The organism is Synechococcus sp. CBW1006, assembly GCF_015840525.1.
GTDB lineage: Bacteria > Cyanobacteriota > Cyanobacteriia > PCC-6307 > Cyanobiaceae > CBW1002.
Genome location: NZ_CP060396.1, coordinates 731880 through 789550, shown reverse-complemented (window position 1 = coordinate 789550; position 57671 = coordinate 731880). Strand labels below are relative to the sequence as shown.

Below are 57671 nucleotides of genomic sequence, written 5' to 3'. Positions count from 1 at the left end.
GATCCGCCCGAACTCAGGCTGTCACCGAAGCTGCTGTCGCCTCCATACGAGGCTGGAACATGAACATGGAGTAGATGACGTTCCGCCGCATCTGGGTCATCATCTCCAGGAACATGTCATAGCCCTCATTCTTGTATTCAATCAGGGGATCTTTTTGTCCGTAGCCGCGCAGACCCACGGATTCCCTCAGGGCATCCATGGCCTGCAGATGCTCCCGCCAAAGCGTGTCGATCTGCTGAAGGATGAAGAACCGCTCGGCTTCGCGCATCAGGCCGGGACGTTGTTGCTCAATCTGGCCTTCTTTCAGGTCATAGGCGTTGCGCATCTGTTCCTGCAGGAAAGACTTCAACTCCTCCATTGAAAGGCCCTGCACATCCGTGGGCTGCAGATCTTCGAGCAGGTAGATGAATTCCTTCACCTTGTCCACCAGGCGACCCAAATCCCATTCCTCCGGTGGAAGATCGGGATTCACATAGGCTTCCACGATGTCATCGATCGTACGCTCGCCGTAGCCGATCACCTGGCGCTTCAGTTCACGCCCCTCAAGAACGCGGTAGCGCTCGGTATAAACAGCTTTCCTCTGATTGTTCATCACCTCGTCGTATTCGAAGACCTGCTTGCGGATGTCGTAGTAGTAGGTTTCGACCTTTTTCTGAGCCCCTTCCAGGGAGCGGGTCAGCATGCCCGATTCGATCGGCATGTCCTCCTCCACCCGGAAGGCATTCATCAGGCCGGCCACACGATCGCCCCCGAAGATGCGCAGGAGATTGTCTTCCAGCGAGAGGAAGAAGCGCGTGCTGCCGGGGTCGCCCTGGCGGCCGGCCCGGCCGCGCAGTTGATTATCGACCCGCCTGGATTCATGGCGCTCCGTGCCGATCACATGCAGGCCACCGGCTTCCCGAACCTGCTGTTCTTCCAGCTTGGTCACCTGCTCGTATTCGTCCTTGACCTGGGCGATGCGCTCACGCAGCAACTGGATCTGAGGATCGTCTGTCGGGGCTTTTTCGGCCGCCTGGGCAATGCGGTCTTCCAGCTCCAGCACGGAGAGAGCGCGGTCGCCCCAGGCGGACACCAGCTCCTTCACCAGGCTGGAGAGGGCAAGCTCGGTTTCGGGGCTGAGTTCGCAGGGGTAGAGGCTGCCCATGGCGCGGGCCTCGGTGGGCGCCTGGAACGGATCCGCCGGGGTGCCGCCGGCCTTGCCCGAGCCGGCGAAGCCACCACCGCCTTCGGCGGAGCGTTGCAGTGGAATCGGCGGCCGGTGCCCGTCCTCGGGACGAACCAGTCGAGGGAGCAGCACCTCGCGTAATTTGAGGCGTGCCATGTAGTCGCTGTTGCCGCCGAGGATGATGTCCGTGCCCCGGCCGGCCATGTTGGTGGCGATGGTCACGGCGCCGGCCCGACCGGCCTGGGCCACGATTTCGGCCTCCCGCTCCACGTTCTCCGGCTTGGCGTTGAGCAGGTTGTGGGGGATGCGCTGCTCGGCCAGCAGGGCACTGAGCAGCTCGGATTTCTCCACGCTGGTGGTGCCCACCAGCACGGGGCGGCCGGCTTTGTGGATCTCAGCTGTTTCCAGGGCCACGGCCCGCCACTTGGCCGCTTCGTTCTTGTACACCTGATCGGTCCAGTCGGCCCGCGATCGCGGCCGGTTGGTCGGCACGATCGCCACTTCCAGCTTGTAGGTTTTCTCGAATTCCACCTCCTCGGTCTTGGCGGTACCGGTCATGCCGGCCAGGCGCGGATAGAGAAGGAAGAAGTTCTGGTAGGTGATCGAGGCGAGGGTCTGGGTTTCCGGCTGAATCGGCAGGCCTTCCTTGGCTTCGATCGCCTGGTGCTGGCCGTCACTCCAGCGGCGCCCGGGCATCACCCGACCGGTGAACTCATCGACGATCACGGCATCCTCGCCGCGCACGATGTAGTTCACATCCTTGATGAACAGCTCTTTGGCCTTGATGGCGTTGTTGATGTAGTGCGCCCAGGGGTCGGCCGGGTCAAACAGGTCGCTCACCCCGAGCATCTCCTCGGCCTTGGCGAATCCCTCATCGGTGAGGGTGCAGCTGCGTTGTTTTTCGTCGACTTCGTAATCCCCCTCTGGATCGATGCCGTCTTTGCCGAGTTCGGCGGCCCGCACCAGCCGTGCCGCCACCTCGGCCGCCTTCTGGTACTTCTCCTGGGGCCGTTCCACCTGGCCGGAGATGATCAGCGGTGTGCGGGCTTCGTCGATCAGGATCGAGTCGACCTCGTCGATCACGCAGTAGTGGAACTCGCGCTGCACGACCTCGGCGATGTCGCTGGCCATGTTGTCGCGCAGGTAGTCGAAGCCCAGCTCGCTGTTGGTGGCGTAGGTGATGTCGCAGCCGTAGTTGCGGCGGCGCTCGGTGGGCACCATCTCCTGCTGGATCAGCCCCACCGAAAGCCCGAGGAAGCGGTGGATCTGCCCCATCCACTCGGCATCGCGGCGGGCGAGGTAGTCGTTCACCGTCACCACGTGCACGCCACGGCCGGTGAGGGCATTGAGGTAGGCGGGCAGTGTGGCCACCAGGGTCTTGCCTTCGCCGGTCTTCATCTCGGCGATCTGGCCGTCGTGCAGCACCATGCCGCCGATCAGCTGCACATCGAAGTGGCGCATGCCGAGCACCCGCTTGCCCGCCTCGCGTACCACCGCGAAGGCCTGGGGCAGAAGCTCGTCGAGGAGTTTGCGCTCCCGGCTCTGAACCGCCTCGAGGTTGCCGCCGCCGCTGCGGGCGTTCTCCAGCTTCTGGCGGAACTCGGCCGTGAGGCCCCGCAGCTCATCGTCGCTGAGGGGAGCGACCTCCTCCTCGAGCAGGTTGATATCGGAAACGATCGGCTGGTAGCGCTTCAGCTTGCGGGCATTGGGATCACCCAGCAGCAGCTTGAGCATGGACCGGAACCTACCGAGCTTTTGGCACCCTACCTGGGTGCTCCGGGGCTGGAGAGCCCGCCTCTGCGTCCGCCTGCACCGGCAACCAGTCGAGGATGCCGAGCTTGGCGAGCCACACCAGGGAGGCGCGCACGAACGGCCGGCGGTTGGGGGCGAAGGCCGCCTCGAGCGTTGCGGCGTCCAGACCGATGGTCGGTTCGGCCCGGGCCAGCAGCTCCAGCATCTGCTGGGTCTCCCGGGGGGAGGCTCGCAGGCCGGGAAAAAACCGATCCAGCTCGACGCCTCTGATCCTGTTCAGGGAATGGGCACCCATCCCCTGCCGGAAGCGAAGCCGCCGGGTCGGCTCGAGCACCTGGCTGGCGAAGCCGGCGAAGTCGGCGAAGGGATCACCCCGCAGCGGATGCAGCCGATGGGGATGGGGCAGGGGCAGCGGCGGGGCCTGGTGGCGCCGTTCGGCCAGGTCAGCGAAGAGATCGTTGTACTGGCTCACCACCACGGGCCAGGAGAACATCTCCCTGGCACGCTTCTGCCCGGCGGCGCCCATGCTGCGCCGCAGCTCGGGCGAGTCGATCAGACGGGTCAGCGCGGCGGCGGCCTCTCCCACGTGGACGGCGGTGTGCTGAGCCACAGCCCCCACGTAGGTCTGATAGGTCTCCTGCGAAAAGCTGTGGAGATGGGCGAGCAGTTCACCCGGCCCGGAGCCGGTCATGCCCAGGGTGGGGATCAGGAATCCCTCCGATTCATGGCGCACGGTGTAGCGGTAGCCGTCCCAGTCGCTCACCACCACGGGCAGGCCGGCGGCCATGGCCTCCACAGGGGCCAGCCCGAAGGTCTCCTGAACGTTGTCCACCAAGGAGAGGAAGATGTCTGCGGCAGCCCAGGCCTGGGCCACGACGGCTGGATCGTTGCCGTCCAGGTCGTGGATCTGCACATCAGGCGCCAGGGCGGCAGCCGCCTCGTGGTAGCGCCGCCGGTCGTCGTCACCGTTGGGATACCAGCCCACCAGGGCGAAATCAAGGCGCCGGCCGGTCTTGACGGCCGCCTCCTGCACCGCCTGGAACATCGCCTGGGGGAAGGCCTTCTCGAAGAACGACAGACGCCCCACCCACAGCACCAGCACCGCGTCATCGTCGAGGCCGCAGCGGCTGCGCAGCTCCGAGCGGGCCGCCGGGGCTGACGCCTGATCGGCGATGGTCTCCACGTCCACCCCGAGTGGAATCAGCGGGAGACGGGGCCGAGGTGATCGGAGGCCGCCAAAGCGATCGTGCAGATGGCCGGTCCAGGCCTCGAACATGGCGGTGATGGCCTCCTGCACCGCCGGCGAGGTGCAGACCAGCGCATCCCAGTCGTGCACGGGAGCCAGAGCGGCCGCCCCGATCATTTCCCGGATTGCGGGCGGGGCAATGGTATGGATCAGGCCCACCAGGCTGTAGTCCCCATCCAGCCCGTGGGCGCGGCGCAGCCAGGCCAGCTCGGACAGGTAGGGCTGGCCGCGCAGCACCACGCCGCTGCGAGCCGGCAATGTGGTGGAGAGGAGGCTTCCGCTCTCCAGCGTCAGCGGAACCTCCTGATCAGGGAAGAGATCGGCGGCGATCTGGTCTGCGGGGATGCCGGGCTGGTTGAGCACGTTGACCCGGCGGTAGGCACCATGCCGCACCAGCGCACCGAAGAGGCCTGCATTGGCGATGTCCTTGCCGAAGGGGTTCTTGCGGCGTGGAAAGCGGCCAGGAGGATGAAACAGCGTGATCTCGTCGATGCGTGGCAAATTGATGGGTGGCCAAGCGGGTCGTCGGAAAGTCTGCAGCAGAAGCGTGGGGCGAAGATCGGACGGCTCGCTTCCCGATCGGTCCAAGGACCCGATCGCTCCAACGAACCGGTGAACCCTTGATTCGTCTGATCCGCCATCGTCCGGGCGCGCCGGGACTGCGCTGGGGACTGGGTCCCAACCTGCAACCCCGCGATGCGATTGGCCAGCTCCAGCGGCTGTTCGATACCCACAGTTTCTGGGCCTGCGGCCGCGATCGCCAGAGGCTGCGCCGCATGCTCCAGGGCAGCCAGGCCGTGGTCAGTGCCTGGTCAGGCAGCCGTCTGGTGGGATTCGGACGGGCCACCAGCGATGGGGCCTACAGGGCCGTGCTCTGGGATGTGATGGTGGCGGAGGAGCAACAGGGCCTGGGGCTGGGGCGCCGCATCGTGGAGGAACTGATCCAGGCCCCCGGCTTGGCGGGCATCGAACGCACGTATCTGATGACCACCAACAGCCAGGGTTTCTATGAAAAGCTGGGTTTCGAGGCCAATGAACAACAAAAACTGATGATCAAGCAGATCAACAGGTAAACGGAATGACCAGTAAGCGGATGAAGAGATTCGAACTCTCGACCCTCTCCTTGGCAAGGAGATGCTCTACCACTGAGCTACATCCGCAGGTTGGCTGTGGCTTGAGCCACACACCAACATGATCGGCGCGTTCCCGATGGGCCAATCATGCACTACCGGGGGGCGCGCGGTCAAACGCCCGACCGCACCCCGTAGGCGGTGCCACGAGTGGTCGGGGGGGGGAGGCCGCCTGGTGGGAGTCGCCCCTTAAGATCTGAGGAATGAGTGATAGGATCCTGACCCTTCCGCCGGATACGTTGGCTTTTCTGCAGCGGCACAATCTGCTGCGGAAATTGGTGCGTTGCGAAGTGGTTGAGGAGACCATTGGCACTGTCCAGCTCGAAGATGGGGAGCTGGAGCAATCCCGCCAGCGTTTCAAGCAGCGCCACGGAATCGGCAACCCTGACCTGGAGCAGGCATTCCAGAGGCAGAACGGACTCTCGGATGAGGCCCTTGCCTGGCAGATGACCCTGCCACCGAGGATCTCTCACTACGTCCGAGAGCATTTTCTTCCCAAGGCCGAGTCCCACTTCCTTGAGCGCAAGAACCAGCTCGATCAGGTGGTGTACAGCCTCATCCGGGTCGGAGATCCCTATCTGGCCCGTGAGCTCTACCTCAGGATCGCCGACGAAGAAGCCAGCTTCGCCGACCTTGCCGCGAGCCACTCCGAGGGTCCCGAAAAGGCAGCCAGAGGCTTGGTCGGCCCTGTCCCTCTCACCCAGGCGCATCCGGCTCTGGCCGAGCGCCTGCGCACCACCTCGAAGGGGATCCTGCACGAGCCCTTTCGTCTCGAGAAGTGGTGGCTGATCCTCCGCCTGGAGAGCTACCGGCCGGCCAGGTTCGACGATGCCATGGCGGATCGCATGGCGCGGGAGCTGTTCGAACAATGGGTCGACTCTGAGACCAACCTTAGACTCACCAACCTCACGGCGGCCTATCCGTTCCCCACCGTATGACCCTCACCCCAGCCTCAAGTCTGCAGCGTCATGCGGCCTTCCAGAATCTGAGCTCCTCGGGCCAGCGTCTGCTTGCTGAGCACGCCAAGCTGGTGCGTTTCCGCGTTGGGCAGGGCCTCACCGATGGCGGGATTCTTCCCGCCAAGGTGATGGTGATTCTCCAGGGTCAGGCCCGCCTGCTGGGCCGTGAGCAGGGAAGGATGACCACCCTCTCACGCCTGGGCCCCGGAGACCTGGTTGGTGTGGTGTCGCTGCTGCGGGGTGAGCCCTGTGAATCGGTGAGTGCCGCCACGGAGCTGCTGGCCGCCTGTCTGGACGATCAGCACATCCTGGAACTGCACCGCACCGAACCCAGCTTTCGCCAATGGTGCCTCGAAACGGTCTGGCGGGCGGAGGTGGCGGCGCTGCTCGACAGTCACAGCCATCGTCAGGCTCTGAACGGCAGCTCGGTGCGCGATGTTCTGGCCCAGGCCATCGCCGAGGCCCGGAGTGTTCCTCTCACGATCCCGGCCATTCAGGCTCTGCGGGCCGAAGGCCGCGAGATTTTTCTGGCCAGCCTCTGTGCTGATGGCGGCCCCCCCCTCTCCAGCCGTCTCGAAGAGGGTGCCGCCCTTCCCAACGCCGCCGGACCCTTCGGTCTGCGCCTGCTCAGCCTGCCGCAGGGATTGCTGGACACCCTGCTGCGGCAGCCCGATCAGCCCCCCTTGGCGGAACCCGAGCCAACCCCTGGCCAGGCCGTTCCGATCGCGGCGGAGGTGGCACCGGAATCCCCCCAGGTCAGCGAGCTCAGCTTCGCAGGCAAACCCCGGGGCAAGCTGATCCGGGCCAACGGGGCAGCCCAGGAGGCGGTGGCCTGCCTGCAGATGCTGGCCTTCGACATGAAGCTGGCCTTCCGGCGCGATGCCATCGACAAGGTGATGCAGGATGCCCTGCGGCGGGGGCAACAGCCGAATCTGCAGCTCTGCGGCCAGCTGGCCTCCAACCTGGGCCTTCATGTGATGGGTACGAGGGTGCCAGCCAGCCAGGGCACCCGCCTGCAGACCCCCGCTCTGGTCAGCTGGAAAGAAGGCTTTGCCCTGGTCCGCCGCAGCCATGCGCGGGGCATGACCCTGGCATCCCCCAGCAGAGGGCTGGTGGAGTTGCGACCCGAGCAGCTGGAGCAGGAGTTTCCCGACGGTATCGCTCTGCTGGTGGTGGATCGAACCAACGCCACCCCGGAGCAGAAGTTCGGCCCATCCTGGTTCTGGCCGGCACTGAAGCGCTACCGGGGTGTGCTGTTGCAGGTTCTGGCGGCCAGCTTTGTGGTGCAGCTGTTCACCCTGGCCAACCCGCTGTTGATTCAGGTGATCATCGACAAGGTGATCCGGCAACGCAGTCTTGACACCCTGCAGGTCCTTGGCATTGCCCTTTTGGTGGTGTCGTTGCTCGAGGGGGTCCTGACCAGCCTGCGCACCTTCCTCTTCACCGAGACGACCAATCGCATCGACCAGCGCCTGGGTGCTGAGATCATCGACCATCTCCTGCGTCTGCCGCTGAACTACTTCGATCGCAGGCCCGTGGGTGAACTGAGCTCGCGTGTTGCAGAGCTTGAGAAAATTCGCAATTTTCTGACGGGACAGGCCCTCACCACCGTGCTGGATGCGGCGTTTTCGGTGATCTACATCGCTGTGATGGTGCTCTACAGCTGGGTTCTTACATTGGTGGCCTTGTCGGTGCTGCCGATCCAGATTGGCCTGACTGTCCTGGGAGCACCACTGTTTCGCAGGCAATATCGCAAGTCTGCAGAGTCCAACGCCAAAACCCAGAGCCATCTTGTGGAAGTGCTGACCGGCGTTCAGACGGTGAAAGCCCAGAATGTCGAGATGGTGAGCCGCTGGAAGTGGCAAGAATTTTATGATCAGTACATTGCCCACAGTTTTGAAAAAACCATTACGGGCACGGCCCTCAGCCAGACGAGCCAGGTCCTGCAGAAGATTTCACAGCTTCTGGTGCTTTGGATGGGAGCCACCCTGGTTCTGAGTGGAGATCTCACCCTGGGCCAGCTGATCGCTTTCCGAATTCTGAGCAGCTATGTGACGCAGCCGATTCTGCGGCTTTCCAGTATCTGGCAGACCGTTCAGGAACTTCGAGTCTCATTCGAGCGATTGGCTGATGTGATTGACACGCCCCAGGAATCGGATGAAGCCGATCAGGCCAAGATCCCGCTGCCTCCGATCTGCGGCAATGTGGTCTTTGAGAACGTGAGCTTCCGCTTTCGCGCCGATCAGCCTCCGGTCCTGAAGAATATTGATCTGACAATCCCAAGCGGAACCTTTGTGGGCATTGTGGGTCAGAGCGGCAGCGGCAAGAGTACGTTGATGAAGTTGTTGCCTCGTCTTTATAACGCAGATGAAGGCCGTATTCTGATCGACAATTACGACATCGACAAGGTAGAACTCTATTCGCTTCGCCGTCAGATTGGCATTGTGCCGCAGGATCCCCTCTTGTTCTCTGGAACGGTCGCTGAAAATATCGCTTTGACGCAGCCCGATGCCGAGAGCGATGCCCTGGTTCAAGCCGCCCAGCTGGCCTGCGCCCACGAGTTCATCATGGACCTCCCCAGTGGTTACAGCTCTCCGGTCGGAGAGCGGGGCGCTGGTCTGAGCGGAGGCCAACGCCAGCGCATCGCCATCGCACGCACCCTGCTCAGCCGCCCGAAATTGCTGGTGATGGATGAAGCCACCAGTGCCCTGGATTACGACACCGAGCGCAGGGTGTGCGACAACCTGGTCGAAGCCCTGCACGATTGCACGGTGTTCTTCATCACGCACCGTCTCTCAACGATCCGTCGTGCCGATCTGATTGTGATGATGCATCAGGGCGCGATCGTGGAGACGGGCACCCACGATGAGTTGATGGCATTGCGGGGCCGCTACTACGCGCTTTATCGTCAGCAGGAGGCAGGTTGATGATCCATCTCGATCAACGCAAAGGCAACACCAACTCTGGGCACCTGTCGGCACCTGAGCAACCCGCCAACGCTGCAGCCCTGCGTCAATCACGACGCTGGATGCACGCCGTCAGCCTGAGTCTGGTGAGCACAACCGTGTTTGCTGTGGGATGGCTGGCCCTGGCCCGCACCGATGAAGTGGTGATCGCACCGGGCAGTCTTGAGCCGATCGGTGCCGTGCGGGAGATCCAGATGCCTCTGGGCGGAGTCGCCGCCGATATTCTGGTGAAAGAGGGCCAAGCGGTGAAAGCGGGCCAGGTTTTGATTCAACTCGACCAGAAAGCCAGCCGCCAGCAGGTGAATTCCTTGCAGGAGGCTATCAACCTCAAGCAGAGAGAATTAAATCTGAAGCAGAAGGAGCTGCAGCGCTACCTCGAGCTCAATGCAGCCGAAGCCGACATGCTCAGCAATAATCTGAGGCTCGATACGGAAATCATGAATCGCTTTGAGCAGCTGGCTCGTGAGGGTGCCTCTGCCGAGCTCCAGTTTTTACAGCAGCAGAACAAGGTCAAGGAGACCCACGGCCGGCTGATGCAGAATCGCATCGAACGTCTGCGGCAGCAGGCGGTGCTCGATCAGCAAACGCAGCAGTTGCGTGCCGCCCTTGAACAACTCCGCAGCGATCTGGTCGAGGCCAGCACCACGCTCCGCTACCAGGAGATTCGTTCCCCTGTCGATGGGGTGGTGTTCAACCTCAAGCCTAAATCGATTGGCTTTGCCGCCCAGGGCACAGAGCCGATCCTCACGGTGGTGCCGCAGAAAGATCTGGAGGTTCGTGCTGAGATCAGCAGCCGCGACATTGGCTTTGTGAAAGTGGGAATGCCCGTGGAGATCAGCGTCGACTCCTACCCAGCCTCTGATTTCGGCTCTCTCAAGGGCGAGGTGCGCCAGATCGGTTCCGATGCCCTGCCCCCGGATCCGAACAAATCCGGTGAAGCGGCGTCCAGCTATCGCTATCCAGCCAAAATCAGCCTCGCCAGTCAGGGGCTGAAGGCGCGCGATGGCAAAGATCTGCCCCTGCAGGTGGGGATGTCGGTGGAAGCGAACATCAAACTCCGTAAGGTTTCCTACCTGGAGCTTCTGCTCGGCACCTTCCGCGACAAGGCCAACAGCATCCGGCGCATCTGACAGGGCGCAGTCCTGATCAATTGCGCCAGGTGAGACTCCGTTGTAATGTGTGAATCCACGAACAGTGGACTCAATCACCCGTGGCTCCGCCGGTCGAGGCCCGTCAGTCAAAACCCTTGCGACGACAGCGATCTCTCTGGCCCCTCGTGACTGTGCCAGCCTGCTTGCCGGCCGATCAAGGCACTGATAAACTGGCATGGATGCGCTTTTAAGCGTACAGTTCATCAGCGTTCCTGCAACCCAGAAAACCACTGTGGCTTTTACCACCCTTCCCGGATCCGCTTCAGCGGCAACCACCTTCCAGGGTACTGAAGGTGCTGATTCAGTCGTCATCATTGATCTGCCCAACGACTCCACCAACTTCGAGGCCAATGGTGAGGGAGGCGATGATTTCATTGCCTTCGAGGGCTCTCAGAATCTTTCCACCATCCGCGGTGGCCAGGGCAATGATCTGATCACTCAGAACATCATCACCGATTACTTCGGAAATATCTGGTCCGCTGGTCTGATCAGCGGCAACATGGGTGATGATGTGATCGGCAATAACCAGCTCGGTATTGCCGCCATTGCTTCCACCATCAATGGTGGTCAAGGCGATGACCAAATGTATGTCGGCCCCATCCAGAGCACCCTGCTCAATGGCAACCGCGGTGCTGACTGGGTGATCGTCGATAGCGACTATGGCTCGGTCAACATCAACGGATCGTCCATCTATGGTGGTCAGGGTGATGACTACCTCTCGGTTGATTCCGATCGCAACGACAACATCAACAACACCGTCATCGGCGGCAACCTGGGTAATGATACCATTATCCTTGATATCGATGCCTCCTTCGCGGGCTCTGTAGTTGAAGGTGGCGATGGCGATGATGGCATCTTCGCTGGTCGTTCGAGCACCGGCCTGCTGATCTTCGGTGGCGACGGCAACGATTACATCGTCGGTGCCGGTGGAGATTATTACGGCGACTACGGCGCTGGTGACGACATCTTCGGCGAAGCCGGCAATGATTACATCAAGGGCCTCGGTGGCAACGACTACCTCGTTGGTGGCGATGGCGCTGACAGCCTCTTCGGTGGCTATGGTCGCGACACGCTCCTCGGCGGTGACCTGAACGACATCCTCGTGGGTGGCGAAGATGCTGACATCCTCTCCGGCGGTACCGGCAGCAACCAGTTCCGCTACAACTCCAGCGACACTGCCGATGGTAGTTTCGTCAATGTCTCGGTTGGCGGCAACATCTATACCATTGGAGTTGAGCTCTCTGACACGAGGGTTGACATCATCACCGATTGGGATGCTTCGGCTGGAACCAACGTGATTGCCAACAACTTCAACGTCTTTGATGCTGGCGTTGTGCTCACCAACTTCGCCGGTGGACAGGGTGTCTTCGCTAACAACTTTACTGATGAACAAAACTACGCCGTTCGCGGCTCCTACAACGCCGATCTGGATAACTTCACCTTCAATCAGTTTGGCAGCGATGTTCTGATTGGTACGGCCCAACAAGACGGTCCGTTCCTTGATGGCCCTGACGGATACACCAATAATCTGGTGGTCCTCACCAATGTAGCGTTCACAACTACCTTCTCCCAGGCGAACTTCGTCTGATTCCAACCCCTCTGCGGGTTGCAAAGCCTCTGGAACGTTTTTGGGCCCCTCTTCGGAGGGGCTTTTTTCTTGTGCTAGGTGCTGGGTCGCCATGGCCATGCGTGCTCTCTCTGAGTTACGGGCAGCAGCAGCACCCTTGAGGTGGACAAGACTGTCGCAAAAGTGTAGAATAACCAACATATTCAGCGCCAATGCACTGCGATGGCTTTTCGACTCTTCCTGGCTCAGACTCGGCCGCAACAACCTTCCAAGGTACGGAAGGGGCTGATTCGATCGTCATCTTTGATCTTCCCAACGGCTCGACCAACTTTGAGGCTAATGGCGAGGCTGGTAATGACTTCATCGCCTTCGAGGGTAGTCAGAATCTCTCCACCATTCGCGGTGGTCAAGGCAATGATCTGATCACGCAAAATATTGTTGCCGGTGACTCCAGCACCTTCATCGCCTTCAACAGAAAAGTCTCGATCTTCTCTGGGAATGTCTGGTCTGCTGGCCTGATCAGCGGCAATATTGGCGATGATGTGATCGGCAACAATCAGCTCGGGATTGCTGCCATCGCCTCCACGATCAATGGTGGTCAAGGCGACGACCAACTCTATGTTGGCCCCATCCAGAGCACCCTTCTGAATGGCAACATGGGTGGAGACTTTGTCTATGTTGATAGCGACTATGGTTCAGTCAACATTAACGGATCGTCTATCTTTGATGGCCAAGGCGATGACGTTGTCACGGTCGATTCCGGCTTTAACGACAATGTCAATAACACCGTGATCGGTGGCAACCTGGGCAACGACACCATCGAGCTGGATATCGACGGCTCCTTCGCTGGATCTGTTGTGGAAGGTGGCGATGGTGATGACAGCATCTTTGCCGAAGATTCCGAATCGGGCCTTCTGATCTTCGGTGGTAATGGCAATGATGTTATCTATGGCGGCATCGGTAGTGATCGGCTTTTCGGTGATGCGGGCAACGATTACATCGTTGGAGATCGGCAAATCTTCCCTGTTATGAAGATTGCCATGGAGCTGCAGGATATTCATGTACTGGATTATATTCATGGTGGCGAGGATGGCGATTATCGCGACTCTTTTGACTATGGCGACTATATCGTCGGTGGTGATGGTGCCGACAGCTTGTTTGGTGGCCTTGGAGTCGACACCATCTTCGGTGGTGACTTGAACGACATCCTCGTGGGTGGTGAAGATGGTGACATCCTCTCCGGTGGCACCGGCAGCAACCAGTTCCGTTACAACGAGTTCGAGACTGACGACGGTAGTTTTGTCAGTGTGTTAGTTGGCGGCAATGTCTATACCGTTGGCGTTGAATTCAGCGGCAACGATGCGGTTGACATCATCACCGATTGGGATGCAGGGGCCGGTACAAATGTGATTGCCAATAATTTTAACATCTTCAATCCTGACGCAGTGCTTACCAGTTTCGATGGTGGAACGGGCGTCTTGTCAAGCAACTTTGCTGTTGGTGAGAACTACGCTATTCGGGGTTCTTATAATGCCGATCTGGATGACTTCACGTTCAGCTTTGGTGGCAGCGATGTTCTGATTGGCGTTGCCCAGGACGAAGATTTCAATCCTCTTGATGGGTTTACTAATAACCTGGTTGTGCTTAAAAATGGTAAGCATTCAGGGGTCGGGACAGCACGCGGCGAACATCGTCTCTGCTGAACCCTTGACGGCGTCCTGATTCCCGTTTGCATCTCAGGCAGAGACTGCTTGAGATGGGCGCCCCTCCTGCTGGCATTTCCGAGGTGGACTGGTTGTCGTGGCCAGCTGGTGCCAGGGAGTTCATCCTGGCTCAACAGGAGGAGATGGTGCAGCTCCGCGTCCAGCTCACCGCCCTGGCGACCGAACTGGCCCATCTGCGCGAGCGGATCGGCCGCAGCTCCCGCAATTCTTCCAAGCCTCCCTCCAGTGATGGCCAGGGGTTTAGGCCGCCCGAACGACGCAAGGGCAGTGGCCGCAAGCGCGGCGGCCAGCCGGGCCATCCCGGATCTGGGCCGGAGCTGCTGCCGATCGAGCGGGTGGATGAGGTGGTCGAGCACCACCCCCAGGCCTGCCGCCGCTGCGGCACGTTGCTACAGGGTCAGGATCCCGAGCCCTTGAGGCACCAGGTGATCGAGATTCCACCGATCACGCCTCTGGTGATCGAGCACCGGCTGCACCGCCTGGTCTGCCCCTGCTGTTCCACCAGCACCTGTGCCTCGTTACCGGCGGAGGTGGAAGTAAGCCATTACGGTCCCCGGCTCAGTGCTCTGGTGGGTCTGCTGGGTAGTGCCTTCCCGTTGAGTTTCAGCAAGACCCAGGCGCTGCTGGATCAGCTGCTGGGGGTACAGATCAGCCGGGGAGCGATGGCCACTATCCGCCAGCGCTTGAGTGCAGCACTGGAGCAGCCCATGCAGGAGGCCCTTGCGTTTGCCCGTCAGCAGTCGGTGGTCTACGTCGATGAAACCGGTGCCCCCACCGGTAATGCCGATGGGGGCAACCCCGATGGCCGGCGCGGCTGGGAGTGGGTCATGGTGACCGCCATGGGGGTGACAGTGTTCTTGCAGAGCCTGAGCCGCTCGGCTGCCGCCGCGATCGACCTGCTCGGGAATGCCTTTGGCGGAATTGTGGTGAGCGATCGCTTCTCCGCCTACAACCATCTCCCGCTGGAGCAGCGCCAGCTGTGCTGGGCGCACGTGATCCGCGATCTCACTGCCATCGCTGACCGTCAGGGCGCCAGCGGTGAGATTGGAGCGGAGCTGCTGGGCCTGCAGCAGCAGCTGTTTGCCCAGTGGCACCGCTACAAAGACGGAACGATCGACTGGTCCACGTTGCAGCAGGGCTGTCGGCCGATCCGCCAGGCGTTTGTGGGCACGCTGCAGCGGGTTGTGGAGCTGGGCTGCCAGCGCGGCGAGCGAACGCCGTGGGCCAAGACGGTGCGTACCTGCCATCAGTTGCTGCAAGTGAGCGATGGCCTCTGGACCTTCCTGGAGATTGAAGGGATCGAGCCCACCAACAACGCAGCCGAGCGTGCCCTGCGCCATTCGGTGATTCAGCGCAAGATCAGCCATGGCGTCCAATCCCGCCAGGGTGCAATCTGCCGCAGCAGGTTGCTCACGGTCACCACCAGCCTGCGGCAACAGGGCCGTGATATCTGGCAGTTCCTGGAGCAGGCCTTGATCGCCCATCATCGCGGCGGTGAGATGCCATCGCTGTTGCCGAATCCCTGAGCCGGCCGTCATCGATCGTGGTGTCTGTGGTCGCTTGGTGATCAGCGATCAAGGGCGGTGAATGCTGCGCGGCTGCGTCACGGCCCCTGAACGGATACTAAAAATGTGGCATTCACCACCACCTTCTCCCAGGCAAACTTCATCTAATTTCTATTCACTCTGCGGGTTGCAGAGTTTTTGGAATGTTCTCTCGCCCCTCCTTTGGAGGGGCTTTGTCGTGATTGGCTTGCTCTTCGTTTCGTGTCAAGGCTTGGTGGTCGATTCAGCCGATTGTGCCCAGGTTGGGCAGATGGTTCGTATAGCCCAGAAAGCTGGGATAGCCGTGTTCGATCGTCAGGAACTGCCGGCAGTTCCAGGCTGGTTTCCAGACCTCGAAATGTTGCAGCACCGTATAGGTGGCCACGGTTTCCAGGGGGCCCACAAAGCCGTCCCGGGGCAGGTCTGCTTGCTGGCGCAGCTGCTGCAGCTGCGGCCGGCTCAGGGCAAAACTGCCGGCATGGGGATTGCTGGCGCGATCGAAGTGCAGCATCTCACCGTTTCTCCAGCAGGCTTCGGCCACATTCGCCTGCGGACGGTGCCGGGCCAGCGTCGGATTCGCCGCCACCAGGGTCGACCAATCGAGAGGACCATCGACGAACAGGCGGCCCAGGCCCAGCCTGGACCGCAGCTCGTAGCGGTGCGGCATCAGCACCACCCGCTGCTCCGTGAGCTGGGCGCACCAGAGCAGCTTGTCGAGGTAGTCCGGATCCTGGATCACCAGGTCATCCTCCAGGTACAGGCTCAGATCAGCCACTGGATCCCGCTCCAGCAGGTGCTGTCGCGCCGCCGCCGGCAGGTCGCGTGGATCCTCCAGGTCGAGGCGATGAACATGCAGACGGTCGCTGAAGCAGGTCAGCACCTCCTCAAGCCAGGCGTCGCCGGTCACGAACACATGGCATTCGATTGCAATCCCAGCCAGGCGCTGGGTTGGATACACCGGCTCCGCTGTGGTGCGCAGGCCCCGCCCGGCGATGTCGAGCACGCTTTCCCGTTCAGACCGTGCCAGCCCCAGCACCGATCCCAGACAGCGAGCCAGGGCCAGAGAACGGCTCAGCCGTTTCCCGTTCCGCGATCCATAGCCTTGCTCGCTGCCACGATCATCGAAATAGTGGGGGATGGCAACACGCACGCCACAAGGCCTGGCCATCCTGTTCATGCGGCACACTGAGCACCACGATTTTAGGTTCCGCCACCTCCAGCCCCTTGAACATCCTCTTCGTTCATCAGAACTTCCCCGGCCAGTACCGCCACATCGTGCGCGCACTGGCCAAGGCGGGGGGGAACCGCTTGGTGGCCCTGGCGATCGAGGAGCCCAGCGAACCGATCCCCGCCGGTGTCACCCATGTGCGCTATGGCATTCGGCGCGCCAGCGCTACAGATCTGCAGCCCTGGGTGCAGGATGTGGAGACCAAGACCATCCGTGGTGAGGCCTGCGCCACCGCAGCCCATCGTTTACGCGAACAGGGCTTCAGCCCGGATCTGATCTGCGGTCACCCCGGCTGGGGCGAAATGCTCTTTCTGCGGGATCTCTGGCCGGAAGCGCCGATCCTCACCTATCAGGAATTCTTCTACCAGGCCCATGGTTTCGACTATGACTTTGATCCCGAACTTCAGGGCATCCCCAGCTGGCAGGATTGCGCCCGCATCCGCATGAAAACGGCCAACCTGTTGCTCAATCTCGAGATCAGCAACTGGAGCGTCACACCCACCGCCTTCCAGCGCAGCAGCTTCCCACCCGCCTGGCGCTCAAGGTTGAGCGTGATCCACGACGGCATCGACACCCACCATGCGAGACCCCGCGCCGATGCTCCGCCCCTGACCCTTCCCGACGGCACCACCCTGCGTCAGGGCGAGCCGATCGTGACCTTTGTGAACCGGTGTCTTGAGCCCTATCGCGGCTGCCACACCATGATCCGGGCCATCCCGGAGCTGCAGCGGCTGGCGCCTGAGGCCCGGCTGGTGATCGTGGGCCGTACCGAGGGGGTGAGCTATGGCGCCGTCTGCCAGGAAGGGGAATGGAAAGATCGCTTTCTCGCCGAGATCGAGGGCCAGTTCGATCCGAGCCGGGTGCATTTCAGCGGCCATCTGCCGTACAAGCAGTTCATTCCACTGCTGCAGCTGAGTGCCGCCCATGTCTATCTCACCTATCCCTTCGTTCTGAGCTGGAGCCTGCTCGAGGCGATGTCCTGCGCTGCCGCCGTGGTGGGGTCGGCGACCGCACCGGTGCAGGAGGTGATCCGCCACGGTCACAACGGCCTGCTGGTGGATTTCTTCTCTCCCGCCGAGCTCGCCGCCAGCGTGGCCGAGCTACTGGCCAATCGTCCCCTGGCCGAGCGCCTCGGCGCCGCCGCCCGTGCCACCGTTCTGGCCGACTACAGCCTCAAGCCGTGCCTGTCTCGCCAGCTGGCGCTCATGTCGCTGGTGGCCAGCCGCGCGGTGGGCTGAATCGGGCTTGGCCCCGCCCTGTCTTTCCTCGCTACCCAGGAGTTCCTGCCATGGCCAAAGCCGGTGGATTCGGAGGCCGCCCCACCCCCGGGGCCACCGGCCGGCAGCGACCCATGCGCTCGGTCGATGCGTTGGTGCATGCGGCGATCGCCGCCCACCGCCGTGGGGATACCGCCGCCGCAGAAGCGGGCTACAGGGCAGCCCTGCAGGCCACGAACCGCCACCCCACCCTGCTCTCCAACCTGGGTGCCCTGCTCAAGGCCGATGGACGCAGCGAGGAGGCCATGGCGCTTTACGGCGAAGCGATCCGCAAACAGCCTGGTTTCAGCAATGTCCGCGTCAATCTGGCCAATCTGCTGCGTGATCGCGGTGCCCTGGACCAGGCCCGGGAGGTGTTGGAGCAGGGGCTGGAGCACGATCCAGCCCACCTGGAAAGCCTCCATCTCCTGGCCCTGTTGCTGTTGGAGCTCAAGAACAGGACCACAGCCCTGGCCATGGTGGAACGGGCCCTGACGGTCGATCCCAGCCACATCCCCTCCCTGCTGGTGCTCACCAGCGTGCGCCTCGCCGAAGACGATCTTGACGCCGCCCAGGGTCTGCTGGACACGGTGCTGCAGCGTGATCCCGGTCAGGCCAAGGCGCACCTGCTGCGCAGCGAGCTGCAGCGTTCGCGTGGCGATCTGGTGGCCGCGAAGGAGAGCGTGGAGCGGGGCCGGAACCTGATGCCGGAGGACGACCCCGAGCGTGAGATCTGGCGCTTCAACCGGGCCGTTCTCGACCTGTTCGCCGGCGACTGGACGCCATCGACCTGGCGCGACTACGAGACCCGCTGGCTGGCTCCCCAGATGATCTCCCACCAGCGGCATCAGCACCTGCCCCGCTGGCAGGGGCAGGTGGACCAGCACCCCCTTGCAGGCTCCCTGCTGATCTGGCGGGAGCAGGGGATCGGCGAGGAAATCCTCTTCCTCAGCCTGGTGCGCGATTTGATCGCCCAGGGGCAGCCTCTGGTGCTGGAGGTCTCAGCCCGCCTCCAACGGCTGGTTCAACGGAGCTTCCCCGGTGTGCCTGTGATCAGCCAGGGGGACTCCCTGGCGGGCCTCGACATCACCGCCGCCCTGCCGCTTGGCAGCCTCGGTCTGCACAGCGGCTTCGACCAGGCTTCCTGGCTGCGCCGCCGCAGTCCATTCCTGCGGCCAGGGGCGGAGAGCGACCTGGCCCGGGTGCGCGCCTGCCTGCCCCACCCCACCCACAGGAGCCGGGTGGGGCTCTGCTGGCGCAGCGTGGGATCGATCTATGCCGGACCGAAGTCCATCCCCCTGGCCAGTTTTGAACCACTGACCGGCCAGGCCGACACCCAGTGGATCAGCCTCCAGCATGGGGCCCTGGAGCCAGGGGAGGCTGAGGGGCTTGAACGTCTGGGGATTCACCGTCCGGACGCCGATTTCTTCCACGATCTGGAAGCCCTGGCCGCCTGGATTGCCAGCTGCGATCTTGTGATCACGATCAGCACCGCCACGGCCCATCTGGCCTGCGCCCTCGGCAAGCCCACCTGGATGCTGTTGCCCGCTCCGCAATCGTTCTTCTGGTGGTGGGGCAATGAGGGAACACATACGCCCTGGTACCCCAGCGCCCGGCTGTTCCGTCAGCCCAGCCCCGGCGACTGGGACGGTGTGATCACGCAGGTCCACCAGGCACTCGGGAGCTCCATACCATCGGCAGACTCCTGAGCAGGCCGGTCTGGTGATTCCCCGAATCCTTCATTACCTCTGGCTCAGTGATGAGCCCAGGCCAGAGCTCATGCGCCGCTGTATCGCGTCGTGGCAGCAGGTGATGCCTGACTTCCAGATCCGGCACTGGTCGTTGGCCGATTTTGATCAGAGCGCCCTGCCCCTCTTCGCCCAGCAGGCGATCGCGCTGAGGCAGTGGGCCTTTGCCTCCGATGTGCTGCGGCTCTGGCTTCTTGTTCAGCATGGGGGGGTGTATTTCGATGCGGATGTGCTGGCCGTGCGTTCCCTGGAGCCCCTGCTGGGCTACGAGGCGTTCACGGCGGTGGAGTTCAATCCCATGGCTTTTGCCGCCGGGAACGGCGCCGCCTGGCTGGATGCTGATGGCAACCGGCGGGCAGGCGTTCGCCACCAGGGACCGCCACCCGGCATCGGCCTGCAGGCGGCGGTGCTGGGCGCGGTTGCCGGGCACCCCTTCCTGCGCTCCTGCCTGGCCTACTACGAGTGCCGCCCTTTCCTGGAGCCCGATGGCAGCTGGCACCGCGATCCGATCGCCCCCGGGATCTATGGCCTGGCAGCGGAGCAGCATGGCTTCCGCTGGATCAACCACATGCAGAAACTCAGCCATGGCGTTGTTGTCCTGCCGGCGGAGATCATCGCCAGCACCAAGGCCCAATATGGGCGCAATACCCTGGCTTTCCACTGCTGCGCCGGATCGTGGCGCCAATCAATGCCACAGGTATTCCCTTCAGGTCCGTCGTGAAGAATGGAACGCTTCATGGGGTTGGCTCTTCCATGACTTCGGTGTCTTTCACGGCTGGAGTCAGCCTCGCCCGCGTTTGCCGAAACTATCAATAGAGAGTGCAACTAAGGCCTGGTTTTCAATATGTTCTTCGGCCAGATCAGGATATCGGCGCGCAGGTGAGTGCCAGCACCTGTTTGAGGTGGCGCTCATACATCTCCGCCACCTCCGCAGCTGTCAGGTAGCGCCAGGCGGCATGGGCGCCGGCACTGGCGTGATAGGCCGTCTCACAGCTGAAACGCTCCACCACCGTTGGTGGTGGTGGAGTGGGGTCATGGCGTGCCAGGTGCCGTGCGAAGAAGATGTCCTCCGGTTCCTCCGGCGGCGATGCCGCTGCTTCGGCCTGGCAGATGCGCACCATCAGCTGGCGATCCCGCACCGAGAGGCCACCGTTGCCATTGCTCATCCCCTCAGGCACCGTCTTGCAGAAGCGGCGGGTCAGCCAGACGGGCGGCAGAGGCTCCAGATCGGCGCCGTAGCGGGGGAAAGCCTGGCTCACATGGCGGCCCTTGGCCCAGGGGGATCCCACATAGCCATAGGCAAAGACGGCAGGATCAGGTGGCTCGATCAGCAACGTGTCGGTCTGAAACAGGAGCAGCTTCGGGGCGGGGAGCTGGGCCCAGAACGCGGCCGTCTTCAGCAGCCGGTTGTAGGCCAGCCAGTCGAAGTGGTCGGCCTCTCCCGCCCGCAGCCCGACCACCGACACCCACGCTGCCAGGTCGGCGAACAGCGCACGACTGCGCTCCAGAGACGCGGGCGCCGTGTAGAGCGTCACTCCCCAGCGTTGGCGCCCCATCAACAAGGTGTTGAGCACCGTCATCCGCAACAGCGGCGTGGGGCGATCGTCCACGATCACAGCCCGCAGGTGTGGATCCTGGGGACCGCTCGGCTGCCGCTGGCTGGCCAGGGCGCGAGCCCAGGGCTCGAGGTGGGTGCCCAGCACCACGCTGCAGTGGGCCTTGAAGATGGCGATGCGATAGGCCTCCAGCTGGTGCGTGGGGCTCTGGGGCAGGGGCGACGGCCCCGTCGTTGTCATGGCGCCGGGCGGTAGGCCACCATCACCTGATCACGGGGATGGTTCCAGGCGCCGATGTATTCGGCCCGGTAGCCATGGGCCTCACCAAAGCCCTCCATCTGCTGCTTCGTGTAAGCGAAGAAGCCGTGGTCGTGGGCTTCGGTGGGGTTGCGCTGCTCCTGCAGCACCTCGAAGTAGGTGGCGTAGAAGACCCCATCCGGCTGCAGGCAGGGCCGCAGGCGTTGCAGACACTGCTCGATCGCGGCCGGCGGCAGATGGGTGAACAGCGACTGGGCCATCGCCCGATCCACCCGTCGCCCGAAGCGTTCAAAGCTGAAATCGGCACCCCGCAGCAGCTGGGGCCGCTTCTGGTGGCGCACCGCCGCTGTCAGTTCCTGCTCCAGTCCGGCCTGAAGCAGGGCAGCCTCCTTCTCCATGCCCAGGTAGTGCTCCGGCTCCAGGTAGGGGATCACCTTCACGCCCAGCCGCAACGCCCCACAGGCGATATCGAGCAGCACATGCGACGGCTGCAGCCCCTGAGCCAGCAGGAAATCGAACTGCAGCTGGCCGATCTCCTCCCACAGCCCGCCGACATACCGGCGATGACCCAGCTCGGCCACCCCTTCAGCCCCGCTGGGCGGCAGGCTGGATGTCATCGGTGGAACTGCATCAAGGTGCTGCACCATGGCGCCGGTCATGGCCAGGTTATGCCGTAGCGCCGGGCCATCTGGTCGTAGGTCGGCTCCAGCTGACGCCGCAACTGGCGTCGCAGCTCCTGCGGCACCTGTCCGGCCTCGCCGCCGCCCGCATTGTGCCGAGGCAGCCGCTCCGGCAAGGGGGATGGGTCGAGGCCCAGGAAACCCAGCAGCCGTGGCCACACCAGCTCCGGCCGGTCGAAGAGATCCTCCGCCTTGATCAGCAGGAGCTGCTCGGGAGCGAACAAGGCCTCGTAGCGTTCCAACTGGGGGCCGTAGCAGCTGCGGCTCAGGTAGCTGTGCACCTGGTGTGAATGGTGCTGCGACAGGCCCGCCCGCAATTGCTCATCCGCTCCGGCCAGGCGACCAGACTCAGCGGCCAGGGCCTGCTCGGGCGGCAGCGACTCCAACCCCAGGCGGATCGAATGGAACAACCCGGAAAGAGCCCTCTCCACCGGGTCCCGCAACAGCACCACCAGTCGGGCGCCGGGGATCAGGTCATGCAACCGCTGCGGTGCAGCCGGATGGAACAGGTAATACGGCGTGATGTCGCCGCAGCGCTGATCGTTCCGAGCCGCCGCATAGTGCTGCCCGTACCAAATCGGGCCCCGCCCGTGGTTCAGGGTGAAGTAGTGCAGCTCTTTGCTGGCGGGCAACCACACCTGTGGATGATCGGCCAGCAGGCGGTGCAGGCTGGTGGTGCCCCCCTTCTGCGCCCCGAGGCCAACGAAATCGGGCAGTCGCAACCGGCTCGTTTCCCCCACGTTGCCGGGATCCTATGGGGGGCCGTGCCGGCGGCAGCCAGGATGTCGCTGCTGATCCACCACCGAGAGGCGGGTATCGATGATCGTGGCCGACACGTTCCTGTGGCTTCATCTGCCCAAGACCGGCGGCACCACCATGACGCGTCTGTTCCGCGAGCTCAATCTCCCCGGGATCGCCGTCGATGCCGACGACACCCCCGCCAAGCACGATTCCATTGCCCTCAGGGAAAGCCTTGGCCGCTGGAAGGCCGGGCAGCGGCGCCGCTTCATCACGGCGCGGCGGTTGGACGCCTGGCTGATCAGCGACTGGCACCACAAGCGGCGGCACATGAACCTGCCGGATCTCCCGTTTGAGCCGGTTCGCAGCGGGCTCTCCTATTCACTCCGCCTTGGCGGCACCTGGGTGGCTGCAGACTGGTGGCTCCAGTACTTCGGCCTGACGTCCGAGATGTGCGCCCTGCGGCTCGAGCACTTCACGGCCGACTTCAATCAGCATCTGCTGCCCCTGCTGCCGCCGGGCACGCCGGCGCTGCACTCACCACCGCGGGAAAATGCCAAGCCTGTGGTGGACCCAGCCTTTGAGCCCTGGTTCAGCGCGGCAGACCGTGCCCGCATCCATGCGGTGAACCCCCGCTGGAGCGCCTGGGAACGCTCCCTTTACGGTGAGCCCCCTGTCCAACCGTCCCCGGATTGAGCCCGCCGGAGTCCCCGTCCCTGATCCTGCTGGTGGGAATGCATCGCAGCGGCACCTCGCTGCTGGGCTCGCTGCTGCCGGCACTGGGGGTGCCGCTGCCGGGTGATCTGATCGCCGGCGATGCCCATAACCCCGAGGGCTACTACGAACGTTCCGACATCACGGCTCTGCAGGAGCAGCTGCTGATCGCAATGGGCCAGTGGTGGCCGTCGGAAGCGGGGGTGCTGCATCGGCCCGAGGGCTGGCTCGACTTTCCCGCAGTACGCAGCGCTGCCGAGAGCCTCGACCGGCTTCTGGCGCAGGAGCAGCGGCGCCAGCTTGGGCCCTGGGCCATCAAGGATCCGCGCACGTGCCTGCTGCTGCCGCTCTGGCGCCAGGTCGCCGCGCAGCGCGGGGTGCCCCTGAAGCTGGTGCTGAGCGTGCGGGATCCCGCCGAGGTGATGGTGTCGCTGCTCCAGCGCGATCGCCGGGCCGCCGGCATGACCGCCTGGCGGGCCCAGCGCCTCTGGTGGCGCCACAACCGTGCGCTTCTGCTGGATGCCGCTGATCTTCCCCTGCTGGTGGTCGACTATGGCGCCTGGTTCGATCCTTCGACCTGCCGCCGCCAGCTGCAGGCCTTGGGACGCTTCTGCCTGGAAGCCGACCCCATGTCAGCGGCCCTCGAGGCTGCCGCGGCCTGCATCCGCCCAGGTCATCGGCGCAGCCGCCGTTCCCGCGCCGAGCTCCCCCAGGCCCTGCACCCGCGCCTTCGTCGGCTGCACCGTGCGCTGCAGGAGCTGGCTGCGGGGCCGCCCGATCGGGAACGCCGGCAGAGGCGGCTGGTTCGCTGGCTGGCGGCGCCGGGGCGCCAGCAGATACCGCCGATCGCACCGGCCGGCCGCTCCCTGCGCTCCCAGCTGATCCATCGGCGCGCTTCCCTGGCGCCCCAGGCGGAGGTGGGCCCCTGGTTCGATCCGGCCCACTATCGCCGCCAGGCGCCGGGTCTGGGCCTGGACCACGACCCCCTCTGCCACTACTGGTGGCGGGGATGGCGGGAGCAGCGCTCCCCCCATCCCGCCTTCGAGGGGGACGCCTACCGGCTGGCCTGTCGTAACCGAGGCCTCACCGTTCGGGGAGCACCGCTGCGCCATTTCCTCACCGTGGGTCTGGCGGCCGGCATCCCGCCCTCCCCGGTGGCCGAACCGCGCTGGCTGGCCGGCACACTGCAGCGGCAGGCGCTCTGGCGCGCCGCCCGACTGGAGGGGCTCCATCCGTGGGGGGCAGCAGCTCTGGCCCTGGAGGGTGACGATCTCCAGCAGACGGTGGAGCGGCTCCGTCACTGGCAACGGCAGGGCTTCAGCGCCGACGATCTGGCCGCGATCGCCGCTGCCCCCCCCGGAAGCTTCACCCTGCCCGCTGCCCTGCTTCCGGATCCACCGCCGCTTCCACAGCGCTGCCGCCTGCAGGTACTGGGCACCCACCTGCACGATTGGCAGGTCCATGCCTGGTTGCAGCATGCACCCCTGCCGCCGGGGTTCTCGTTGATCGAGGGGCAGGCGCCGCCCGAAGCGGCTGAGTCGGTCATCGCCCTGGTGCTGAGCCCCCTGCCGCCGGGCCCCGCCAGCCTGCAGCTGCTCGGTCTGGCGCTGCTGCCCTGGGTGTTCGCCAGGGCCGAGCAGGTGCCGCTGCTGCGTCGCCTGGGGATCAATGCCCAACCCCTCGAGCCCGGCGTCGCCCCCAACGGCTGGCTGGCGGTGGAGGAGGCGGAGGCCGAAGCCGCGCGGCAGCTCGGAGTACCACCCGCGGCGGCCCTGGCCGGGCTGGCGCCCATCCTCGCCTTCGGCAGTCTGGGAGCAGAGTGGGAACGAAGCCTGGCGCCACCGATCTGGGGCTGGCCGGAGTTCGACGACCTGGCGATCGAGACCCCGCAGCAGGCCAGGCTGCTGGCCGCCTGGCTGGATGCCTGCAACCGTGCCGGCATCCAGCTGGTGCGGCTCGAGCCCCCAGGCAGTGAACGGCTGCTGCGGGGGTGGCAGGCCCTGATGCCCCCCTCTGACCCGGCACCGGGCTGGCTGCCGCCCCAGGGCTTCGTGGCGCCACTCAGCGCGATGGAGCTGCAGGGGGAACTGCGCTGGCGGGCCCAGGGGGCGCCAGCACCACCGCCGGTGCAGACCCCCAGGCCCACCCACACGCTTCTGTGGGCCTGGCAAGGCGACGCCTCCGGGCCAGGCGGGTTGGTGCAGACGCCTACGGCGGCGGTGTGCATCAGCCTGCACAACTACGCCGACCGGATTACCGCGGCCCTCGAAAGCGTCCTCGTCCAGAGCCATGGACCCCTCGAGCTGATCGTGGTCGACGATGCTTCCGAGGACGGTGGCGAGCAGCGCTGCCTGGCCTGGTTGGAGCGCCACGGTCAACGCTTCGTGCGTGCCCTGCTGGTGCGGCACACCGGCAATGGCGGTCTGGCGGCCGCACGCAACACCGCCTTCAGGCTCGCCCAGGCTCCCTGGTGCTTCGTGCTGGATGCCGACAACCTGCTCCACCCCGAGGCGGTGGCCGCCTGCCTGCGCCTGGCTCAGGCGAGCCCGGCAGACATCGCCGTGGTGCATCCCCTGGTGGAGGTGCTCCAGGACGGCGTGCTGCAGGGCAGCGACTCCACAGGGGCGGCGCCCAGCCTGATCAGCGGCCGCAGCTGGCAGCGCTGCCATTTCCTGGATCGCAACCTGTTGGACGCCATGGCCCTGGTGCGGCGCAGCGCCTGGGACGCGGTGGGGGGCTATGCCCACATTCCGGGCGGATGGGAGGATTACGACTTCTGGTGCAAGTTGATGGAAGCCGGCTACCAGGGCGTGCTGGCTCCGCAGCGGCTGGCCACCTACCACCGCCACCCTGAATCGATGCTCGCCACCGCCACCCATCAGCGGCTGCGGCTGGTGAGCCGCCACCTGCAGCAGCGTCATCCCTGGTTGCAGCTGAGTCTCGCCGCCGGGCCCGAGGAAGGATGGACCCTGGCGTGATGTCCACAGCCGCCGTGGACACGGACCTCCACCGGGCCGGTGGCCTTTCCTGCCTGGTGATCTCCCGCACACCGGAGCTGCTCAACCGCATGCTGGCCACACTCCAGGACGCCCGGGCGTTCTGGCACCCGGGTGATGAAGTGCTCTGCTCCTGGAATGGCAGCGCTGAGGCTGAGAACGCTCTCCAGCCCCCCGCGCCTGCTCTGCCGGGATTTCGGATCGCTCAGCGGCAGCCGTATCACTTCGCCAGCAACATGAACGCTCTGGCGCGGCAGGCGCAGGGTGAGTGGCTGTTGCTACTCAACGATGATCTCATCCTTGATCCCGGCAGTATCGATCGCGCCATCCATCTCCTCAGCCAGCACCCGGAGGTCGGGGTGCTGGGCGGTCGATTGCGCCAGTCGGGCGGACAGATCAGCCATGCCGGGCTGCTGTTTTCCTCCCCGGAGGGTCTGCCGTACAACCGCCTGCGACCCCAGCTGGGGCCCCTGATCGACGCCGAGGGCCCGGAAGCGCTCGAATCAGGCCCGATCCCCGCGGTCACCGGCGCCCTGATGTTGCTGCGTCGATCCGATTTCCTGGCGGTGGGGGGGCTGCGCGAGAGCTTCCGGGTGTGCGGCGAAGACATCGCCCTCTGCCTCGATCTCTGGCAGCAGCTCGGCAAGACGCCCTACTACGCCAGCGATGTGAGTGGCATCCACGATGAGAAGAGCACCCGCGGCACGACCCCCGACCAGCACGACATCCGGGCGGTAGGACGGCTCGCTGCGCCCTTCTGCCAGCACGATCAGGCCTTCCAGGCACGCCAGAGCCACTGGGCCCTGCAGGAGGCGGCGTTGCTGTGTCGTCTCACCGAGGAGCAATGGCACCAGGCCGGCGTGTGCCGCCAGCAGCTGGACCGGCAGCAGCAGCAATGGGAAGCGAATCAACAGCACTGGGCCCGCGAACGCAGCGCCCTGCTGGCCAGGATTGACAATCTCGAACAACGGCTGGAAGCCCTGCTGCGCAGCAGCTCCTGGGCCATCACCAAACCCTGGCGGGCCCTGGGTCGCTGCTTTGCACCGACTGCGGGGCGCCAGTCCTGATCGTTCCGCCGGCCTGCCGATGCCTGCCCCCCCTCCCCCCCTGGAACACCTCTGGGTGGACCTCACCCCGATGCTCCCCGGTGGCGCCAACGGTGGCGCCAAGCCGTTCATCCTCACCCTGCTGACCGAGCTGGCCCGTCAGCACCCCCAGGTGCGATTCGATTGCACCTGTCGGCCCGAGCTGCTGCCGGAACTGGCACTCGCATCGCCGCTGGAGCCGAATCTCCACGTCGGTCCGGTCATCCCCGCGGTGGCGGCCGGACGCTGGCTGGGTTCGCGGCGTCTGGGTCGGGCGGGTCGCCGCTGGCGTCGACGTCTGGCCTCGCGGCCCGGGACGCCGGTGGAGACCGGGCAACCGAACCGGGGCGAGGGAGCGCAGCTGCTCTACTGCCCCTTTGGAGCACCGCTGCTGCACCGGGCCAGCCTCACCACGGTGTCCACCTTCCACGACCTGCAGGTGCAGGCCTATCCCGACTTCTTCCCCGCCGCGGCCCGCCGGGAGCGCCTGGAGCATTTCCGCCAGATGCTGGCGAAGGCCAGTCGCATCGCGGCCATCTCCCAGTTCTCCCGTCAGGAGGCGATCGAGCTGGGGGGCGATCCCGGCCGGATCGTGGTCATTCCCCACCGCATGGCCCTCAGCCGCAGGGCCGTGCCGATGGCTGAGCCCCCCTGCGCCCTGCCCTCCGGACGCTTCTTCCTCTACCCCGCCAATCTCTGGCGTCACAAGAACCATGAACTGCTGCTCAGTGCCTTCGCCATGGCCCGCCACCAGGGGCTGCCAGCCGACCTGAAACTGGTGTGCACCGGTGATGGCGTCGACCGGCTCGAGCCCCTGCGCGAGCTGGCAGAGCAGCTCGGTCTGGCTGAGGCCGTCCTCCTGCCCGGATTCGTCAGCGATGCGGAGCTGGAGGGGCTCTACCAGCACGCCCTGGCCGTGGTGTTCCCCTCCCTCTACGAAGGCTTCGGCCTGCCGGTGATCGAGGCGATGGCCCGCGGCCTGCCGGTGGCCTGCAGCGACACCACCGCCCTGGGGGAAGTGGCCGGGGAGGCCGCCCTGCGCTTCCATCCCGGCCATCCCCAGCAGATCGCCGATGCCTTGCGCCAGCTGGCGGAGGATCCGGCCCTGCGAGACCGGCTGATCGAGCGGGGCCTGAGCCAGGCAGACGCCTACGCCCAGCCGGCTGTGATGGCTCAGCAGTACTGGGAGCTGTTCCAGGAAGCCCATGCCGCCGGTCCGGTGGCCTGAGGCTGAGCGCCTCCGAGAATCATCTCCGCAGCACCGTTCCATGAGCGCATCGATCCGCATCAGTGTCGTGACGCCCTCGTACAACCAGGGGGCCTTTCTGGCCCGCACCCTGGCCAGCGTGGCCAGTCAGAGCCATCCCGCCCATGAGCATCTGGTGTTCGATGGCGGCAGCACCGACGACACCCTGCAGGTGCTGGAGGCCGCAGGTGACGGGGTGCGCTGGGTGTCGCGGCCGGATGGAGGCCAGGCTGACGCTGTGAACCAGGGTCTGCAGGCGGCCGGCGGTGATGTGATCGCCTGGATCAACTCGGATGACGTCTATTACCCCGGTGCCTTTGCAAGGGTGGCTGCCGCCTTCGCCAACGATCCCGACCTGGATGTGGTGTACGGAGCTGCCGATCACATCGACCTGAATGACAGGGCCTTCGAGGCCTACCCCACCACCTTCTGGGATCCGGAACTGTTGCGCCACACCTGCTTCATCTGCCAGCCGGCCCTGTTCTTCCGCAGGCGCGTGGTGGAGACGGTGGGTCTGCTGGATCCGGGTCTGCGGTATTGCATGGACTACAACTACTGGCTCAGGCTTGCCGATGCCGGCTGCCGCTTCGCCTACCTGAGCGACAAGCTGGCCGGCTCCCGCCTCTACGCCGACAACAAGACCCTCAGGGACCGGCCGGCCGTGCATCGGGAGATCGCCGAGATGTTCAAGGCCTACGACGGCCAGGTGCCGCTGCGATGGGTCTTCGCCTACGCGCACCACAGCACGGCGGCCTGGATCGACCGCAGCGACCATCCCCTGCGCTTCAAGATCAGCCTCTATCTGGAAACGATGCGCAGTCAGTGGCGCTGGAACCATCGCGTCGGGATCTCCGCTCTGCGGGAGCTGCGCCGTGCCAGTCGACGTCATGCCCTGGAGGGTCAGGCCGCCGAGGCTGCCGCGGCCTCCTCGTAGAGCTCCAGCAGCTGGCGGGTGCTGTCCTGCCAGTTGAAGGCTGCAGCCCTGTCCCGGGCTGCAGCAGCCAGACCGGCAAGCCTCTGGGGCTGGTTCAGGAGACTCTCGATGGCCTCCACCCAGCCGTCGCGATCATCCGGTGCCAGGAGGATGCCGGCATCCGCGACGATCTCGGGCAGTGAGGTGGTCGAGGAACTGAGAACCGCTGCCCCCTGCCCCATCCCCTCCAGCACAGGCAGACCAAAGCCCTCGTAGTGGCTTGGGTAGAGGTTCAACAGGCAGTTCCGGTAGAGCCAGATCAGCTCCCGATCACTCACATAGCCGAGCAGGTGGATATCCGAGGCCCAGGGCGATGCCGCCAGATCCTTCTCGAAGCCTTCCATCAACCAGCCCTTGCCACCGGCAAACACCAGCGGAATCGCCGCTCCGCCCCTCTCCCGGAAGCGTTGATACACCTCCACCAGGAAGCGCTGGTTTTTGCGCGGTTCGATCGTGCCGGTGGAGAGCAGGAAGGGCCGGCCGCTGCGGAACAGTGCGGCTCGCGGTTGGCTGGGCTGCAGATCGAAGCCGGGCTGATCGAAGCGTGAGGCCGGATGGATCACCCGCACCCGCTCCGCCGGCACGTGGGGGAAATGACGCAGGAATGCACGCTTTGACGCATGGGAGATGGCCACCAGCCAGTCCGCCCGCAGGGAGGCCTGCAGCACACCCTGGAAGCAACCGAGCCGATTCTTTTCGGTCGTCCATTCGGGATGCTCGGCAAAGCTCAGGTCGTAGAGCGTGTAGATCAGGGTGGAACGGAGCCGCCAGGGCGGACACCAGAAGTTGTTGGCGTGCACCAGATCGAAGCCGGCGAGCTGATCGTTCACCCGCTGCCGATCCCGCCAGAAGGCCTCTGCATCGCTGCGTCGCGGCAGGCGGGGTCCATACGCCACACCCTGACGGCGATGGGGGAAGGCCGCCGCCTGGCTGGGATCGTGAAAGAAATCGCCGAAGCTGGTGAGCAGGGTGTAGCGATGCGGTGCACCCGAGGCCAGCAGGCCGTCGATCAGGGCGGCGGCATAGAACCCGCAACCGGCCTTGCGCGGGCCCGTCTGACTCACATCAAAGGCGATGTTCAGCGGCGCCACCCCTCCTCTCCTGGACAATCGGGCAAGGGTATCGGAGCCGGACGCGGCCCCAGCCGCAGGCGCAGCTTGCCCCAGTAGCGCCGCCAGGGCGGCGCCACAATCCCCAGCTCCCGGTTGATCGCGGCCAACTGCCTCCGGCCCCGCAGGATCGCCCGCCAGCCGCTGGTGGCCCCACCCTCCGCCATCGCCACCAGCGGGTCCGAGCAGATCTGGACGCGATCCGCCAGCTCGGGTCGCAGCAGCAGGGTCTGCATCAGTTTGTAGTCGGCGGAGAGGCTGTAGCGCTCATCGAACCCGGTGGCCCGGTAGAGGGCGGTTTCGGCCAGAAAGCCGGGATGGGGGTAGTGCAGCCCGCTGCGCAGCCGCTGATGCCAGAGGGCCGGATCCCGCGGCGGGGATGGCACCATCCACCGGGCCCGCAGCCAACGATCGGGCCGGCGGAAGTATCCGATCGAGGCCAGCAGCAGAGCGGCTTCCCGCCGACGAGCCTGCAGCAGGAAGGCCGCGTAGGCGCCCGGATCCAGCAGGAGATCGTCTGCGTTGAGCACGTGGCTGTAGTGGCCACGCGCCAGCCGCAGGCCCACATTCATGGCGGCATAGGGGCCGCCGCCGATGTCCGTCTGCCAGCGGCAGAAGGGATGACGGTCTGCATGCCGCTCCAGCAGCCGTTGGGTGCCGTCACGGGAGCCGCCATCAATCACCAGATGCTCCAGGTCTTCACCGGCCTGCCGCAGAATCTGCCGAGCCCGCGCCACGCTCGTGAGCGTCTCGGGCAAGGTTCTCGCGGCTTCGAGGCAGGGGGTGATCACCGTCACCAGCGGCAGCCCGCCTTCCGAACCGGACCCTGCGGCATCGGTCTCGGGAGACGCAGCCTTCACGGGCACAGGGGCGGCAGGGAGGGGGTCCATGGGCACGCTGTGACCCGGGATACCGGAGACTGAAGCATGCCCTCTCGCTTCTCCCAGAGCGTCAGCATCGGCTTCGATGGCCAGATCTTCCGGCGGCAGCGGCGGGGGGGGATCAGCCGCTACTTCCGAGAACTGGCCCTGAATCTGCGCGCTGCGGGCGCAGAGGTGCTGATGGCGGAGGAGCGCCAGGGCTGCTGGCCCTGGTCCGGTCACCTGCCCTGGCGGCGGGCGGATGTGGTGCACGCCACGTTCTACGGCGGCGGGCCCTATCGGCTGCAGAGCCACCAACGCCTGGTGAGCAGCCTGTTCGACATGACGCCGGAGCGCCATCCCGAGCACTTTTTCCTGCCGGCCCTGCGTTCCCCCCATGCCAACAAGCCGGGGTGGCTGGAGGTCTCTGACCTGATCATCAGCATCAGCGCCGCCAGCGCCGACGACCTGGCTTTCTTTCAGCCGACCCTGCGGACGCCCCTCAGGGTGATCCACCTCGCCACCGCCATCGACAGGCTGGTCCCCCAGCCCGTGGAGGCGCTGGAGGGGCGACGGTTCTGGCTGATGGTGGGCAAGCGCCACGCCTACAAGAACGGCCTCACACTTCTGCGGGCCCTGAGCCTGCTGCATGGCGGCGACGGCGATCGGGGTCGCAGGGATCAGCCCCTGCTGGTCTGTGCCGGAGGAGGCCCCTGGAGAGCCGAGGAGCGGCGCTGGATCCATGGCCAGGGTCTGGAGGATGCGGTGCTGCAACTCGCAGCGACGGATCCGGTGCTGGCCTGGCTCTACCGCCACGCCGAAGCTGTGCTGGTGCCCTCCCTGGCTGAGGGGTTCTCCCTTCCGCTGATCGAAGCTCTCGCCTGTGACACGCCAGTGGTGGCCTCAGATCTGGAGGTGCACCGGGAGGTTGGCCAGAGCTTCGCGACCCTGCTGCCGGCCCTGAATGCACGGGTCTGGAGCGAGCTGCTGGCCGCGGCCGGGCAGGAGACTCTGCCGCGGCCGAGTCACCGGCTGGGAGGAGAGCGCTATGCCCGGCTGCGTCGTCATTTCGCCCCCGAGCGGCTGGTGCAGGACCATCTGGAGGCCTACGGATCCACCACCGACCGTCCCAGTCCCCGGATCAGGGGCAGGCGTGGCTGATCAGGGCTGCGATCACACCATCCACATCAAGCCGTGCCCGCCAGCCATGGCGTTCCAGCATCGGCGCGGGATCTCCGACACTGCTGAGGATTTCCGAGGGACGCCGCAGGCTCTCCACAAGGTCGACATGATCGTGCCAGTCGAGGTCAAGCTCCCGGAATACGCGGGCGACAAAATATTCCAGAGTTTCCATTCTTCCAGTACAGATCACCTGGTCCTCCAGGCAGTCGGCGCGAAGGATCAGCTGCATGGCGTCGATATATTCTTCGGCCCAGCCCCAGTCTCGCGCTACAGACAGATCTCCTAGCTGTAGGCGAAATCGGGAATCGTGTCGGCAGCGTAATGCCCCGTCAACGATCTTTCGGGTTACGAATGTGGAGGAGCGGTAGGGTGATTCGTGGTTGAACAGGACGCCGGTCACGCAGCCGAGACCATAGGCTTGTCGATAGACCTGCACCGTATTGAAGCTGGCATCTTTTGCGATGGCATAAGGGCTCAGAGGCTGGCGCGGACTCCGCACATCGGCGGGTCGCGGCGTATTTCCGAAAATCTCACTACTGCCGGCAAAATAGAGTCGTCCATTGAAGTCGGCGAAGCGTGCAACCTCCAGTAGGTTGATCGTGCCATTGATGATACTGTTAAAGGTGTCCACCGGTTGACGAAAGGAAAGTCCAACCGACGACTGGGCTGCCAAATTATAGATTTCCTCTGGCTGATGGCGGGTCATCAGTTCTAGAATCTCGCGGAAATCGCAGAGATCTGCTGTGGTCAGCTCCAGGTCTCCTGTGATGCCAAGCTGCTGATGGGTTGCCAGGTTGGGATTGCTGGAGCGGGACACACCCACCACTGTCGCCCCTTGGCGCAGCAGCGAGCGACACAACAGTGAGCCATCCTGGCCAGTGCAGCCAAACACCAGTGCCTTCACCTCAGCGGCCCCCTGCCTTGAGAATGATCTTGATCGTCTTGATCAGAATCAGCAGGTCTAAAGCTGTGCTCCAGTTATGTAGATAGTAAAGGTCATAACTGAGCTTGAGTTCGGCTTCCTCCAGGCTTGCGGCATAGGGCGCACATACCTGAGCCCAGCCGCTCAGGCCTGGTCGCATCCAATAGCGCTTGCGATAGTGGGGAATATGAATTTCCAGCTCAGCTTCGAACTCCGGGCGCTCTGGTCTTGGGCCGATCAGGCTCATATCGCCCTTGAGCACGTTGATCAACTGGGGCAGTTCATCGAGTCGCACCCGCCGCAGTAACTGACCCACCCGCGTAATGCGACAGTCACCAGGCAAGGTCCAGCTGGCAGGCGCATTCGGATCGGCGCGGGTCATGGTGCGCAGCTTGAGCAGTCGGAAGGTATGGCCCATCCAGCCGCTGCGCTCCTGGACATAGAACACTGACCCTCGATCCTCAAGCCAGATCAGGAGAGCTGCCAACAACATCACAGGCAGGCAGACCACCAGCAGAAGGACCGCTACCACCACATCGGCAACACGTTTGAGCTGGCGTTGCACACTGAAGGTGTCAGACCAGGGAATGTCAGCCTGGGATAACCAGTCGGCAGGCAGAAGGGCGGGGGGCAGTCGCTCCAGTTCCCGCTCCGCCAGCTCGATCACTGTTGTGATCGGGACACCGTTGTCACCCAGAATCTGAAGCTGGTGTTCCTGGTCGGGGGCCAAGCGCAGATCGCTGCCAAGGACCACACCGCCCGGGGGGAAGGCATGGCCCGCAGGGGTGAGCACCCGAGGGGTGACCGCAAAGGGTGTGCGTTGCCACTCCCGCAGGATTGCCGGGGCTTCGTGAGGAGTCGCCATCAGGCCCCAGTCTCGCTGGGGTGAGTGGCGGCCCAGCCAGCGGAGGCCCAGTCTCACCAGCAGCGCCCAGACGGTGAGGGAACCGAGCAGGAACGTCTGTGTGCTTCGGTGGCTCAGGTAAAGCCCCACAGGCAGGTTGAAGAGCCAATCCATCAGGGCCACAACCAGCATGGTTGCCAGGGCTGTGATCATCAGGCGCAGGATCACCAGACGCAGGCGCAACCAGGGCCAGCGAAGCACCGTATAAGTACCGAACAGCCAGCCGAACAGCAGGTACAGAAGTGCGAAGGCGATCAGCCACCGAGGCTGTCCCAGGAGATCGGTTCTCCGTGTCTGATCGAGCAATGCTGCCAGGATCAAGCAAGCGCTCAGATCAAGGGAGGCGCAGAGGAAGAGAAGTCTGCGGGGCTTTCGCCAGTGCAATACAGGATTTTATCTGAATTGAACTTAAGTCCAAATGGTCCCAGAGCACAAAGGACATGGCGGCTGGGGCTCCGGCACAACAGGCCCGGCCAGTGCCATGTAGCGGCTCAGGGGTCTGCCAATGCCCCCATGAGGCTGCCCATCTCCAGGGCCTGCAGGCCGTAGCTCCAGCCCAGGTTGCTCTTGATGCCCGCCCGCTCCAGGGCCTGCTGCAGGGTGTCGGTGGTGAGTACCCCGAAGATCACCGGCACTCCGGTGTCACGGGCGACGCTGGCCACGCCCTTGCTCACTTCGGCCACCACCACATCGAAGTGGGGGGTGTCGCCGCGGATCACCGCCCCGAGGGTGACCACCACCTGATAGCGACCACTGCCGGCAAGCCGCTGGGCGACCAGGGGAATCTCAAAACTGCCGGGGACCCAGGCCACGTCAAGCTGGGCGCTCGACTCGCCCACATCGATGCCGTGGCGTGAGAGGCAATCCAGGCAGCCACTAAGCAACTTACCGGTCACCAGATCGTTGAACCGCGCCACCACAACAGCGATGCGGAGGCTGGCAACGTCGGTGAAGCGACCTTCAAAAATGGCCAAGGGGTTCAGACCACGAAATAGCTCATGCCCCAGTTGAGCAGCACCAGGGCCACCCAGGCGGCGCCGCCCAGCAGGATGATGCGATTGGAGCGGCCGCTGTCGTCGCTGCTGGCGTAGAGCACGGGCACCGCCACCACCAGCGCGAACGACATCACCACCAGGGCCAGAACGGTGAGGGTGTTGAGGATCTGCATGGGTGCGGCAACGGAGATGGCCGGCAGCGGCAGGGGGTCGCCGGCGGTCAGTTTCGGGATTCTCACACGACGATTCCTGCCCCCGACCCGGAGCTGGCAGGTTCCTTCACAAGTTGTCGGGAGCGGACCGACCAGGCCCCTTACGATCAAGCCTCGTTCGTCCTGCCAGCGTGGCCGCGGGAGCCGAGCAGCAGCTGTCGCTGGTGGCCGATCTGGGGCTGCAGGGAGACCTGTTCGCCGCAGCTCCGGCCGCGCTGCCCAGCTCGGATCAGGCCCCAGGCGAGGCAAATCGCAGCGGTGATGAGGCGCCCCTGGACGACGCCCAGCTGGAGGCCGATGCCACGGCCCGGCCCCGCCGACGCCGGCCAGCCAGAGCGGCTGGCGGCCTGGACCTCGCGACCGGTGACGGCAACGGCAACGGAGGCGAGCTCAGTGGTCTGGACACGGAGCCCATTGGCTCCACCAGCGCAGCAACCCCTGACGGATCCTGCGCCGCAGCCGCTGCTCCGGCCGACGCCGAAGACCTGCCCGATCACGACCTGCCCCGCTGGCATCACCACAGCCTGGTGGATCCGGCCCGGCTGACGCCGGTGCTGCGCCACTACGTCGAACTCAAGGCGGCCCATCCCGAGCGGGTGCTGCTCTACCGCCTGGGTGATTTCTTCGAGTGCTTCTTCGAAGACGCGATCACCCTCTCGCGCCTGCTGGAGCTCACCCTCACCGGCAAGGAGGCCGGCAAGGCGATCGGGCGCGTCCCGATGGCGGGCCTGCCCCACCATGCCGCTGAGCGCCACTGCAGCGAACTGGTGCGCCGCGGCCTCAGCGTCGCCCTCTGCGATCAGCTGGAGACCACCCCAGCCAAGGGGGCCCTGCTCAAGCGGGAGATCACCCGCGTTCTCACACCGGGCACGGTGCTGGACGAGGGCATGCTCAGCGCCCGCCGCAACAACTGGCTGGCGGCCGTGGTGCGGGAGGGCAACCACTGGGGCCTGGCCGTGGCCGATGTGAGCACCGGCGAATTCCGGCTCACCGAGCGGCAGGGCACGGATCTGCTGCACCAGGAGCTGCTGCAGCAGGACGCCGCCGAAGTGCTCTGGAGCGGAGAGCCCGAACCGGCCTGGTGCCCTGACGGCTTGCTGCTCACCAGCCAGCCCCGCACGCCGTTCGCGGCACCGGAGGCGCGGGCACGGCTGCTGGCCCGCTTCCGCCTGGCCAGCCTCGATGGCCTGGGGCTGGCGGAGGCCCCCCTGGCCCTGCGCGCCGCCGGCGGACTGCTCGCCTATCTGGAGGGCACCGAGACCGGCCGGCTGGTGCCCCTGGACATGCCTCGGCTCTGGCATACCGGCGACCAGCTGGTGCTCGACGCCCAGACCCGCCGCAACCTGGAGCTGACCCGCACCCAGCTGGGGGGCAGCCTGCAGGGCTCCCTGCTCTGGGCCCTGGATCGCTCCATGACCGCCATGGGGGGGCGCTGTCTGCGCCGCTGGATCGAGGCTCCCCTGGTGGATCGGGCCGCGATCAGCGCCCGTCAGGACGGCGTGGGCGAGCTGGTGGCCAGCCGTTCGCTGCGCCTGAGTGTGCGGCGCCTGCTGCGGCCCATGGGTGATCTGGAGCGGCTGGCGGGCCGGGCCGGCGCCGGCACCGCCTCGGCCCGGGATCTGGTGGCCCTGGCCGACGGCCTGGAGCGGCTGCCCCTGCTGGCCGGTCTGCTCGCCCAGGCCAGCAGCCCCCCCCTGACGGCGCTGCAGCGCACCTGGCCGGAGCTGGTGGAGCTGGCTGCGGTGCTGCGCCACACCCTGGTGGACGATCCACCGCTGAGCCTCAGCGACGGCGGCCTGATCCACGACAGCGTCGATGCCCGCCTCGATGGCCTGCGCAACCAGCTCGACGACCAGGACACCTGGCTGGAACAGCAGGAAGCCCTGGAGCGCCGCGCCAGCGGCAACCCCAACCTGCGCCTGCAGTATCACCGCACCTTCGGCTACTTCCTCTCGGTCAGCCGCGCCAAGGCCGCCTCGGTGCCAACGCACTGGATCCGCCGCCAGACCCTGGCCAACGAAGAACGCTTCGTGACCCCCGAGCTCAAGGGCCGCGAAGGCCGCATCCTGCAGCTGCGGACCCGGGCCGCCCAGCGGGAGTACGAGCTGTTCTGCGCCCTGCGCGAGCAGGTGGGGGAGCGGGCCGCCGTGATCCGGGAGGCGGCGCGGCGGGTGGCCGAGCTCGATGTGATCGCCTCTCTGGCGGAGGTGGCGGCCACCGGTGGCTACTGCCGCCCTGAGATCGTCGAAGGGCGCGAGCTCTGGATCGACGCGGGTCGCCATCCGGTGGTGGAGCAGCTGCTGGTGGAGGAGCCCTTCACGGCCAACAGCCTGAGGCTGGGGTCTGCGCCGCACGCCGCCACCGTTCCGGATCTGCTGGTGCTCACCGGTCCGAATGCCAGCGGCAAGAGCTGCTATCTGCGCCAGAGCGGGTTGCTGCAGCTGATGGCCCAGATCGGCAGCTGGATTCCGGCCCGCAGTGCCCGCCTCGGCATTGCCGATCGGATCTTCACCCGCGTCGGCGCCGTCGACGACCTGGCCAGCGGCCAGTCCACCTTCATGGTGGAGATGGCCGAAACCGCCAACATCCTCCACCACGCCACCAGCCATTCCCTGGTGCTGCTCGATGAGATCGGCCGGGGCACCGCCACCTTCGATGGACTTTCGATCGCCTGGGCCGTGGCCGAGCACCTGGCCGAACGGATCGGTGCCCGCACGATCTTCGCCACCCATTACCACGAGCTCAATGAGCTGGCCGATCTGCTGCCCAACGTGGCCAATGCCCAGGTGCTGGTGCAGGAAACCGGCGACGACCTGGTGTTCCTGCATCAGGTGGTGACGGGCGGCGCCAGCCGCAGCTACGGCATCGAGGCGGCCCGCCTGGCCGGGGTGCCGCCGGTGGTGGTGCAGCGGGCCCGCCAGGTGCTCGATCGGATCGAGGCCAACAGCCACGTGGCGGTGGGGCTGGAGCCAGAGGCCTGAGCGACCAGGCTGACCCCCTCCCTTCGGCTCTCAGGCGTTCGCGGCCAGCCAGGCGTGACGCAGCAGGGCATTGGCAGCCGCGCCGACCAGACCGGCACCACCGCGGCTGCCCTCCAGGCGGATCTGGGCCAGACCGCTGCGGGCCAGGCGGCGCTTGCTCTCAAGCACCCCCACGAAGCCCACCGGCATGCCGATCACCAGGGCCGGTGCCACGCAGCCAGGCGCCATCGGGGCAGGCGCCACCTGCCCAGGTGCCATCGCATTGTGAGCAGGAGATGGGCAGGTCAGATCGATCAGGCACTCCAGCGCGGTGGGGGCACTGCCGATCAGCACCACGGCACCGGGATGCTCCGCCAGGGCCCGCGCCATGCCCGCCGCCGCACGGGTACTGCCGGCCAGCGCCACCGCCGGAGCCCAGGCCAGCACGCTATGGACCGGGTTGGCGAAGGTGCGTCGCGCCATCGGCGTCACCGCCGCCGCGGCCATGGCCGTATCCGTGAGGATCGCCGTTCCGGCCGACAGGGCCGCCAGGCCCGCTTCGCAGGCCCCCGTGCTGAAGCGCAGCAGGGGCGCCAGCGCCGGATCGCCGCTGCTGTGCACCAGCCGTTCGAGCACCTCCTGCTCCACGCCGCGGAAACCCGTCTCCCCCAACCAGGCGTGGATGCGGCGCAGGCTTTCGGTGAAGATCGGATGGTCGAAACCGGCCGCCGCGCCAGGGCTGCCCTCCGCTTCCCTTTCGTTTCCCCTGTCGTTCTCCAGCCCCTGCCGCTCCATCCGGCCGCGCCGCACCGATGCCGATCCATCTCTACTGGGGCGACGATGAAGCCGCCCGCCAGCGGGCCGTGGAGGCCCTGGTGACTGAGCTGGTGGATCCTGCCTGGGCTTCAATCAACCTCAGCCGCCTCGATGGCAACGACTCCGGCCAGGCCGCCCGGGCCCTGGAAGACGCACGCACCCCGCCCTTCGGCAGCGGAGCGCGGCTGGTGGTGCTGCAGCGCAGCCCCTTCACCAGCCAGTGTCCGGCGGAGCTGGCGGCCCAGATGGAGGCCTGCCTGGAGCTGGTGCCCGAGACCTGCCACCTGCTGCTGGTGAGCAGCAACAAACCCGACGCCCGCCTGCGCCTCACCAAGGCCCTCAAGGCGGTGGCCCGGGAACGGAGCTTCACCCTGCCGGCCGCCTGGGACGGGGCCGGCCAGCTGGATCTGGTGACCCGCACGGCCCACGAACTCGGCCTGAGCCTGGAGCCGGGCGCCGCCGAGGCCCTGTGCGAGGCGATCGGCAGCGACAGCGCCCGGCTGGCCAGTGAGCTGGAAAAGCTGGCGCTCTATGCCGGTGCCGCCCCGGGATCCTCAGCGGCGACACCCACAGCCCGCCCAATCAACGTCGCCGCGGTGCAGGCCCTGATCGGCAGCCATGCCACCACCAGCCTGGCCGTGGGCGACGCCCTGCTGGCGGGGCGTCCCGCCGACGCCATCGCCCTGGTGGACAACCTGCTGGAGGTGAACGAACCCGCTCTGCGGATCGTGGCGGCACTGACCAGTCAGATCCGGGGCTGGCTGTGGGTGAGCCTGCTGGACAAAACGGGCGAGACCGACGTGGCGACCATCGCCAAGGCCGCCGGCATCGGCAACCCCAAGCGGATCTACGTGATGCGCAAACAGCTCCGCGGCCGCGGCCCGGGGCCGCTGCTGAAGCTGCTCAGCCAGCTGCTGGAGGTGGAGGCCGCCCTGAAGCGGGGCGCAACGCCGGGCGATGCCTTCCGCGACGGCTTCCTGCTCGCCGGGGGCATCGCCCTTGACCATGCGGGCCGATAATCGCCCGTTCCCGCCGCGTCCGACTCGCCGATGGCCCTGCTCGTCCAGAAGTTCGGGGGCACCTCGGTGGCCGACGTGGAGCGGATCCGGGCCGTGGCCCGGCGGGTGGCCGCCTGCCGCGAGGAGGGCCACGACCTGGTGGTGGTGGTCTCGGCGATGGGCCACACCACCGACGAACTGACCAGCCTGGCCCGGGCCATCAGCAGCGATCCGCCCCAGCGCGAGATGGACATGCTGCTGTCCACAGGCGAACAGGTCTCGATCGCCCTGCTCTCGATGGCTCTGCACGCCGAAGGGGTGCCGGCCGTCTCGATGACCGGCACCCAGGCGGGGATCATCACCGAGTCGTCCCACGGGCGGGCCCGCATCCTCGAGATCCGCACCGAGCGGCTGCAGCGGCTGCTGGCCGATGGCCAGGTGGTGGTGGTGGCCGGCTTCCAGGGCACCAGCAGCGGCCGGGCCGGCACCCCCGAGATCACCACCCTGGGCCGGGGCGGCTCCGATACCTCGGCCGTGGCCCTGGCCGCCGCCCTCGGGGCCGCCGCCTGCGAGATCTACACCGATGTTCCCGGCGTGCTCACCACCGATCCCCGCAAGGTGGCCGACGCCCAGCTGATGGACACGGTCACCTGCGACGAGATGCTGGAGCTGGCCAGCCTCGGCGCGGCGGTGCTGCATCCGCGGGCGGTGGAGATCGCCCGCAACTACGGCATGCCCCTGGTGGTCCGCTCCAGCTGGAGCGACGCCCCCGGCACCCGCCTGACCAGCGGCGCCCCCCGGTCGATCGGCAGCGAAGGCCTGGAGCTGGGCAAGCCGGTGGACGCGGCGGAGCTGCAGGTCGATCAGGCCGTGCTGGCCCTGGCCCATGTGCCCGACTGCCCTGGCGTGGCCGCCCAGCTGTTCGAGGCGCTGGGGGCCGCGGGGCTGAACGTCGATCTGATCGTGCAGGCCACCCACGAGGGCGCCAGCAACGACATCGCCTTCACCCTGCACCAATCCGAGATGGAGGCGGCCCGCGCGGTCTGTGAGCAGGTGCTGGCGGCCATGGGAGCCGGGGCGGCCCTGCTCAGCGCCGAAGGCGGCATGGCGAAGCTCAGCATCGCCGGGGCCGGCATCATGGGTCGCCCCGGGGTGGCCGCCCGCCTGTTCGACACCCTCGCCCGCGACGGCATCAACCTGCGGCTGATCGCCACCAGCGAGGTGAAGGTGAGCTGCCTGGTGGAGGGTCCCCAGGGCAGCAAGGCGCTGCGGTCTGCGGCCCAGGCCTTTGAGCTGGGCGAGCAACAGCTGCGCCACGATCCGCCGCCCTGCCACCTGGGCGATCCGGCCGTCCGTGGCGTGGCCCTCGATCGCGATCAGGCCCAGGTGGCGGTGCGGCAGGTGCCGGACCGGCCCGGCACCGCCGCCGCGATCTGCCGCGCCCTGGCCGACAACGGCATCAGCCTCGACGCCATCGTGCAGTCGGAGCGCACCCACGGCAGCCCCGGCCACCTCAGCCGCGACATGAGCTTCATCCTGCGCAAGGGTGACCTGGTCCAGGCGGAACGGGCCCTGGCGCAGCTGCTGAAGCAATGGCCCGGCACCCGCTTCGAGGAAGGTCCGGCGATCGCCCGGGTGAGTGCGGTGGGTGCGGGCATGCCCTGCACCGCCGGCACCGCCGCCCGCATGTTCCGCAGCCTGGCCGATGCCGGCATCAACATCGAGCTGATCGCCACCAGCGAAATCCGCACCAGTTGCGTGGTGGCGGAGGCCGATGGCGTGGCGGCCCTGCGGGTGGTCCATGGCGCCTTCGGCCTGGGCGGCGGCGTGCAGCACCGGGCCGAAGGCAGTGAAGCCCCGGCCTGAGCGGCCTCAGCGCCGCACCAGAAACGGCAACGCGATCAGCAGCAGCCCCACGATCAGCTGGGGCAGCACGCCGGGCAGGAAAAAGGGCACGATCATCAGCAGGATGCCGCTCACCAGAGGGACCAGCGCATCCTGCTTACGGCCATACAGCACGAAGGCCATGCCCACGAAGCCGAGCATGAGGCTGAACATCAGCTCGGCGGGGCTTGGCATCAGGCCCTGCCCACCAGCTTCTGGCGCAGCTGCTTGATCCGATCGCGGAGATTGGCGGCCTCCTCGAACTCGAGGTTCTTGGCCGCCGCCTTCATCTTGTCCTCCAGCTGGGTGATCAGTTCCGGGAGCGATTCCAGCGGCACCGCATTGTTCTCAGCCTGCTCAGTCGCCTCTTCAAGCTGTTCATCACTCAACCGGCGGGAGACCTCCAGGAAGGCGAGGATGGCATTGCCAGCCCGCTTTCCAGCCGGGGTGGGGGTGATGCCGTTGGCCGCGTTGTAGGCCTGCTGGATGGCGCGGCGGCGCTCGGTTTCTGAGATCGCCTTCTCCATGCTCTCGGTGAGGTTGTCGGCATAGAGCAGTGCCACCCCTTCCACATGGCGGGCCGCCCGCCCGATCGTCTGGATCAAGGAGCGTTCGGCTCGCAGGAAGCCTTCCTTGTCGGCATCGAGAATCGCCACCAGCGACACCTCCGGCAGATCGAGGCCTTCGCGCAGCAGGTTCACCCCCACCAGCACGTCGTACACCCCGTTGCGCAGGTCCTGGATGATCTCGATCCGCTCGATCGAGTGAATCTCGGAGTGCAGATAGCGCACCCGCACGCCGTTCTCGGCCAGGTAGTCGCTGAGGTCTTCCGCCATCCGCTTGGTGAGGGTGGTGATCAGCACCCGCTCCTGCTTCTCGGCCCGGACGCGGATTTCCCCCAGCAGGTCGTCCACCTGCCCCTCGGTGGGACGCACCTCCACGATCGGGTCGAGCACGCCGGTGGGGCGAATCACCTGCTGCACCACCTGATCCTGGCTCTGGGCCAGCTCCCAGCTGCCTGGTGTGGCACTCACGAAGATCGTCTGCTGCGCCTTCTGCCAGAACTCCTCCCCCTTGAGCGGGCGGTTGTCGGCGGCGCTGGGCAGGCGGAACCCATGCTCGATCAACACACTCTTGCGGCTCTGATCGCCGTTGTACATGGCCTGCAGCTGGGAGCAGGTGACGTGACTTTCGTCCACCACCAGCAGCCAGTCGTCCGGGAAGTAATCGATCAGGCACTCCGGCGGCGTGCCGGCCGGCCGGCCGGCCAGGTGACGGGCGTAGTTCTCGACGCCGTTGCAGTAGCCCACCTGCTCCAGCATCTCGAGGTCGTAGGTGGTGCGCTGCTCAAGGCGCTGGGCCTCCAGCAAGCGGCCCTGGCTGTTGAGCAGGTCAAGCCGCTGGCGCAGCTCGGCGCGGATCTCGCCAATGGCTTCGGCCAGGCGCTCCTTCGGCGTCACGAAGTGCTTGGCCGGATAGATGTTGATGGTTTCAAGACTCTGAAGAATCTCGCCGGTGGTGGGATCGACGTAGCGGATCGCCTCCACTTCATCGCCGAACAGCTCCACCCGCACCAGGCGATCTTCATAGGCAGGGCCGATCTCAAGAACATCGCCGCGAACACGGAAGCGACCGCGGGAGATCTCCAGATCGTTGCGGGAGTACTGATTGTTGACCAGCTCCCGCAGCGAAGCGCGGAGATTGAGCGTGTCGCCCACCTGAAACTTCACCGCCGCCTTGAGGTACTCCGATGGAATGCCCAGGCCGTAGATGCAGCTGATCGAGGCCACAACGATCACATCGCGGCGCTCGAACAAGGAACGGGTGGCCGAGTGGCGCAGCATGTCGATCTCCTCGTTGATCGACGCCGTTTTGGCGATGTAGGTATCGCTGACCGGCACGTAGGCCTCTGGCTGGTAATAGTCGTAATAGGAGATGAAGTATTCGACGGCGTTCGTCGGGAAAAATTCGCGCAGTTCATTGCAGAGCTGCGCCGCCAGCGTCTTGTTGTGGGCCAGCACCAGGGCAGGCCGCCCGGTGCGGGCGATCACATTGGCGATCGTGAAGGTCTTGCCGGTGCCGGTGGCTCCCAGCAGGGTCTGATAACGCTCACCACCTTCAACCCCGCCCACGAGGGCCTCGATGGCGGTGGGCTGGTCGCCCTTGGGCTCGTAGGGAGCGTGCAGCTGAAAGGCCATCGGGCCATTCTCACGGTTGTGGCCGATCAGTGCTGCCCGCCCGGCTACGGGTTGCCGGCCTCAGCCCCGCTCCAGACCGAACACCCTCAGAACCGCGCCGGTGAGCAACGTGTAGACCAACGCTCCCAGCACGGCACTGACCAGGCCGTTGCGCAGCCGGAACTCCGGGATCAGAGAGGCCGCCAGGGCAAACAGCGCCACGGTGATCAGGCCGTCGAACAGCCAGCTGATCGGCGCGATCAGCCCGCCCAGGCTGGTGATCACCCAGAGGGGTGCCAGCAGCAACTTCAGCAGCGGCGCCAGCAGCGCCCCCAGCAGGCTGATCACGATCACAGCCAGCACCGCCGCGCCGAAGCTCTGCATCTCCACCCCCAGGGGCAACTGGGCAACGATCAGCAGCACCACGGCCCGGATCGGCCACTGCAATAGCCAGGCCAGTGAACCCATCGATCCTTCGACGCAGGGAATGCCACGAGGCTAAACAAGGCCCCAGCAAGGCGCTAGGCAAGCTGCTGGCACAGCAGCTTGCCTAGCCAAACAGCCGGCGCCTGACCGGGTGCCTGCGATTCAGCGATCAGCTGGCACAGCGTTCGTCGCAGCTGCTGCCAGAGCCACCGGCGCCAGGGCATCGCGCAGACCGCGCACCACCGCCACCATCGCCAGTTCATCGTCAAGCCGGTTCACGGCGGAGCCCACACCCACGCCGGCGGCACCGGCGGCGATGGCCAGCGGCAGGGTGACAGCGGATAGGCCGGAGGCGCAGAGCACCGGCACGGTCACGGCTCGGCTGAGGGCATGGGCGGCCGCCAGGGTGGGCGCCGCCTTCTCGATCAGGCCGAGACTGCCGGGGCTGAACGGCCGGGCACTGGTGCCGCCTTCGGTCTGGATCAGATCGGCGCCGGCGGCCACCAGATCGATGGCTAGCTGCTCCTGCTGATCCAGGGGCAGCACGTGGGGCACGGTCACCGAGAGCACCCCATCGCCGAGCAGCTCGCGGCTGCGGCGGGTGAGCGCCAGCACGTCCTCGGCCCCGAAGATGCGGCCCTGGGGGTAGAAGCTGTCGTAGTTGCCGATCTCCACCATGGCGGCGCCAGCGGCCACCGCTGCGGGGAACAGCTCGGGATCCACCGCAGACACGCAGATCGGCAGACCCGAGGCGGCGGCCGCCAGGGTCACCAGCTCCGGATCACAGGCCACATCGATCAGGTCGGCGCCACCGGCACCGGCGGCTCGGCTGATCCGCTGCACGGCAGCGGCATCAAAGTTGGAGAGACCGGCGATCACCTTCAGGGCCCGGCGCTCGGCGATGGCGCGCTGCAGGGAGCTGGGCAGGCTGGACAGACGCGACATCGGCGGCGCAGAGAGCTGGATTCGTGATTCTCCCATCTGAAACCGTGAACCCCCACGAAGCGCCAGCTGGGGCCCCGGCCAAGGCCCAGCCGCACTGGAGCGCCGACCATCTGCGCCTGCACCAGCTGCTGCGTCAGCAACCCCAGCTGCTGCCCGCCGGCGCACCCCTGCTGCTGGCCGTCTCCGGCGGGCAGGATTCGATGGCGATGACGGGCCTGCTGCTGGATCTGACACGCCTGCATGGCTGGTCGCTGCAGCTCTGGCATGGCGACCATGGCTGGCGGCCGGAATCAGGCCAGCAGGCCGCCGAACTGGCCCAGTGGGCCCAGCAGCACGGGCTGGCGCTGCAGATCGATCGCGCCGAAGCGCTGGCGCCCAAGGAAGCAGCGGCGCGGCACTGGCGGTACACGCGGCTGGCCCGCTGGGCCGAGCGGCTGGGTTGCCAGCGGGTGGTGACGGCCCACACCGCCAGCGACCGGGCCGAAACCCTGCTCTTGCACCTGGCCCGCGGCAGCCATCGGCGCGGCCTGGCCAGCCTGCGGCGCCAGCGCCCCCTGCTGGAGCCGGCACCGCCAGATCCCGCTGCCGAGACAGCGATCCAGCTGGTGCGGCCACTGTTGCTGTTCAGCCGCAGCGACACGGCCCGTCTCTGCCGCGAGCTGGGCCTGCCGGTCTGGACGGACCCCAGCAATACCGATCCCCGCTTCGCTCGCAATCGGCTGCGGCAGGAGGTGCTGCCGGTGCTGGAGCAGCTCCATCCCGGCGCCACCCGACGGATCGGCGCCCAGGCCGAAAGGCTGGCCGAGGAACTGGAGCGGGACGAGGAACTCGTTGCACTGGCCCTGGCCGGCCTGCATACCACTCCCGCGACTTCCACCCACGAGGTTTTCACCCACGAGGCTTCCTCCCTCGGCCGGCAGCTGCAACGGGCGCCGCTGGTGGCCCTCAGCCTGGCCAGCCAACGGGCCCTGCTGCAGCACTGGCTGAGCCAGCACAACCTGCAGCCTCTCTCCAGCCGTCAGCTGGAGACGCTGCTGGCCCGCCTGGCGCCGCGCCGCGGTCCTGGCCGGCTCGATCTGGCCGGAGGCTGGCGCTTGCGCTGGGATCGCAGCACACTGGCCCTGCTTGGGCCCACCGCCGGATCGCTGCTGCATGACTGAGACCCAGGACCATCTCTACGCGGCCGTGGAACTGGCCTACAGCGAGGCCCGGTGGTCCGAGGCCCTGTCCATCGGTCAGCAGCTGCTGGGGCAACTGGATCCAGCAGCGAATGCCTCGCTGAAGGTGCGCCTGGAGCTGCTGCTGGGCCACATTCAGCTCTATGGCTTCGGTAATGCCACCGCTGCCGCCGAGCACTACACCACGGTGAGTCAGGCCAGGCCGGCCCCGATCCTGCTGGACATCGCCCAGCAGGGGCTGGAGCATTGCCAGGTGTTGCTCGGCGGCAGCGCGGGGGCTGCACCGGTGCTGGACGGCATCGAGCAAGGGGATGTCGTCCCGGAGGGCTCGTTGCTGGGGAACTCCGATCCTGATCAGGAGCGTGGCGAAGCAGAGAATCCGGCAACCCCAGCGCCAGCTCTGGACGGCACAGCGGCAGCCACAGGCCTGGAAGACGGATCGACGCCGGAGACAATCGAAACGGCCGGTGCGACAGGCGCGGCGTTCCCCTTCACGCCCACGGCGGTGGCCAGGGGAGGAATCGCCATGCCTGCGGCGGCCATGCCCTGGATGGTGGATCTGGGTGCCAGCGATCCCGGAGCCCAGCCCGCGGCAGATGGCGCCGTGGCGATGGCCTCCAATCCCTTTCTGCAAGCTTCACCAGTGATGCCGGCGGGTATCACCGTGCCGCATTTACAGGCGGATCCCCAAGAAGCCGCTGCTGAACCCACAGCGCCGGCGGCTGCAGTGATGGCTGTTGCACCGATCGCGGTGGAGGTGGTGGATGAACCCGAGCTCATCGAGGTGAATCAGGCTGATCCCACCCGGGCCGAGGAGATCGAGGTGGTTCCTGTGGAAGCCAAAGGTGGGGCCAGCCTCACCCTGGAGAAGACCGGGGAGGCAGAAGTTACCGTTCCGCCGCCCCTGTTCACTCCGGAGGAAGAGGAGGAGCTGGCCCGCGGACTGCTGCGGGTGGTGCTGCGCTGAGGGCGCACGCACCACTCCTGACAGAAGCGGGCGTTCAACAACCGGGGATCAACCGGCCACGGCAGCGGAGCGGCGGCGGCGGGTGCGTCCGACCGGCTCCTCCTCCTTGACCGCCACCTGCCGGACGGCTGCGGCAGGTGCAGCCACAGGGGGTGCCACCGCGACAGCGGCGGCAGATGCGGGCGCTGATGCAACGGCCGCTGCAGCGGCCACTGGTTGACGCTGGGGGGCGCCGTTGCCGTTGCGGATGATCTCCCGCCCGCCATCACGACGACCTCGCGGCGCGGGACGGGTATCGGGTTCGGCATCAGCGCGCCCCTTGTAGGCAGGCGTACCGGCCGGGGCGGGCTGCACCAGGCAGATGATCAGCGGCTCCACCTGCAGCTCGCGGCGCAGGCGACGCTGCAGCCCCAGTTCGATCTCGCGCTGCACACCGACCCAGTCGACGTCGGGGGCATTGCCGCCGCTGTTCCGGGCCAGCTGGCTCCAGCGATTCTCGAGCACCCAGTTGATCTCGCGCTCGGTCCAGACCGAGAGCTTGCGGGCATCGGCGGTGGTGACCACGCCGCGCAGATTCACCCGGGGCGGGGCCGCCATCACACCATCGGTGCTGATCACGGTGAGCAGGTTGATCACGCCGTCTTCCGCCAGCTGCTGGCGCTCCTTGAGCACGCGCGCATCGACGATGCCGTTGCGGGAGGCATCCAGCAGCTCGATGCCGGCCTTGACTGCTTCTCCTTTGCGGATCGAATCGGGGGTGAGTTCGACCACATCGCCGTTATCGATCAGCAGCATGTTGTCGGCGGGCACCCCCATCGACTGGGCCGTCTTGCTGTGGCAGACGAGCATGCGGTGCTCACCGTGCACCGGCACGAAGTACTTGGGCCGGGTGAGGGCCAGCATCAACTTCTGGTCTTCCTGGCAACCATGACCCGAGACGTGGATGCCTTCGCCCTTGCCATACACCACCTTGGCGCCGAGCATCATCAGGCGGTCAATCGTGTTGACAACGGAGATGGTGTTGCCCGGAATCGGACTGGCCGAGAAGATGATCGTGTCGCTGCTTTTCACCTGAACCTGCGGATGCTCACCGCGGGAGATGCGGCTCAGGGCGGCCAGCGGCTCACCCTGACTGCCCGTCATCAGCAGCAGGGTTTCGCGATCGGGCAGATCGCGGATCTGCTTGATCGGCACGAACAGTTCATCGGGGGCACGCATGTAGCCGAGCTCCCGGGCCTTGGCGATCACATTGAGCATCGACCGACCCAGCAGGCCGACTTTGCGGCCGTTCTTGAGCGCCAGTTCCAGAATCATCGCCACCCGATGGATCGAGCTGGCGAAGGTGGTGATGATCACCCGACCCTCAGCCTGGGCGATGTGCTGGTCGAGTTTGGGGAACACGGCCCGCTCCGAGGGCGTGAAGCCGGGTACCTCCGCATTGGTGGAGTCGCTGAACAGACACAGCACACCTTGCTCGCCATAGTGGGCCAAGCGGGCCATGTCGAAGTGCTCGCCGTCGACCGGCGTATGGTCGAACTTGAAATCACCGGTGAACACCACCACCCCGACCGGCGTGGTGACCGCCAGGGTGAAGCTGTCCGCCATCGAGTGGGTGTTGCGGATGAACTCCACCTTGAAGTGCTTACCCACCTGCACCACATCACGTGGGCCCACCGTCTGAATCACCGTGCGATCGGTGACACCGGCCTCCTCCATCTTTCCCTGCAACAGGGACATGGCCAGGCGGGGGCCATAGATCACGGGGATGGTGAAGTTCTTAAGGTGGTGGGGGATGCCACCGATGTGATCTTCGTGACCATGGGTCACGATCATCCCGCGGATCCGTTTCTGATTCTCACGCAGATAGCTGGTGTCGGGCAGCACCACGTTGACGCCGTGCATGCCATCGCTGGGGAAGGCCAGGCCGGCATCGACGAGCATGATGTCGTCGCCGTATTCGAACACGCAGGTATTCTTGCCGATCTCATGCAGGCCCCCCAGGGGAATCACCCGCAGCGCCGGGGTCTTGCCATTGGCGCCGGGGGAGGAGCTTGGACGAGCGTGGCCGTTCTGATTGGTCATGTAGGAAAAAGGAAAGAAGAAAAAGAAAGAGACCGATGAAGCGAGCGTAAGGACGGATGGCGGTCCGTCGTCGGGCAGCGCAAGCCTTGGCGTCAGGTAGGACGCAGGGCAGCCAGGACAGAGATGAGGCGTTGACGCACGTCGGTATCAGCGGAAAGAAGGGGAAGACGGGGAGCACCCACCGGCCAGCCGCAGATCTCCAGGGCGGCTTTGACGGGGATGGGATTGGTGGTGCAGAACAGGGCTTTGCACAGGGGCAGCAGCTGCTCATGCAGCGCCAGGGCAGCGGCGGCATCGCCAGCGAGGAAGGCCTGGATCATGGCCTTGATCTGGGGGCCGGCCACGTGGCTGGCGACGCTGACCACCCCGACGGCCCCCACGGCCAGCATCGGCAGGGTGAGGGCATCGTCGCCGCTGTAGATCGCCAGCCGATCCCCGCAGAGCAGGCGCAGCTGGCTCACTTCTTCGGTGGTGCCGCTGGCGGCCTTGAAACTGACCACGTTGGGCAGATCCAGCAGGCGAACCACGGTGTCGGGGGCCAGGCTGCAGGCGGTGCGTCCGGGGATGTTGTAGAGCATCAGCGGCAGCTGGGGCGCTGCCTCGGCCACAGCCCGGAAATGGGCTTCCAGGCCCGCCTGGGGAGGCTTGTTGTAATACGGCACCACCACCAGGGCGGCATCGGCACCCAAGGCAGCCGCGGCTCGGGTGGCCTCCACCGCCTCGGCAGTGCAGTTGCTGCCGGAGCCGGCAATCAGTTGGGCCCGGCCGTCGATCGCCTCCTTCACGGCGGCGAACAGACGGTGCTCCTCCTCCCAGCTGAGGGTGGGAGATTCGCCGGTGGTTCCGCACACCAGCACCCCATCGGAGCCATGGCTGACCAGGTGATCGGCGAGGCGGCCAGCCAGCTCCAGGTCCACCGACCCATCGGCGGCAAAGGGGGTCACCATGGCGGTGACGACCCGGCCGAAGGGCGCGTTCATCCAGGGCGATGGTGCCGTGTTCCCAGGGCTCAAGCGGCACCTCCGGCAGAAACGGTCGCCGCCGTCAGGCCGGCAGGATCGCGCAGCAGCTCGGCGATCTGGATGGCATTGAGGGCCGCACCCTTGCGGATCTGATCACCGCAGAGCCAGAGCTCCAGCGCGTTGGGATCGCTCAGGTCCTGGCGGATCCGCCCCACCGCCACCGGGTCGCGGCCGGTCACATCGGTGGGCATCGGGAAGCGGTTGGCCTCGAAGTTCTCGAGCAGTTCCACCCCGGGCGCCCGGGCCAGAAGCTGCCGCGCCTCCTCCACCGGGAAGGGCTCGGCGAATTCAATGTTCACGGCTTCGGAATGGGCCCGCAGCACCGGCACTCGCACACAGGTGGCCGTGAGCCGCAGATCGGGCAGCCCCATGATCTTGCGGGTCTCGTTCAGCATCTTCAGCTCTTCCTCGCAGTAGCCACTGGGCTGCAGGGGGGAGTTGTGCAGGAAGAGGTTGAAGGCGAGGGAATGGGGCAACACCTCACTGACTGGCTCACCACCGTCGAGCACGGTGCGGCTGAGGCGCTGCAGTTCCTCCATGGCACGGGCACCGGCGCCGCTGGCAGACTGATAGGTGCTCACCACCACCCGGCGGATCGGGCGTCGGGCCGCCAGCGGTGCCAGCGCCAGGGTGAGCAGGATCGTGGTGCAGTTGGGGTTGGCGATGATGCCGCCGTGGCTGAAGGCGGCCTCGGGATTCACCTCCGGCACCACCAGAGGCACCGATGGATCCATGCGGAAGGCACTGGAGTTGTCGATCACCACGGCGCCGGCCGCGGCCGCCAGCGGCGCCCATTGCTTCGACACCGAACCACCGGCCGAGGCCAGCACCAGATCAACGCCGTCGAATGCCTCCTCCGTCACCGGTTCGATCGTGAGGCTGCGCCCCTGCCAGGCCAGGGTCTGGCCGGCGGAGCGGGGCGATGCCAGGGGCCGCAGCTCGGCCACGGGGAAGCGGCGTTCATCCAGAAGTTGCAGCAGCTCCTGGCCAACGGCGCCGGTGGCTCCCAGGATCGCGATCCGCAGGGGGCGCTGCGGCAGGGCGGCAGGGCGGGCAGCGGTGGTGAGGGGGTGAGAGACGGTCAAGAGCGGTGGGAACGGGTGGGATCCATGGCGTCAACGGCCAGGGCTGTGGCTGAGAACCAGGCTGTGGGCGAAATCCGGGCTGTGGGCGAAAACCGGGCAGCCTGTGAAGGAGCGCTACGGAGTCGGGGCGCCGAGCCGAAGCGGTTCGGGTAGGCCGGGGCCGCGATCGGGGAAAGCGGTGGCTGAGGCCGACCGAACCGGTCGGCAGGGTGGGGAGGCTGGGGAGTGGGTGAACGTGAAGTGGAAAAGCTGGCGGCGCCGTATCGGATGTGGTGACCGGAATGGGGAGCTGTCTCCAGGCTGGGCTCGAGCCGTGGCAGAGGCTTCAGAGGGATGAGGCGCCGGGGTGTGCGTCAGGCCAAGTCGACTGTGAACACTCGACTGCGAGCCATCAACCGTTAACAATCGATTGAAACCAATCCATTGTCTCGCTTCAAGAATCGCTGCTACGGGCGACCTTGTTCAGGCGGCCTCGACCGGGATCGAGACCGTTGCCGCAGGTTCCGGCACAGGCCAATCAGCCCAGGCCAGACCGGCAGCAGGGATATGGACGTCATCGTCATCCTCCGCACAATACGTGGCGCGGCGTGTCCTGGGCCACTTTCTAGGATGAGGGGCTGCCTGTTGATCCGCCCCCGTCATGCCTGCCACCGCCGAGTCCGCCAGCCCCACGGACCGCAGCCCAGCGCTGACGGTCAGCACCAGTCCAAGGCCCGGCAGCCGCATCGCCGTGGAGGTGGCCGTCCCTGCCGCGCGCTGCCAGGCCAGCTACGACACCGCCCTCGAAAAGCTCAGCCGCACGATCAAGCTGCCCGGTTTCCGCAAGGGCAAGGTTCCCCGGCCGGTGCTGCTTCAGCAGATCGGACCAGTGCGGATCCGCGCCACCGCCCTTGAGGAGCTGGTGGAGGCCATCGTGCAGGAGGCGATCCGGCAGGAGGCGATCGACGCGATCGGCCGCCCCGAACTGAGCGAGGGCTTCGAGGAGCTGCTGGAGCGTTTCAGCCCCGGCAGTGAGCTCACCCTCACCCTCGTGATGGATGTGGAGCCCAGCCCGAGCCTCAAGGCCACCCGGGGCCTGAAGGCCGAAGCCGAGACCGTGCCCTTCGATCCGGCCCGGGTCGACGAGCTGATCGAGGAGCAGCGCAAGCGGCTGGCCACCCTGGTGCCGGTGGAAGATCGCCCGGCCGCCGCCGGTGACGTGGCCGTGCTGAGTTTCGAGGGGGTCTATGCCGACACCGAGGAAGCGATCACCGGTGGCAGCAGCGAGACCATGGAGGTCGAACTCGAAGTGGATCGGATGATCCCCGGGTTCGTGGAGGGGGTGATCGGGATGGAAGTGGGGGAGAACCGCACGATTGAGTGCCAGTTCCCCGACAGCTACCCCCAGGAGGAGGCCCGAGGCCGCCAGGCCCGTTTCGCGATCACGCTCAAGGAGCTCAAGACCCACGAACTTCCCGCCCTGGACGACTCCTTCGCCCAGCAGGCCAGCGACAAGCAGACCCTGGCCGAGCTGCGCCAGGACCTGGAGCAACGGCTGCAGGAGGACGCCGAGCAACGCACCCGTAGCAACCGCCACAACGCCCTGCTCACCGCCCTGGTGGAGCAGCTGGAGGTGGAACTGCCGGAAACCCTCGTGCAGGAGGAGATCCGCGCCCTGATCGAGCAGACCGCCGGCCAGATCGCCCAGCAGGGCATGGACGTGAAGAAGCTCTTCACTCCCGATCTGGTGCGCAGCCTGATGGAGACCTCAAGGCCGGAGGCGGAGCAGCGTCTCCGCCGCAACCTGGCCCTCCAGGCCCTGGCCGCCGCCGAAGCGATCGAGGTGGCCGCCGAGGAGATTCAGGAGAAGCTGCGGGAGGTGAGCCGCAGCCTCAGCGACAGCGACGCGATTGATCCGGAGCGCCTGCGGCTGGCGGTGACCGACGACCTGCTGCGCAGCAAATTGCTGGAGTGGCTGGAGCAGAACAGCACCATCGAAGAAACCGAGGCGAACCCGACGGGAGATCCTGCAGCCGAGGCCTAAGCCAGGGGCCTGAAGCCAGGGGCCTGGCAGAATCGCCCACTGACTTGAATCCACAGGCCTGGGATTCCCCATAGATTGACCGACCAGTCCGACAGCCCGGCAGCCACCGCGTGATCGACGCCCCTCTCAGCACCCTGCGCCCCCACCCGGTTCAAAACCGCTGGCAGGGGGAGCCTCCCTGGAACGGCCTGCCCACCGCCAGCGCGGTTGGTTCGCCGATGGCCAACCCCGGCGTGCTCCCCACGGTGGTGGAGCAGTCTGGCCGGGGCGAGCGGGCCTTCGACATCTATTCGCGCCTGCTGCGGGAGCGGATCATCTTCATGGGCACCGGCATCGACGACGCCGTCGCCGATGCCCTGGTGGCGCAGCTGCTCTTCCTCGAAGCGGAAGACCCCGAGAAGGACATCCAGATCTACATCAATTCTCCGGGGGGATCGGTCACGGCGGGGCTGGCCATCTACGACACCATGCAGCAGGTCGCTCCTGACGTGGTGACCATCTGCTACGGCCTCGCCGCCAGCATGGGCGCCTTCCTGCTTTCCGGCGGCACCAAGGGCAAGCGCCTGGCCCTGCCCAATGCGCGGATCATGATCCACCAGCCCCTCGGCGGTGCCCAGGGCCAGGCGGTGGATATCGAGATCCAGGCCCGCGAGATCCTCTTCCTCAAGGACACGCTCAACGGTCTGATGGCCGACCACACCGGCCAACCCCTGGCAAAGATCGCCGAAGACACCGACCGCGACTACTTCCTTTCTCCAGCGGAAGCGGTTGAATACGGTCTGATCGACAGGGTCGTCGAGGAGGGATCGGCCACCACCGGACAACCGGTACCGGTCTGATCCCTACCGGTTTGATCCTTAAGGACTGCCCTTCAAGGGCGATTTGCGTTGATCCTGGAGATTCGGGGTCACCCTGCCAGCCCCGGCACCCAACCCTGACCCGAACGCCCCCTGCGCGATGGCCAAGTTCGATGCTCACCTGAAGTGCTCGTTCTGCGGCAAGTCGCAGGAACAGGTGCGCAAGCTGATTGCAGGCCCAGGCGTCTACATCTGTGACGAGTGCATCGATCTCTGCAACGAGATTCTCGATGAGGAGCTTGTCGACGCGCCGGCGGGTGGTGCCAGCCGCAGCAGCCCGGAGAGCGGCCGCAAAAGCGTGGCCAAGAAGGCTCCCAAGCCGGCGCCGACCCTGGCTTCGATCCCCAAGCCCCAGCAGATCAAGACCTTTCTCGACCAGCAGGTGGTCGGCCAGGACGACGCCAAGAAGGTGCTCTCGGTCGCCGTGTACAACCACTACAAGCGCCTGGCCTGGCAGGGCGATGGCCAGGGAGAGACCGACCGCACCGCCACCCGGCTGCACAAGTCCAACATCCTGCTGATCGGCCCCACCGGCTGCGGCAAGACCCTGTTGGCCCAGACCCTGGCCGAGCTGCTGGATGTGCCCTTCGCCGTGGCGGACGCCACCACCCTCACCGAAGCGGGCTATGTGGGCGAGGACGTGGAGAACATCCTGCTGCGCCTGCTGCAGAAGGCCGACATGGATGTGGAGGTGGCCCAGCGGGGGATCATCTACATCGATGAGATCGACAAGATCTCCCGCAAGAGCGAGAACCCCTCGATCACCCGCGACGTCTCCGGTGAAGGCGTTCAGCAGGCGCTGCTGAAGATGCTGGAGGGCACGGTCGCCAACGTGCCACCCCAGGGGGGCCGTAAGCACCCCTATCAGGACTGCATCCAGATCGACACCAGCCAGATTCTGTTCATCTGCGGCGGCGCCTTCGTGGGCCTCGAAGATGTGGTGCAGCGGCGCATGGGCCGCAATGCGATCGGCTTCCTGCAGGCTGACGGACGGACCCGCCCTCGCGGCAAGGACCATCAGGCCGCCCAGGTGCTGCGGCATCTGGAGCCGGACGATCTGGTGCGTTACGGCCTGATCCCCGAATTCATCGGCCGCCTGCCGGTGAGTGCCGTGCTCGAACCGCTCGATACCCGCGCCCTTGAGGCGATCCTCACCGAGCCGCGCGATGCCCTGGTCAAGCAGTTCCAGACCCTGCTGAGCATGGATGACGTGCACCTGGAGTTCGAACCGGATGCGATTGAGGCGATCGCCATTGAGGCGCACCGCCGCAAGACCGGTGCCCGTGCCCTGCGCGGCATTGTGGAAGAGCTGATGCTGGAGTTGATGTACGACCTGCCCTCCCGCCAGGACGTGAAGACTTTCACGATCAGCCGGAATCTGGTGGAGCAGCGCAGCCTGGCCAAGGTGGTGCCCTATCCCAGCAACCTCGACCGGGAGCAGAACGACAAGACCGCCTGACGGGGTAGCCGGCGATGGCGGCAGCCGATCATCTTGAAGTTCCCCGCCAGCACGGTCTGTTCCATCACCACGGCATCGACCTCGGCGATGGCACGGTGGCCCACTACCTGGAGGGAAGGGCCATCCTGCGCAGCCCCCTGGAGGAGTTCAGCCGCGGCCAGCCGGTGAGTCTGGTGACCTATCCACCGCAGGCCTGCTCCCCGTCTGGGGTGACCCTGCGGCGCGCCATGAGCCGGCTGGGGGAGCAGAACTACAACCTGCTGTTCAACAACTGCGAGCACTTCGCCCACTGGTGCAAGACCGGGCGCCATCGCAGCGGCCAGGTGGAGGACTGGCTCCAGACCGGCAGCCGCGGCCTCCAGGCCTTCGGGCAGGTGGTGCCGGCAGCCCTGATCGGTGCCGTGCGCCTGCTGCTGAGCCAGGGTCTCAACCTCGATGCCCGGCAACTCGAGCAGGGGCGCGCCCTGGCCCTCAGAAGCCTCGAGCAGCTCGATGGGCTACGGCTCAACCTGCAGCGGAGGCTGGAGACCGAGCTGGCCAGGGCCGAGGAACGCTGGGGCCAGGGCAGTGGCGCCGGCAACGACCAGTTCGCGGCCCTGCGTCTGGCTGCCCAGAAGCTGGCCGATCAGCTCAGCGAGGTCGAGGAGCTGGAAGGGCGTCTGGAGCGGCTGCTGGAACAGGGGGGCGGCCAGTAGCCTCGGATCTCCGGCCGCGTCATCCGGACGGCACGACGCAGCGAGCGGTGATGCAGCGATCAGGGATGCAGCGATCCATGAACCCGCCATGAGCCAGGCGTACCAGCCGCTGCACCACAAGTACCGGCCCCAGCGCTTCGACCAGCTGGTGGGTCAGGAGGCGATCGCCGCCACCCTGGGCAATGCCCTGCGCACCGGGCGGATCGCGCCGGCCTACCTGTTCAGCGGACC

At 66.0% G+C, this 57671-nt stretch carries 47 protein-coding genes and 1 tRNA gene (2 of these 48 cut by a window edge); 27 read left to right on the top strand and 21 right to left on the bottom strand.

Annotated elements, in window-relative coordinates:
• Positions 1-63, top strand: partial view of an ABC transporter ATP-binding protein gene (locus H8F26_RS03740; protein ID WP_197157575.1) — the 3' portion only. Its footprint begins 1350 nt before the window's first position; 63 of the gene's 1413 nt are visible here — the last part of the coding sequence; the start codon falls outside the window, past its left edge; the stop codon is at positions 61-63.
• Here the strand turns inward: H8F26_RS03740 and secA are convergent.
• A complete protein-coding gene (gene secA / locus H8F26_RS03735) occupies positions 14-2899 on the bottom strand; it encodes a preprotein translocase subunit SecA (protein ID WP_197157573.1) in 2886 nt (961 codons plus the stop codon). The genes H8F26_RS03740 and secA overlap by 50 nt on opposite strands.
• A 10-nt stretch (positions 2900-2909) precedes the next feature.
• A complete protein-coding gene (locus H8F26_RS03730; protein ID WP_197157571.1) occupies positions 2910-4664 on the bottom strand; it encodes a glycosyltransferase family 4 protein in 1755 nt (584 codons plus the stop codon).
• 119 nt (positions 4665-4783) lie between these two features.
• Here H8F26_RS03730 and H8F26_RS03725 point away from each other — a divergent pair, with 119 nt between their 5' ends.
• Positions 4784-5236: a GNAT family N-acetyltransferase gene (locus tag H8F26_RS03725; RefSeq protein WP_197157569.1), complete on the top strand. Its 453-nt coding sequence runs from the start codon at positions 4784-4786 to the stop codon at positions 5234-5236.
• A gap of 15 nt (positions 5237-5251) precedes the next feature.
• On the opposite strand, the gene H8F26_RS03720 is transcribed toward H8F26_RS03725, so the two are convergent.
• Positions 5252-5323 (bottom strand) — tRNA-Gly (locus tag H8F26_RS03720).
• A 173-nt stretch (positions 5324-5496) separates the two neighbouring features.
• Here H8F26_RS03720 and H8F26_RS03715 point away from each other — a divergent pair.
• From H8F26_RS03715 to H8F26_RS03690, 6 genes are all read left to right on the top strand, one after another.
• The gene (locus tag H8F26_RS03715; protein ID WP_197157567.1) at positions 5497-6231 is read left to right on the top strand and encodes a peptidylprolyl isomerase; all 735 of its coding nucleotides are present in this window, start codon (positions 5497-5499) and stop codon (positions 6229-6231) included.
• Complete coding sequence (locus tag H8F26_RS03710) at positions 6228-9179, top strand: peptidase domain-containing ABC transporter (protein WP_197157565.1); 2952 nt, start codon at positions 6228-6230, stop codon at positions 9177-9179. Before H8F26_RS03715 ends, H8F26_RS03710 begins: the two co-directional genes overlap by 4 nt.
• Complete coding sequence (locus tag H8F26_RS03705) at positions 9179-10348, top strand: HlyD family secretion protein (RefSeq protein ID WP_197157563.1); 1170 nt, start codon at positions 9179-9181, stop codon at positions 10346-10348. Before H8F26_RS03710 ends, H8F26_RS03705 begins: the two co-directional genes overlap by 1 nt.
• A gap of 196 nt (positions 10349-10544) precedes the next feature.
• Positions 10545-11957, top strand: a complete 1413-nt coding sequence (locus H8F26_RS03700; RefSeq protein ID WP_197157561.1) for a calcium-binding protein — start codon at positions 10545-10547, stop codon at positions 11955-11957.
• A gap of 191 nt (positions 11958-12148) precedes the next feature.
• Positions 12149-13639, top strand: coding sequence for a calcium-binding protein (locus H8F26_RS03695; RefSeq protein ID WP_197157559.1), 1491 nt, complete (start codon positions 12149-12151; stop codon positions 13637-13639).
• A gap of 53 nt (positions 13640-13692) precedes the next feature.
• Positions 13693-15186 carry an IS66 family transposase gene (locus H8F26_RS03690; protein WP_197154297.1) on the top strand — a complete coding sequence of 498 codons (1494 nt, stop codon included), beginning with the start codon at positions 13693-13695 and terminating at the stop codon, positions 15184-15186.
• A 262-nt stretch (positions 15187-15448) separates the two neighbouring features.
• Here the strand turns inward: H8F26_RS03690 and H8F26_RS03685 are convergent, their stop codons facing one another.
• On the bottom strand, positions 15449-16354 hold the full coding sequence (locus H8F26_RS03685; RefSeq protein WP_197157557.1) for a hypothetical protein: 906 nt from the start codon (positions 16352-16354) through the stop codon (positions 15449-15451).
• Between the two features lie 74 nt (positions 16355-16428).
• Between H8F26_RS03685 and H8F26_RS03680 the strand changes: the two genes are divergently transcribed.
• The 3 genes from H8F26_RS03680 to H8F26_RS03670 are packed head-to-tail and all read left to right on the top strand — an operon-like array spanning position 16429 to position 20157.
• Positions 16429-17670, top strand: a complete 1242-nt coding sequence (locus tag H8F26_RS03680) for a glycosyltransferase family 4 protein (RefSeq protein ID WP_197157555.1) — start codon at positions 16429-16431, stop codon at positions 17668-17670.
• Positions 17671-17720: 50 nt separating this feature from the next.
• Entirely contained in the window at positions 17721-19397 is a 1677-nt protein-coding gene (locus H8F26_RS03675) for a tetratricopeptide repeat protein (protein ID WP_197157553.1), read from the top strand.
• A 13-nt stretch (positions 19398-19410) separates the two neighbouring features.
• Positions 19411-20157 carry a glycosyltransferase family 32 protein gene (locus H8F26_RS03670; protein ID WP_197157551.1) on the top strand — a complete coding sequence of 249 codons (747 nt, stop codon included), beginning with the start codon at positions 19411-19413 and terminating at the stop codon, positions 20155-20157.
• A 139-nt stretch (positions 20158-20296) separates the two neighbouring features.
• Here H8F26_RS03670 and H8F26_RS03665 read toward each other — a convergent pair whose 3' ends face one another.
• The 3 genes from H8F26_RS03665 to H8F26_RS03655 are packed head-to-tail and all read right to left on the bottom strand — an operon-like array spanning position 20297 to position 22652.
• Entirely contained in the window at positions 20297-21232 is a 936-nt protein-coding gene (locus H8F26_RS03665) for a DUF5672 family protein (RefSeq protein ID WP_197157550.1), read from the bottom strand.
• Positions 21229-21909: a cyclopropane-fatty-acyl-phospholipid synthase family protein gene (locus tag H8F26_RS03660; RefSeq protein ID WP_197157548.1), complete on the bottom strand. Its 681-nt coding sequence runs from the start codon at positions 21907-21909 to the stop codon at positions 21229-21231. The genes H8F26_RS03665 and H8F26_RS03660 overlap by 4 nt, the downstream gene beginning before the upstream one ends.
• A complete protein-coding gene (locus tag H8F26_RS03655; RefSeq protein ID WP_197157546.1) occupies positions 21906-22652 on the bottom strand; it encodes a sulfotransferase in 747 nt (248 codons plus the stop codon). Before H8F26_RS03655 ends, H8F26_RS03660 begins: the two co-directional genes overlap by 4 nt.
• A 97-nt stretch (positions 22653-22749) precedes the next feature.
• Here H8F26_RS03655 and H8F26_RS03650 point away from each other — a divergent pair, with 97 nt between their 5' ends.
• From H8F26_RS03650 to H8F26_RS03630, 5 genes are read left to right on the top strand one after another with little or no spacing between them, the layout of a single operon-like run.
• Positions 22750-23364 carry a hypothetical protein gene (locus H8F26_RS03650; RefSeq protein WP_197157544.1) on the top strand — a complete coding sequence of 205 codons (615 nt, stop codon included), beginning with the start codon at positions 22750-22752 and terminating at the stop codon, positions 23362-23364.
• Positions 23361-26360 (top strand): glycosyltransferase, encoded by a 3000-nt coding sequence (locus H8F26_RS03645; protein WP_197157542.1) that lies wholly within the window; start codon positions 23361-23363, stop codon positions 26358-26360. The genes H8F26_RS03650 and H8F26_RS03645 overlap by 4 nt, the downstream gene beginning before the upstream one ends.
• Positions 26360-27445: a glycosyltransferase gene (locus H8F26_RS03640; RefSeq protein ID WP_197157540.1), complete on the top strand. Its 1086-nt coding sequence runs from the start codon at positions 26360-26362 to the stop codon at positions 27443-27445. Before H8F26_RS03645 ends, H8F26_RS03640 begins: the two co-directional genes overlap by 1 nt.
• A 19-nt stretch (positions 27446-27464) precedes the next feature.
• A complete protein-coding gene (locus H8F26_RS03635; protein WP_197157538.1) occupies positions 27465-28691 on the top strand; it encodes a glycosyltransferase family 1 protein in 1227 nt (408 codons plus the stop codon).
• A gap of 40 nt (positions 28692-28731) precedes the next feature.
• Positions 28732-29643 (top strand): glycosyltransferase family 2 protein, encoded by a 912-nt coding sequence (locus H8F26_RS03630; RefSeq protein WP_197157536.1) that lies wholly within the window; start codon positions 28732-28734, stop codon positions 29641-29643.
• Here the strand turns inward: H8F26_RS03630 and H8F26_RS03625 are convergent.
• Positions 29610-30773 carry a glycosyltransferase family 1 protein gene (locus H8F26_RS03625; RefSeq protein ID WP_197157534.1) on the bottom strand — a complete coding sequence of 388 codons (1164 nt, stop codon included), beginning with the start codon at positions 30771-30773 and terminating at the stop codon, positions 29610-29612. The genes H8F26_RS03630 and H8F26_RS03625 overlap by 34 nt on opposite strands.
• Positions 30761-31681: a glycosyltransferase gene (locus H8F26_RS03620; RefSeq protein ID WP_197157532.1), complete on the bottom strand. Its 921-nt coding sequence runs from the start codon at positions 31679-31681 to the stop codon at positions 30761-30763. Before H8F26_RS03620 ends, H8F26_RS03625 begins: the two co-directional genes overlap by 13 nt.
• A 36-nt stretch (positions 31682-31717) precedes the next feature.
• Between H8F26_RS03620 and H8F26_RS03615 the strand changes: the two genes are divergently transcribed.
• Positions 31718-32812, top strand: coding sequence for a glycosyltransferase (locus H8F26_RS03615; protein ID WP_197157530.1), 1095 nt, complete (start codon positions 31718-31720; stop codon positions 32810-32812).
• Here H8F26_RS03615 and H8F26_RS03610 read toward each other — a convergent pair.
• The 4 genes from H8F26_RS03610 to psbZ all read right to left on the bottom strand — a co-directional run bounded on the left by H8F26_RS03610 (position 32793) and on the right by psbZ (position 35827).
• Positions 32793-33737, bottom strand: coding sequence for a GDP-mannose 4,6-dehydratase (locus H8F26_RS03610; RefSeq protein WP_197157528.1), 945 nt, complete (start codon positions 33735-33737; stop codon positions 32793-32795). The genes H8F26_RS03615 and H8F26_RS03610 overlap by 20 nt on opposite strands.
• A 1-nt stretch (position 33738) precedes the next feature.
• The gene (locus H8F26_RS03605; protein ID WP_231605443.1) at positions 33739-34980 is read right to left on the bottom strand and encodes a sugar transferase; all 1242 of its coding nucleotides are present in this window, start codon (positions 34978-34980) and stop codon (positions 33739-33741) included.
• A 170-nt stretch (positions 34981-35150) separates the two neighbouring features.
• The gene (gene ribH, locus H8F26_RS03600; RefSeq protein WP_197157525.1) at positions 35151-35633 is read right to left on the bottom strand and encodes a 6,7-dimethyl-8-ribityllumazine synthase; all 483 of its coding nucleotides are present in this window, start codon (positions 35631-35633) and stop codon (positions 35151-35153) included.
• A 5-nt stretch (positions 35634-35638) separates the two neighbouring features.
• A complete protein-coding gene (psbZ, locus tag H8F26_RS03595; protein WP_197158954.1) occupies positions 35639-35827 on the bottom strand; it encodes a photosystem II reaction center protein PsbZ in 189 nt (62 codons plus the stop codon).
• A 170-nt stretch (positions 35828-35997) separates the two neighbouring features.
• On the opposite strand from psbZ, the gene mutS reads away from it, so the two are divergent.
• On the top strand, positions 35998-38847 hold the full coding sequence (mutS, locus tag H8F26_RS03590; RefSeq protein WP_197157523.1) for a DNA mismatch repair protein MutS: 2850 nt from the start codon (positions 35998-36000) through the stop codon (positions 38845-38847).
• A gap of 30 nt (positions 38848-38877) precedes the next feature.
• Here mutS and H8F26_RS03585 read toward each other — a convergent pair whose 3' ends face one another.
• Positions 38878-39636, bottom strand: coding sequence for a precorrin-8X methylmutase (locus H8F26_RS03585; RefSeq protein WP_231605442.1), 759 nt, complete (start codon positions 39634-39636; stop codon positions 38878-38880).
• Positions 39637-39638: 2 nt separating this feature from the next.
• Between H8F26_RS03585 and holA the strand changes: the two genes are divergently transcribed.
• Together holA and H8F26_RS03575 are read left to right on the top strand one after the other, a co-directional pair.
• On the top strand, positions 39639-40661 hold the full coding sequence (holA, locus tag H8F26_RS03580; protein WP_197157521.1) for a DNA polymerase III subunit delta: 1023 nt from the start codon (positions 39639-39641) through the stop codon (positions 40659-40661).
• A gap of 30 nt (positions 40662-40691) precedes the next feature.
• The gene (locus H8F26_RS03575) at positions 40692-42506 is read left to right on the top strand and encodes an aspartate kinase (RefSeq protein ID WP_197157519.1); all 1815 of its coding nucleotides are present in this window, start codon (positions 40692-40694) and stop codon (positions 42504-42506) included.
• Positions 42507-42512: 6 nt separating this feature from the next.
• On the opposite strand, the gene H8F26_RS03570 is transcribed toward H8F26_RS03575, so the two are convergent.
• The 4 genes from H8F26_RS03570 to H8F26_RS03555 form a co-directional block, all read right to left on the bottom strand.
• Positions 42513-42719, bottom strand: coding sequence for a hypothetical protein (locus H8F26_RS03570; protein WP_197157517.1), 207 nt, complete (start codon positions 42717-42719; stop codon positions 42513-42515).
• On the bottom strand, positions 42719-44722 hold the full coding sequence (gene uvrB, locus H8F26_RS03565) for an excinuclease ABC subunit UvrB (RefSeq protein WP_197157516.1): 2004 nt from the start codon (positions 44720-44722) through the stop codon (positions 42719-42721). The genes H8F26_RS03570 and uvrB overlap by 1 nt, the downstream gene beginning before the upstream one ends.
• A 60-nt stretch (positions 44723-44782) precedes the next feature.
• Positions 44783-45169: a phage holin family protein gene (locus H8F26_RS03560; RefSeq protein ID WP_197157514.1), complete on the bottom strand. Its 387-nt coding sequence runs from the start codon at positions 45167-45169 to the stop codon at positions 44783-44785.
• Between the two features lie 120 nt (positions 45170-45289).
• A complete protein-coding gene (locus H8F26_RS03555) occupies positions 45290-46072 on the bottom strand; it encodes a DUF561 domain-containing protein (RefSeq protein ID WP_197157513.1) in 783 nt (260 codons plus the stop codon).
• A 23-nt stretch (positions 46073-46095) separates the two neighbouring features.
• Here H8F26_RS03555 and tilS point away from each other — a divergent pair, with 23 nt between their 5' ends.
• Together tilS and H8F26_RS03545 are read left to right on the top strand one after the other, a co-directional pair.
• The gene (tilS, locus tag H8F26_RS03550; protein ID WP_231605440.1) at positions 46096-47232 is read left to right on the top strand and encodes a tRNA lysidine(34) synthetase TilS; all 1137 of its coding nucleotides are present in this window, start codon (positions 46096-46098) and stop codon (positions 47230-47232) included.
• Positions 47225-48217, top strand: coding sequence for a hypothetical protein (locus tag H8F26_RS03545; protein WP_197157512.1), 993 nt, complete (start codon positions 47225-47227; stop codon positions 48215-48217). Before tilS ends, H8F26_RS03545 begins: the two co-directional genes overlap by 8 nt.
• A 48-nt stretch (positions 48218-48265) precedes the next feature.
• Here the strand turns inward: H8F26_RS03545 and H8F26_RS03540 are convergent, their stop codons facing one another.
• The 3 genes from H8F26_RS03540 to H8F26_RS03530 all read right to left on the bottom strand — a co-directional run bounded on the left by H8F26_RS03540 (position 48266) and on the right by H8F26_RS03530 (position 52406).
• Positions 48266-50299 (bottom strand): ribonuclease J, encoded by a 2034-nt coding sequence (locus H8F26_RS03540; protein ID WP_197157510.1) that lies wholly within the window; start codon positions 50297-50299, stop codon positions 48266-48268.
• A gap of 92 nt (positions 50300-50391) precedes the next feature.
• Complete coding sequence (dapA, locus tag H8F26_RS03535; protein WP_197157508.1) at positions 50392-51279, bottom strand: 4-hydroxy-tetrahydrodipicolinate synthase; 888 nt, start codon at positions 51277-51279, stop codon at positions 50392-50394.
• Positions 51280-51308: 29 nt separating this feature from the next.
• Positions 51309-52406: an aspartate-semialdehyde dehydrogenase gene (locus H8F26_RS03530; RefSeq protein ID WP_197157506.1), complete on the bottom strand. Its 1098-nt coding sequence runs from the start codon at positions 52404-52406 to the stop codon at positions 51309-51311.
• A gap of 640 nt (positions 52407-53046) precedes the next feature.
• On the opposite strand from H8F26_RS03530, the gene tig reads away from it, so the two are divergent.
• The 5 genes from tig to H8F26_RS03505 form a co-directional block, all read left to right on the top strand.
• Positions 53047-54429 carry a trigger factor gene (gene tig, locus H8F26_RS03525; protein WP_197157504.1) on the top strand — a complete coding sequence of 461 codons (1383 nt, stop codon included), beginning with the start codon at positions 53047-53049 and terminating at the stop codon, positions 54427-54429.
• 134 nt (positions 54430-54563) lie between these two features.
• A complete protein-coding gene (gene clpP, locus H8F26_RS03520) occupies positions 54564-55268 on the top strand; it encodes an ATP-dependent Clp endopeptidase proteolytic subunit ClpP (RefSeq protein WP_370594732.1) in 705 nt (234 codons plus the stop codon).
• 118 nt (positions 55269-55386) lie between these two features.
• Complete coding sequence (clpX, locus tag H8F26_RS03515; RefSeq protein WP_197157503.1) at positions 55387-56745, top strand: ATP-dependent protease ATP-binding subunit ClpX; 1359 nt, start codon at positions 55387-55389, stop codon at positions 56743-56745.
• A 14-nt stretch (positions 56746-56759) separates the two neighbouring features.
• Positions 56760-57440, top strand: a complete 681-nt coding sequence (locus H8F26_RS03510; protein WP_197157501.1) for a lecithin retinol acyltransferase family protein — start codon at positions 56760-56762, stop codon at positions 57438-57440.
• 88 nt (positions 57441-57528) lie between these two features.
• Positions 57529-57671: the 5' end (the start) of a DNA polymerase III subunit gamma/tau gene (locus H8F26_RS03505; protein ID WP_197157500.1), read on the top strand. 1828 nt of this gene lie beyond the right edge of the window; the window shows 143 of its 1971 coding nt (coding positions 1-143); its start codon is at positions 57529-57531; the stop codon falls past the right edge of the window.

Coding starts and splice junctions, on each gene's coding strand:
- secA (WP_197157573.1), bottom strand. CDS start 2,899: ATGCTCAAGCTGCTGCTGGGTGATCCCAATGCCCGCAAGCTGAAGCGC.
- H8F26_RS03715 (WP_197157567.1), top strand. CDS start 5,497: ATGAGTGATAGGATCCTGACCCTTCCGCCGGATACGTTGGCTTTTCTG.
- H8F26_RS03710 (WP_197157565.1), top strand. CDS start 6,228: ATGACCCTCACCCCAGCCTCAAGTCTGCAGCGTCATGCGGCCTTCCAG.
- H8F26_RS03705 (WP_197157563.1), top strand. CDS start 9,179: ATGATCCATCTCGATCAACGCAAAGGCAACACCAACTCTGGGCACCTG.
- H8F26_RS03700 (WP_197157561.1), top strand. CDS start 10,545: ATGGATGCGCTTTTAAGCGTACAGTTCATCAGCGTTCCTGCAACCCAG.
- H8F26_RS03695 (WP_197157559.1), top strand. CDS start 12,149: ATGCACTGCGATGGCTTTTCGACTCTTCCTGGCTCAGACTCGGCCGCA.
- H8F26_RS03690 (WP_197154297.1), top strand. CDS start 13,693: ATGGGCGCCCCTCCTGCTGGCATTTCCGAGGTGGACTGGTTGTCGTGG.
- H8F26_RS03675 (WP_197157553.1), top strand. CDS start 17,721: ATGGCCAAAGCCGGTGGATTCGGAGGCCGCCCCACCCCCGGGGCCACC.
- H8F26_RS03665 (WP_197157550.1), bottom strand. CDS start 21,232: ATGACAACGACGGGGCCGTCGCCCCTGCCCCAGAGCCCCACGCACCAG.
- H8F26_RS03660 (WP_197157548.1), bottom strand. CDS start 21,909: ATGACCGGCGCCATGGTGCAGCACCTTGATGCAGTTCCACCGATGACA.
- H8F26_RS03650 (WP_197157544.1), top strand. CDS start 22,750: ATGATCGTGGCCGACACGTTCCTGTGGCTTCATCTGCCCAAGACCGGC.
- H8F26_RS03640 (WP_197157540.1), top strand. CDS start 26,360: ATGTCCACAGCCGCCGTGGACACGGACCTCCACCGGGCCGGTGGCCTT.
- H8F26_RS03635 (WP_197157538.1), top strand. CDS start 27,465: ATGCCTGCCCCCCCTCCCCCCCTGGAACACCTCTGGGTGGACCTCACC.
- H8F26_RS03630 (WP_197157536.1), top strand. CDS start 28,732: ATGAGCGCATCGATCCGCATCAGTGTCGTGACGCCCTCGTACAACCAG.
- H8F26_RS03620 (WP_197157532.1), bottom strand. CDS start 31,681: ATGGACCCCCTCCCTGCCGCCCCTGTGCCCGTGAAGGCTGCGTCTCCC.
- H8F26_RS03615 (WP_197157530.1), top strand. CDS start 31,718: ATGCCCTCTCGCTTCTCCCAGAGCGTCAGCATCGGCTTCGATGGCCAG.
- psbZ (WP_197158954.1), bottom strand. CDS start 35,827: ATGCAGATCCTCAACACCCTCACCGTTCTGGCCCTGGTGGTGATGTCG.
- holA (WP_197157521.1), top strand. CDS start 39,639: ATGCCGATCCATCTCTACTGGGGCGACGATGAAGCCGCCCGCCAGCGG.
- H8F26_RS03575 (WP_197157519.1), top strand. CDS start 40,692: ATGGCCCTGCTCGTCCAGAAGTTCGGGGGCACCTCGGTGGCCGACGTG.
- H8F26_RS03570 (WP_197157517.1), bottom strand. CDS start 42,719: ATGCCAAGCCCCGCCGAGCTGATGTTCAGCCTCATGCTCGGCTTCGTG.
- uvrB (WP_197157516.1), bottom strand. CDS start 44,722: ATGGCCTTTCAGCTGCACGCTCCCTACGAGCCCAAGGGCGACCAGCCC.
- H8F26_RS03560 (WP_197157514.1), bottom strand. CDS start 45,169: ATGGGTTCACTGGCCTGGCTATTGCAGTGGCCGATCCGGGCCGTGGTG.
- H8F26_RS03555 (WP_197157513.1), bottom strand. CDS start 46,072: ATGTCGCGTCTGTCCAGCCTGCCCAGCTCCCTGCAGCGCGCCATCGCC.
- H8F26_RS03545 (WP_197157512.1), top strand. CDS start 47,225: ATGACTGAGACCCAGGACCATCTCTACGCGGCCGTGGAACTGGCCTAC.
- H8F26_RS03540 (WP_197157510.1), bottom strand. CDS start 50,299: ATGACCAATCAGAACGGCCACGCTCGTCCAAGCTCCTCCCCCGGCGCC.
- dapA (WP_197157508.1), bottom strand. CDS start 51,279: ATGAACGCGCCCTTCGGCCGGGTCGTCACCGCCATGGTGACCCCCTTT.
- tig (WP_197157504.1), top strand. CDS start 53,047: ATGCCTGCCACCGCCGAGTCCGCCAGCCCCACGGACCGCAGCCCAGCG.
- clpX (WP_197157503.1), top strand. CDS start 55,387: ATGGCCAAGTTCGATGCTCACCTGAAGTGCTCGTTCTGCGGCAAGTCG.
- H8F26_RS03510 (WP_197157501.1), top strand. CDS start 56,760: ATGGCGGCAGCCGATCATCTTGAAGTTCCCCGCCAGCACGGTCTGTTC.